Consider the following 53,661-nt stretch of genomic DNA (forward strand, 5'->3'; position numbering starts at 1 on the left):
GTCATAGGTGCTGAGACCCCCCTTGTCTCGCGATCGCGTGATCGCGTAGCGGGGGAGAGAAAAGATCAGACATAAACCGTGAGGCAACACCAAAATGCGTCTGGACAGGAAAGTCGCGTTCTGATGGGAAACCTTCAGGAGAAAAACGAAATCGCAACAGTTACATTACTTCGTCTCGAAAGAAGCACGATTGCAGGGATTCGAGAACGAGTCGTTTCGTAACGATATTCGGATCGTTGCGCGGCGGATTGTGGGGCGAATGCCCGGCGAGTCCCCGCCAGGCGCGGCCTGGGCGCTCCCGATGCGATGGCCGGCGCGGCCGGAACCGATGCGGAACGGAGCCCGCCGGGCGCCGGGCGAGGCCGCGGTTCCGCGGCGCCGCGCGGCGCCACGCCCGTCAGGCGGCGCCGGCGCGGCCGGCCCCGGTTCCGCGACGGGCGCCGCCCCGCCCCGGACGGGCGGCGATCGCTCAGTCGGCGGCGAGGACCTCGGCGACCGGCCCGTCCCCGATGATGCGCCCGCCCTCGAGCCGGATCGCCCGCGTGCACCAGTTGCGCACCACCGCCAGGTCGTGCGTCGCGAGCACCAGGATGTCGGCGTCGGAGACCAGGCGGGAGAGGCGCTGCTCCGCCTTCTCCATGAACTCCGCGTCGCCGGCCAGGAACCACTCGTCCATCAGCAGCACCTGCGGCGTCATCGCCGTCGCCATGGCGAAGGCGAGCCGCACGTGCATCCCCGCCGAGTAGGTGCGCACCGGCACGTCGAGGAACTCGCCGAGGCCGGCGAAGGCCGCCACCTCCTCGGCCAGCGCGGTGCCCTCGACCGCGGTCATGCCGCGGTAGAGCGCGCGCAGCACGATGTTCTCGCGCCCGGTCGCGTCCGGGTCCATCCCGGCGGCCGGGTCGATCAGCGAGCCGACCGCGCCTTCCACCGTCAGCCGCCCCGCCACCGGCTCGTAGACGCCGGCGAGGGTGCGGAGCAGCGTCGTCTTGCCCGCGCCGTTGCGCCCGACCAGCGCCACCCGCTCGCCGCGCGCGATCTCGAAGCTGAGGTCGCGCAGCGCGGCGACGACGACGCGGTTGGCGTCGTCGGTGCGCAGCCGGAGCGGCGTGGCGGCGAGCAGGCGCTTCTTCAGCGACCGCGCGCCGAGGTGGTAGAGCGGGAACTCGACGGAGATCCCCTCGGCCAGGATGCGGGCCATCGGCGGGCGGCCTCCGCTAGACCCAGAAGGCGACCCGGCCGCGGAAGCGGACGAAGAAGGCGAAGGCCAGGGCGCAATGCGCCGCGGTCCAGGCGAACGCCGCGGCCCAGACCCACGCGCCGCCACCGCCTTCGAGCAGCGGCCCGCGCACGGTCTCCATCACCGCATGGAAGGGGTTGAGCGGCAGCAGCCGCCGGGACGCCGGATCGAGCAGCTCCGGCTTCCAGATCACCGGCGTGACGAAGAAGGCGATCTGCATCACGCTCGCCACGATCGGCCCGATGTCGCGGAACCGCGCGCAGAGCATGCCGAGCAGCAGCGAGGCCGCGAAGGCGTTGAGCGCGAACAGGACGAGGCCGGGCAGGACGAGCAGCGCGCCCCAGCCCGGCGCGACGCCGAAGACCAGGAACACCACCGCGATCAGCGGCAGGTTGTGCGCCGCGACCATGGCGTTGCGCATCACGCAGCGCAGCGCGTGCACCGTGTGCGGCAGCGGGAGCTGGCGGATCACCGACTCCGCGGCGGTGAGGCAGGTGCAGGCCTCGCCGACCGAGACGGCGATCACGTTCCACAGGATCAGGCTGACCGCGAGCCAGGGCAGGTAGTCGCCGACCGGAAGCTGGAACAGCCGGGAATAGAGGAAGCCGAGCGCGGCCAGCATCACCGCGGTGGACAGCGTCAGCCAGATCGGCCCGAGCACCGAGCCGCGGTAGCGGTTGCGGATGTCGAGCCGCGCCAGCGCCGCCGCCAGCCGCCAGCGCCGCGCCCCCTCGGCGAGGTCGGCGAGCGCGCGCTCGAGGCGCCGCGGCGCGGCGGCGTCGAAGTGCCGCACCGGGATCGTCGTGGCGGCGGTTTCGGCAGGGCTGGGGGCGAGCATGGCGGCGCGCCTCCATACACGCCGCGCCGCCGCGCGGCCAGAGCCGCGGCGGCGCTACTTCACCGCCGCGCCGTAGCCGTAGGCCGGAGGCGGCGGGGCGCCGACCGCGCGGGCGATGCGCACGCGGTCCGTGCGGGTGATCACCACGCGCTCGCCCGGGCGCAGCCCCTCCTCGTTGGTCTGGTTGACCGTGATCGGGGTGGGGCGGCCGTCCTCCTGGATGATGAACTCGTAGCCGACGCCGCCGGTGGCGCCCTCCTCGATCGCCGCGCCGGCGAGGCCGCCGATCAGCGCGCCGCCCACGCCGGCGACCGTGCGCTCGCGCCAGCCCTGGCCGATCGTGCTGCCGACCAGGCCGCCGGCGCCGGCGCCGATCGCCGCGCCGGCGCCGCTGCGCGTGCCGGCCATGCGGACGGGGCGCATCTGGACGATCGTGCCGTAGGTCGCGTAGCCCTGCACGCCCATCGCGCCGACGCCGACGGTGGTGTTGGTGGTCGGCGGCGCGCAGGCGGCGGCAAGGCCGAGCAGGGCGGCGGCGCCGAGGCGGACGGCGAGTCGCGGACGCGCGGCGGCGGAAATCGGCATGCGGGCCTCCTGCACCAGGGCGGGCGCCGTGCCGGCCTCTCCGGCGGCGGGCGGCTTTCCCCCCGGCATGACGCTCGGCACGGGGACACCATAATGCCTCAATCGGCGGCTGTGCCTAGCCCTGCGATCCTCGCTCCGGGGTTCGCCCCCCCCCGCGGGCCGCCTCGGGCGCGGACGCGCGGCGTCCGCCCTTCGTCCGCCGCGCCGGCCGGACCGCCGCTCCTCAGCCGCGCCGGAAGGTGACCACCAGCACGTCGCGATAGGCCGGGCGGGCGGGATCCACCGGCAGCACCGGCGTCACGCCGTGATAGCACCGGTTGTCGTCCACCAGGGCGGCGTCCATCGGCTCGGCCAGGGTGAAGCTGCCGAGCGGCCGGCGCTGCAGGTCGTGGATCGAGGTCTCGCCGCTCGCCACGTTCTCGCGCCGCACCAGCAGCACCAGCACCCAGTCCACGCCGTCGCGGTGCATGCCCTCGGGCGTCGGCCGGCCGGCCTCGCCGGGGCGGGCCTCGATGCGGAACTGGTGGACCTCGACATGCCAGGAGTCGGGGCGTGTGCCGGGCGGCGTCAGCCGGTCGAAGAGCCGATGGCAGGTGGCGAGGACGGCGCGCATCGTCGGATGCGCGGCAATCGCCTCGGTCACCGGCTCGAACCAGCGCTCGATGCCGCCGTTCAGCGGGTTGTAGTCGCGGCTCTGGTAGTGCGGCTGGTGCGGCTTGCGGCGGATGCCTGCGGGCGTGGCGGCGAAGCAGGCGAAGCGGCGCCGGCGGTAGCGGCCGCCGTCGGCCATGTAGGTGTCGAGGCCGAGGTCGTCCCAGCTCGCCGCGAAGCCCTCCCAGTCCGCGGCGCCCGCCGCCTCCAGCAGGGCGCGCATCCGCGGGGCGCGGACATGGGCGAAGCCCTGCGCGAGCAGCGCCGCGCCGACCGTCTCCGCGACGCCGGTGGGCCCGACCGTCCGGATCTCCCGCTCCATCGCCTCCTCCTCGGGCGCAAGGCGCCCCGCTGCGGCCGCGCCGAGCATCGCCACAGGGGCCGCCGCCCCGGAAGATGGGGAGGCCGGCGCGCGATGCATCGCCCCGCCCGTCGGCGCGCATGGCGCGGCCCGCGGCAGGGGCAATCCCGCCCCCCGCGCGGCGTTCGCTCCCGGATCGCCTCGGGCCCATGCGGCCCGGCGTTCGACCGCCCCGAGCGAAAGGAACGCGCCGCGCCATGGCCTCGTCCGCCACCGATCCCCGGCGCGCTGCGGCGCCGCCTTCCCTCGGCCATCCCGGCGCGGCCGGCGAACATGCCGCGGTGCGCGGCCTCGCGCGCCGCTGGTGGCTGTTCCTGCTGCGCGGGGCGGTGGCGATCGCCTTCGGCGTGATCGCGCTGGCCAATCCGGCGCTCGGCCTGATCGGGCTGCTCGCCTTCGTCGCCGCGCGGATGCTGCTCGACGGGGTGTTGACCATCGCCCAGGCGACCGCCGTGCCGGCGGTGGACACCGGCGAGCCGCCGCCGCGCCCGGCGAACGATCCGGGCCGGCACGGCCGCGGCGCGGCCTGACCCCGCGCCGCCGCGCGGCTCAGGGCAGCTCGTTCAGCCGCCGCTCGACCAGCGTCCGCCACGGCGCGTCCGGCGGCGCGTCGGCGAGCAGCGCGCGCCAGGCCGCGCGCGCCGTCTCCGGCCGCCCGGCCCGCGCCTCGGCCAGCCCGGCGAGGAAGCGGAGCCGCGGATCGCGCGGCGCCTCGGCGAGGCCGCGGGTGATCCAGCGCGTCGCGGCCTCGGTCTCGCCGCGCTCCAGCTCCACCTCCGCGAGGTCGCCGGCGAGGCCGGGGTCGAAGCGCGCGCCCAGCGCCCGCGTCCAGGCCTCCGCCGCACCCGCGAGGTTGCCGCGCGCGCGCTCGGCGTTGCCGAGCAGCAGGTAGCCCTGCCGCGCCGTCTCGCTCGCCGGATCGAGCCGGGCGAGGCGGGCGCGCAGCTCGGCCAGCAGCGCCTCCTCGCGCCGCGCCGCCTCGGCGCGCTCGACATGGGGCGCGGAGGGCAGGCCCGGCGCGCCGCGCCAGAGGTAGAGCCCCAGCGACAGCGCCGCGATCGCCGGGACCAGCGCGAGGGCGAGCGCGGAGGAGGGACGGCGGCCCGGCGCCGCCGTCTCCTCGTCCGGCGTGCCGATCAGGCGGCGCTGCACCTCGAGGACCGCGGCGCGGTGCGCGGCCGCGTCCAGCCGCCCGGCCTCGCGCTCGCGGTCGAGCTCGGCGAGCTGGGCGCGGTAGAGGGCGAGGTCGGCCTCGCGCCGGCCGCGCGGCGCGCGGCGCGGCGGGCGCAGCAGGGCTAGGGCGAGCGGCGCCAGCGCCGCCGCGGCGAGCAGGGCGAGGGCGAGCCAGGTCACGACGGGCGCCGGTCCCTCTCGGCCGCCGCTGCCTCGATCGCGGCGAGGCGCGCGCGCTCCGCCTCGGTCAGCGGCGCGGCGGCCTCCTCCACCACGGCGTCCGGCGCGACGCGGCGGCGGCGGAGCGCGAGCAGGATCGCCGTGGCGCCGCCCGCCAGCGCCAGGGCCGGCGCGGCCCAGAGCAGCGCGGTGGCGGCGGTGACGGGCGGGCGCAGCAGCACGAAGTCGCCGTAGCGCTCGTGCAGGTAGCGGACCACCTCCGCGTCGGTCGCCCCCTGCGCGATCCGCTCGCGCACGATCAGGCGCAGGTCGCGGGCGAGGTCGGCGTTGCTGTCCTCGATGGACTGGTTCTGGCAGACGAGGCAGCGCAGCTCGCGCCCGATCGCCCGGGCGCGCGCCTCCTGCGCCGGATCGGCGAGGCGCTCGCGCGGGTCGCCGACGGCGGCGGGCGCCGCCGCCGGGAACAGCAGCGGCGCGAGCAGCAGCGCCGGCAGGATCGCGGCGCGCCGGGGGCGGATCGTCGTCACGCGTGTCGCCTGAGCAGCGGTCGGAGGTCGCTCTCCAGGATCTGCGGCGTGATCGGCCCGGCCCAGCGCCAGCGGACGACGCCGGTCCGGTCCACCAGGTAGGTCTCCGGCACGCCGTAGAGGCCCCAGTCGATCGCGACGCGCCCCGGCTGGTCGACGCCGAGCCGCGCGTAGGGGTTGCCGTGGCGGCGCAGGAAGGCGCGGGCGTCCTCCGCCCGGTCCTTGTAGTTGATGCCGAAGACCGGGACGCCCTCGCGCGAGAGGCGCATCAGCATCGGATGCTCGACGACGCAGGGCACGCACCAGGAGGCCCAGAAATTGACCAGCACCGGCGCGGCGAGGCCGCCGCGCAGGTCGGCGGCGCCCAGCGCGGGCAGCTCCGCGCCCTCGAGCGGCGGCAGGGCGAAGTCGGGCACCGGCCGGCCGATCAGCGCCGAGGGGACGCCGCGCGGGTCGTAGCTCCCCGTCCCCAGGCCGCGCAGCAGGGCGTAGAAGCCGAGGAAGGCGCCGCCGGCGAGCGCGAGCGGCGCGTAGAGCACCCAGCGCCGGCGCGTCCCGGCGGCGCGCGGCGGGGCCGCCGCCTCGCCGGCGGGGCGCGCGTCGCGGTCGTGGCCGGGGCCGCGCCCGGGCGGGGCGGCGGCGGGCGTCGTCGTGGTGGTGCCGGTGTCGCTCATGCGGGGGCGGGCGCTCCCTTCGGGGCGGGCGCGGCGACGCGGACGCGGCGGTCGGACAGCGACAGCCCGCCGCCCAGCGCCATCACCGCCGCGCCGAGCCAGATCCAGGGCGCGAGCGGGTTGTGGTGCAGGCGCAGCACGGCGGCGCCGTCGCGCTCCTCGCCGAGCACGACGTAGAGGTCGCGCAGCCCGTTGGTGTGGATCGCCGCCTCGGTGGTGGTCTCGCGGCCGACCGGGAAGAAGCGGCGCTCCGGCTCGAGCACGGCGACCGCGGCGCCGTCGCGGGCGACGGTCACGGTGGCGCGGCGCGCGGTCCAGTTCGGCCCCGCCGCGTCGCGCACCCCCTCGAGCCGCCACTCGTAGCCGGCGAGGCGCGCGCTCTCGCCGGGCTTCAGGGCGACCAGCGCGTCGGTCGCGAGGCCCATCCCGGCGATGCCGGCGCAGGTCACGCCGAGCCCGGCATGGGCGAGCGCGCCGCCCCAGGCGGCGCGCGGCAGGCCGCGCGCGCGCGCCCAGGCGGCGGCAGGCCGACGGAACAGCGCGATGCGGTCGGCGAGGTCGGCCGCGGCGCCCGCCACCAGCCAGACCGCGGCGGCGAAGCCGAGCGCCGGCCAGACCCGCTCGCCGGCGAGCGCGAGGGCCAGGAGCAGCGCGGCGGCCGCGGCGAGCGCCGCCCACCACAGGCGCTGCAGGACGGGCCACAGCCGTGCCCGCTTCCAGGGCAGCAGCGCGCCGAGCGGCATGGCGAGGATCAGCGGCGCCGCCAGCGGCAGGGTCGCCGCGTTGAAGAAGGGCGGCCCGACCGAGATCTTCACCCCGAGCACCAGGTCCGCGAACATCGGGTAGAGCGTGCCGACCAGCACCACCGCGCAGATCGAGCACAGGAACAGGTTGTTCAGCACCAGCGCGCCCTCGCGCGACAGCGGCGCGAACACCCCGGTCGGCGCCATCGCCGGCGCGCGCCAGGCGAACAGCGCGAAGGCGCCGCCGACGTAGAGCGCGAGCAGGGCGAGGATGAACACGCCCCGCGTCGGGTCGCTGGCGAAGGCGTGCACGCTGTTCAGCACCCCCGAGCGCACGAGGAAGGTGCCGAGCAGCGAGAGGGCGAAGGCGAGCAGCGCCAGCAGCACGGTCCAGACCTTCAGCGCCTCGCGCTTCTCCACCACGATCGCGGAGTGCAGCAGCGCCGTGCCGGCGAGCCAGGGCAGCAGCGAGGCGTTCTCCACCGGGTCCCAGAACCAGTAGCCGCCCCAGCCGAGCTCGTAGTAGGCCCACCAGGAGCCGAGCGCGATGCCGAGGGTGAGGAACGCCCAGGCGGCGAGCGCCCAGGGCCGCACCCAGCGCCCCCAGGCGGCGTCCACGCGGCCCTCGATCAGCGCCGCGACGGCGAAGGCGAAGGTCACCGCGTAGCCGACATAGCCGAGGTAGAGCAGCGGCGGGTGGAGGGCGAGGCCGGGGTCCTGCAGCACCGGGTTGAGCCCCTGCCCGTCCGCCGGCGGCGGCCAGACCCGCGCGAAGGGATTGGAGGTGGCGAGGATGAACAGCAGGAAGCCCACGCCGACCAGCCCCAGCACGGCGAGCACGCGCGCCTGCAGCGCCCCCGGCAGGTCCCGCCCGAAGCCCGCCACCGCGCCGCCGCACAGCGCCAGGATCAGCACCCAGAGGACCATCGAGCCCTCGTGGTTCCCCCAGGTGCCGGTCAGCTTGTAGAGCAGCGGCTTGGCGGAGTGGCTGTTCTGCACCACGCCGAGCACGGTCGTGTCGTTGACCGCGAAGCTCCACAGCAGCGCGGCGAAGGCGGCGGCGACGGCGACCAGCTGCCCGGCGGCGAGCGGCGGGCCGAGCGCGATCAGCCGGGGGTCGCGCCGCTGCGCGCCGAGCAGCGGCACCGCCCCCTGCGCCAGCGCGAGGACGCAGGCGAGCGCGAGGGCGAAGTGGCCGAGCTCCGGGATCATGACGCCCCGCCGCCGCGCGCCGGGGAGCGGAGGGTCGCCCCGCGGGCCGGGAAGCCGCCCATGCCGCTCACCCTCCCGGCCGCGGCGAGAGCGTGTTCCAGCCGCCCGCCGGCGGCGCCGCGCCCTGCGACGGGTCCCAGTGCCCGGCGCGCTTCAGCGCGTCCGCGACCTCGGGCGGCATGTAGGTCTCGTCGTGGCGGGCCAGCACCTCGGAGGCGTGGAACACGCCGTCCGGGCCGAGCCGGCCGAGCGTCACCACGCCCTGCCCCTCGCGGAACAGGTCGGGGAGGATCCCGGCGTAGACGACGCTGATCGCGTGCGCCCCGTCGGTGACGCGGAAGCGCGCGGTGGGGCGGCCGTCGGCGCCGGTCGCGCGCTCGACGCTGCCGGCCTCGACCAGGCCGCCGAGGCGGAAGGCGCGGTCGGCGGGCGGCGGCTTCGCGGCGAGGTCGGAGGGGGAGAGGAAGAACACCAGGTTGTCCCGGAACGCCGCCAGCGTCAGCGCCGTCGCGCTGCCGAGGCCGAGGCCGCACAGCAGGAGGATGGCGAGGCGCCGCCGCTTGCGGGTCATGCCGCGCCGTCCCGCGCCGCGGCGCGCGGGTCGAGCGCCGCCAGCCGCCGCCGCGCCGCGCGGTGCCTGAGCCAGGCGCCGAGGGCGAGCGCGCCGAGGCCGAGCGCCGCCAGCGCGTAGGAGGCCGCCACATGCGCCCAGTGCAGCGTCACGCCGCCATGCCCCTTTCCTCCCGCCGCGCCCGCGCCAGCTCCAGCGCGCGGATGCGGCGTTCCATCACCGCCGCGCGGGTGCGCGCCAGCACCAGCGCGGCGAAGGCCAGCGCGAAGCCGAGCGCGCAGACCAGCAGGGGGTAGAGCATCTCCACGTGCATCGCCGGCGCGCCGAGGCGGGTCACGCTCGCCGGCTGGTGCAGCGTGTTCCACCAGTCCACCGAGAACTTCACGATCGGCAGGTTCACCACGCCGATCAGGGCGAGGATCGCGCCCGCGCGCGCCCCGCGCTCCGGCTCGTCGAAGGCGCGCACCAGCGCGGCGTGGCCGAGCCAGAGGAAGAACAGCACCAGCACCGAGGTCAGCCGCGCGTCCCACACCCACCAGGTCCCCCACATCGGCCTGCCCCAGAGGCTGCCGGTGGCGAGGCAGAGCGCCGTCACCACCGCGCCGACCGGCGAGAGCTCCCGCGCGAGGAGGTCGGCCAGCGGATGCCGCCAGACCAGCGCGGCCGCCGAGGCGAGGGCGAGCGCCAGGTAGCCCCCCATGGCGAGCCAGGCCATCGGCACGTGGACGTACATGATCCGCACCGTCTCGCCCTGCTGCCAGTCCGGCGGCGAGAAGGCGAGAGCCCACGCCACGCCCGCCGCCAGCACGCCGGCCGCGGCCGCCGAGAGCCAGGGCAGCACGCGCCCGCTCGCCCGCAGGAAGCGGCCGGGATTGGCGAAGCGGTGCAGCGACCGCGGCGCCGGCGGCGCCGCGGCGGCGGTTATCGGGGGGGTGGCGTCCACGGCCCCTACCTAGGCTACCCTCGCGCCGGATTGAAGCGCCGGGCGCCGGACGTTACGTGCCGGGACGCACGGGGCCGCCGGGGCGGGGGAGCGGGACGCATGCTGTACGCCATCATCTGCCGGGACCGGGCCGGGGCGGGCGGGACGCGCCCGGCCGCGCGCCCGGCGCATCGCGACCGCAAGCGCCGCGCCGTGGCGGCGCGGGCGATGCCGGGCGCGGCCGGCGCCCCGCCCGGTTCGCCCTTCGCGGTCGGGGCGGCGGACGAGGCCGTCGTCGCCCGGCCCTTGGCCGCATCCGATCCCTGCGCCGCCGGGATCCGGCGCTTCCGCCTCGTCCGCGGGGACGGGGCGCGGGCGGGCTGACGCCGATGCCGCAGGACGCGCGGCGCTACTGGCTGGTGAAGTCCGAGCCGGAGGCCTTCTCCTGGGAGCAGCAGGTGAGGAACGGCGTCGAGCCCTGGACCGGGGTGCGCAACGCCCTCGCCGCCCGGCACCTGCGCGCGATGCGCAAGGGCGACCGCGCCTTCTTCTACCACTCGAACACCGGCAGGGAGATCGTCGGCGTCGTCGAGGTGGTGCGCGAGGCCTATCCCGACCCGACGGACGACACCGGCCGGGGCTGGGTCTGCGTGGACGTGAAGGCGCTGGGGCCGATGCCGAGGCCCGTGACCCTCGCCGCGATCAAGGCGGAGCCGGCTCTCGCCGACCTCGCCCTGGTGCGGCAGCCGCGCCTGTCCGTGATGCCCGTCTCGCCCGACCATTGGCGCATCCTGGCGCGGATGGGCGGATGGGAGGAGGGCGGGTGATGCTGCTCGAGGGGTCCTGCCACTGCGGCGCGGTGCGCTTCCGCGTGGAGTCGGCGCATCCCTATCCCTACCAGCGCTGCTACTGCTCGGTCTGCCGCAAGACCCAGGGCGGGGGCGGCTACGCGATCAACCTCGGCGCCGAGAGCGCGACGCTGCGCGTGACCGGGCGGAAGCACGTCGCGATCTACCACGCGCGGATCCGCGATCCGGAGGATTCGCGCGCCCACACCAGCCCGGCGGAGCGGCATTTCTGCGCCCGCTGCGGCTCGGCGTTGTGGCTCTACGACGAACGCTGGCCGGAGCTGGTGCACCCCTTCGCCTCGGCGATCGACACGCCACTGCCGGTGCCGCCCGAGCGCACGCACGTCATGCTGGAGTTCAAGGCGCCCTGGGTGGAGGTCGAGGCCGGACCGCGCGACCGCCGGCACCGGCGCTACCCCGAGGAGAGCATCGCCGAATGGCACGCCCGGCTGGGCCTGACGCGGGAATGAGCGGCATCGCCGCGGGCGAGCGGGTCCTCTGCCGGCTGGAGGACATCCCGGACGGCGGGGCCAAGGGCTTCCCGCCGGCGCCGGGCGCCTTCACCGGGCTGTTCGCGATCCGCCGCGGGCGGCGGGTCTGGGTCTATGTGAACTCCTGCCCGCATATCGGCCTGCCGCTGGAGCCCGCGCCGGACCGCTTCCTCGACGCGAAGCGGGAGAAGATCGTCTGCTCCGCGCACGGGGCGCGGTTCCGGGTCGAGGACGGGCTCTGCCTCTCCGGCCCCTGCTACAACGAGCACCTCGAGGCGGTGGCGGCGCGGGTGGAGCCGGACGGACGGGTGGTGGTGCCGGAGGACGCGGGGCTGTAGGCGCGCCGCTCAGACGTTGAAGCGGAACAGCATCACGTCGCCGTCGCGCACGACGTACTCCTTGCCCTCGACGCGCATCCTGCCCGCCTCCTTCGCCCCCTGCTCGCCGCCGCAGGCGATGTAGTCCTCGTAGGCGATGGTCTCGGCGGCGATGAAGCCGCGCTCGAAGTCGCCGTGGATGACGCCCGCGGCCTGCGGCGCCCTGGTGCCCTGCGGCACGGTCCAGGCGCGCGTCTCCTTCGGCCCCGCGGTGAAGAAGGTGATCAGGCCGAGCAGCGCGTAGCCGGCGCGGATGACGCGATCCAGCCCGCTGTCCGCGAGCCCGAGCGAGGCGAGGAACTCCCTGCGGTCGGCCTCCGGCATCTGCGCGATCTCGGCCTCGATCGCGGCGGAGACGACGACGGCACCGGCGCCCTCCGCCGCGGCGCGGGCGAGGACCCGGGCGCTGTGCGCGTTGCCGGTCGCCGCGGCGGCCTCCTCCACGTTGCAGACGTAGAGCACCGGCTTGGTGGTCAGGAGCTGCAGCCGCCGCGCCGCCGCCTCCTCGCCCTTCGGCACGGCGGTCCGCGCGGGCCGGCCGGCGCGCAGCGCCGAGAGGATCGGCTCGATCAGCGCGAGCTGCGCGGCCGCCTCCCTGTCGCCGCCGCGGGCGCGCTTGGCGAGGCCGACGACGCGCTTCTCCAGGCTGTCGAGGTCGGCGAGCATCAGCTCGGTCTCGACCGTCTCGGCGTCGCGGATCGGGTCCACGCCGCCCTCGACATGCGTCACGTCGGGGTCCTCGAAGCAGCGCAGCACGTGGATGATCGCGTCCACCTCGCGGATGTTGGCGAGGAACTGGTTGCCGAGGCCCTCGCCCCTGCTCGCGCCGCGCACCAGGCCGGCGATGTCGACGAATTCCAGGCTGGTCGGGACGATCCTGGCCGACTTCGCGACGCGCGCGATCGCCTCGAGCCGCGGGTCGGGCACGGCGACGCGGCCGACGTTCGGCTCGATGGTGCAGAAGGGGTAGTTGGCCGCCTGCGCCGCCGCGGTCTGCGTCAGCGCGTTGAAGAGCGTGGACTTGCCGACGTTCGGCAGGCCGACGATGCCGCAATTGAATCCCATGATGGTCTCGTTCCGATGCGCCGCCGCGTCGCGGCGCCGTTCCTGTCCGCGGGGAGGGGGCCTCCCTCGCCCGTTGTCTGCCGGGCGGATCCGCGCTCCCGGCTGTTCCCGGCCGTCCGCGGTCCGCCCTGGGCCTTCACCCGCCCCGTGCCGCGCCGGGCGGGGCGACGGCCGGCTCGGCCGCGAGCCGCGCCGCCAGCTCCTGCGCCGCCAGGCCCGCCGCGATCCGCGCCGCCGCGTCGTCGCTGCGGAAGGCGAGCGCCGCGGCGCGCAGCAGCGGCGCCACCGCGGCCGGCGCCGCGCCCGCGCGCCGCGCCGCCTCGGCGATCCGGCGCGCCCGCGCCGCCGCGTCGGCCCCGGGCTGCGCCAGCGCCTCGGCCGCCTCGAGCGCCAGGGCGGCGCGCAGCGCGGCCTCGCCGGCCGCGTGCAGCGCCGCGCGCAGCCGCCGCACGTCGCCCGGCGGCTCGCCCGGCGCCGGCGCCGCCGCGCGGCGCAGCGCCGCGGCGGTCTCGGCCAGGGCCCGCGCCCCGCGGACCAGGCCGGCGGCGAGCGCCGCCTCGCCGTTCGCCCAGTCCTCGGGCGAGGGGCCGCCGACGCCGCCGGCGAGCCCGGCCTCCGCCTCCTCCTCGGCGCCGCTCCCGATCACCGCGACGATTCCTCGGCCTGCTGCGTCAGCAGGGCGACGCGCGTCATGAACTCCTCGGGCCGGCGCTGCGCGAGCAGCGGCGCCGCCTCGGCGATGGCGTCGAGCAGCGCCTCGACCCAGGGCGCGTCGGTCCTGGCGAAATTGCCCAGCACGTGGCCCGTCACCAGCTCCTTCCGGCCCGGATGGCCGATGCCGATGCGCACCCGCCAGAAGTCCGGCGTGCCCAGCGCGCGCTTGATGTCGCGCAGCCCGTTGTGGCCCGCCACGCCCCCGCCGCGCTTCACCCGCACCTTGCCCGGCGCCAGGTCGAGCTCGTCGTGGAACACCCAGAGGTCCTCGGGCGGGATCCTGTGGAAGGCGCAGGCCGGCTGCACCGAATCGCCGCTGAGGTTCATATAGGTCATCGGCTTCAGCGCGAGAATGCGCTCGCCGGCGATGGTGCCGTCGGCGACGAGCCCCTTGAAGCGCGACCGCCACGGCCCGAAGCCGTGGCGGCGCGCGATGGCGTCGAGCGCCATGAAGCCGATGTTGTGGCGGTGGCGCGCCTGGGATGGCTCGGGGTTGCCGAGCCCGACCCAGAGCAGCATGGCGGGGGCGGGTCCCTACTTCTTGCCGCCCTTGCCGCCCGCCTTCGCGCCGCCCTTGCCGCCGCCGGGGGCGGAGGTCGCGCCCGCCGCGGGCGCCTTCTGGCGGATCGCCTCGGGCGGCGGCGGCGGCAGGTTCGCGCCGGCCGCGGCCTCGGCCGATTCGGTCGTGGGCGGCGCGATGGTCGCCACCACGAAGTCCCGGTCGGCGATCACCGGCTGGGTGCCGAAATGGTCCCTGATGGCGGACCAGCGCAGCGTGTCGCCGATCTCGGCCGCGCCGAGGTCGATCTCGAACCGCTCCGGCACCGCGTCGGGGTCGGCCTGGACCTCGACCTCGCGGCGGACGAGGTTGAGCACGCCGCCGGCCTTCAGCCCCGGCGAGCTGCCCTCGTTGAGGAACGCCACCGGCACGCGGACGCGGATGCGCTGGCCCGGGGCCAGGCGCTGGAAGTCCACATGGATCGGCCGGTCGGTGACCGGGTGGAACTGCACGTCGCGCATCAGGGCGCGCTCGGTGGCGCCGTCGCGGACGGCGACCTCGAAGAGGTGGCTCTGCCAGCCGCCCTTCTGCAGCTCCTTGATCAGGTCGCGCGGGTCGAGGGCGATCAGCGTCGCCTCCCGCTTGGCGCCGTAGATGACGCCGGGCACCTGCCCGGCCCGCCGGGTCGCGCGCGCCGCCCCCTTGCCGGCCCGCTCGCGCGCCACGGCCTCGATCCGGATCGTCTGGACCATGGCCCGTCCGTGCTCCTCGCGAGGTTGAGTGTGTCGGGAAACGAATGGCGCCGGCCTCCAGGGGTGCCGGCGCGAAGGGGGCGGATAGCCGATCGGGGCGGGCGGCGCAACCGCGCGCCGGGCCGGCAGCCGCCGGCCGCGCGGGGGAGGGGGCGCCGCCCCCGCCGCTACTGCGCCGTCTCCGGCGCCAGTTCCGCCGGGGTGATCCGCCACGCGGCCGCGCCCGGCGGCGGCGGCTCGATCCACAGCGGCAGGGCGTTGGGCGTGCGGACGTTGGGCTGCATGCCCATCACCTGCCGCAGCGCGCGGAACAGCGCCCCGTGCGCGACCACCAGCACCGGCCCGGGCCGCGCGATCGCGCGGTTGACCGCGGCGGCGGCGCGGGCGCGGAGCTCGGCGAAGGTCTCCGCGCCCTCGGGCGTGTAGGCGCCGGCGATCCAGTCGTCGTACCAGTCGCCCATCGGCTGGCCTTCCTGCGCGCCGAAGCGGACCTCGCGGAGGTCCTCCTCGATCGCGACCGGAAGCCTCAGCGCCTCGCCGACGATCTCGGCCGTGTGCCGCGCGCGCTCGAGCGGCGAGGAGACGATGGCGGCGACGCCCCTGCCGAGGAGGGTCAGCGCCGCGCGCCGCGCCTGGGCGACGCCCACGGCGTTGAGCGGGATGTCGGTGCTGCCCTGGGACAGGCCGCGCGCGTTCCAGTCGGTCTCGCCGTGGCGGAGGAACCAGAAGGCGACGGGGTCGAGGCGCTCTGCCGCCATGCCGCTCAGCCCAGCCCCTCGGCCTGCAGCGTGCGCTGCACGGCGGGCCGCGCCCGCATGCGCGCGTAGTGCGCGGCGACGTTGGGCGGCAGCGGCTTCCCCAGCCGCTCCGCCCACCAGAAGCAGCAGTAGAACAGCGCCGAGTCGGCGATGGAGAAGCGGCCGAGCAGGTACTCCCTGCCCTCGAGCGCCTTGTCCATCAGCGCGAGGCCGCGGCTGAAGATCTCCTCGCCGCGCGCCCGCACGGCCGGGTGGTCGGCCTCGTTGGGCGAGAAATTCGCCGGGCGGAAGATGCGCGAGAAGCCCTGCATGTGCATCGTCGCCACGCAGTAGTCGATGAACTCCAGCGCGCGGGCCTGCGCCTCCGGGTCGTCCGGCAGCAGCTTCGCCTCGGGGTTGGTGCGGGCGAGCCAGAAGGCGATCGCCGGGTACTCGGTCAGCACCGAGCCGTCGTCGCGCACCAGGGTGGGCACCTTGGACTTCGGGTTGATCGCCACGAACTCGGGCCTGAACTGCGCGCCCTCGCGCGTGTTGGTCAGCACCGTCTCGTACGGCTTGCCGATCTCCTCGAGCAGCAGGTGGATGCCGATCGAGCAGGCGCCGGGCGAGTAGTAGAGCTTCATGCGTTCCTCTCCCCAGGGCGTCGTCGCGCCCGCGGGCCGCCCGCCTGGCGGCGGCGCGGGCGCGGGCCGGGGACCAAGGCTAGCAGAACAGGGAGGAGACGGAACTCTCCTCCGAGATCCGCCGCATCGCCTCGGCCATCAGGGGCGCGATGGTGAGCTGGCGGACGTTCTTCGAGACCCGCACCGCCTCGGTCGCGGCGATGCTGTCGGTCACGGTCATCATCTCGATCGGCGCGGCGCCGATGCGCGCCACGGCGCCGCCCGAGAAGACGCCGTGCGTGACGTAGACGCTGACGGAGCGCGCGCCGTTCCTGAGCAGCGCCTCCGCCGCGTTGCAGAGCGTGCCGCCGGAGTCCACGATGTCGTCCACGAGGATGCAGTCGCGCCCCTCGACCTCGCCGATCACGTTCATCACCTCGGAGACGCCGGCGCGCGGGCGGCGCTTGTCGATGATGGCGAGGTCCACGTTGAGCCGGGCCGCGATGGCGCGCGCGCGCACCACGCCGCCGACGTCGGGCGAGACGACCATCAGCTCGCGCCCGGCGTAGCGCTGCTGGATGTCGCGCGCGAAGAGGGGGGCGGCGAACAGGTTGTCCACCGGGATGTCGAAGAAGCCCTGGATCTGCGCCGCGTGCAGGTCCATGGTCAGCACGCGGTTGGCGCCGGCCGCGGTGATCAGGTTGGCGACGAGCTTGGCGCTGATCGGCGTGCGCGGCCCGCTCTTCCGGTCCTGCCGCGCGTAGCCGAAATAGGGGATCACCGCCGTCACGCGCCGCGCCGAGCCGCGCTTGAGCGCGTCGAGCGTGATCAGCAGCTCCATCAGGTTGTCGTTGGCCGGGTAGGAGGTGGACTGGATGACGAAGACGTCCTCGCCGCGGACGTTCTCGTGGATCTCGACGAACACCTCCATGTCCGCGAAGCGGCGGATGGAGGCGTTGGTCAGCGGCAGGTTGAGGGCCGCGGCCACCGCCTCGGCCAGCGGGCGGTTGGAGTTGCAGGCGACGATCTTCATCCGCGGGGACACTCCGGGCGCCGTCCGGGCGGCGGGCGGCGGGTGTCTAGCAATGCGGCCGAATCGTGTAAATCGCGCAGTCGCTTGCGGCGGCGTCCCGACCCCGCTCAGCGCAGGCGCGGCGGCGCCGGCGGGTCCGCCGGCGGTCGCGCCTGCGGGGCGGCGGAGGCCGGCGATGCGGCGGGGGCCGGCCCCGGCAGGCCGCCGGCATTGCGGATCACGTCGCGCACGCCGCCCGAGGCCTCCTGCGCCACCACGTAGGCGACGTCGCCCCACAGGCCGTCCAGCGAACCCCGCGGCACCTCGTTGAGCTGCAGGACGCGGCCGAGCTCCTGGCCGTCGCGGCGCGTGACGATCCACTGGACCTCGACGCGCTGCACCGCGGGGCTCGCGCCCGGCGCCATCGCCACCACGCCCTCCACGCCGAACTCCGCGCGGTCGGCGCCGTCCTGCACGAGGAAGCCGCGGCCGGCGAGGAACTCGCGCATGCGCGCGGTGAGCGCCGTGTTGCCGTCGCCCGGCGCGCCGCGCACCGGCATCAGGCGGAGCCGCGGCGGGCCGGCGGCGAGCGCCGCCGGGTCGGTCGCCTTGCGCGCCGCCTCCACCCGCACGACGATCTCGGCGATGCCCGGCGCCGCCGCGCGCGCGGCGGCGCGCAGCGCCTCGGCGTCGCCCTCCGCCCAGGCGCGCAGCGGCACCGGGGCGCCGGTGACGGCGCCGAGTTCCGTCCCGTCGGCGTCGGCCAGGGCGAAGCGCGGCACCACGGCGCGCGCGCCGCCCTCGCGCCGCGCCTCGACGCGGAGGCGCCAGTCGAGCGGCAGCGGCTCGGTCGCGGCGGCCGGGATCTCGGCCGCGCGCAGCGCCTCGGCGAGGGCTTCCGCGAGCAGGTCGGCGGAGTCGGCGGCGAGCAGCGCCTCCGTCGGGCTCGGCACCGCGATGCGCAGCGCGGGCGGCGCGGCGAGCTGCGCGCCCAGCGCGCCGGGCCGGCCGCGGAAGGGCTGCGGCAGGTCGCCGCAGGCCGCCAGGGCGAGCGGCGCCAGCAGCGCCAGCAGCGGCGCGCGCCGGCGCCGCGGGGCGCGCCGGTCAGATCGCCAGGACACAGGAGACCAGCAGCGTCAGCAGGATCATCACGAGGAACATCACCAGGTAGGGCATCGGCTGCGGCCCCTCACGCCGGCGCCAGGGCGATCGCCGAGAGCTGGTGCCCGATCGGCCCGCCGCCCGCGAGCATGCTGCGCCGGTGCGAGAAGAAGCGCGCCTCGTCGGCGAGGGTGTCGGCGGCGAGCGTCTCGACGGCGCGCAGACCGGCGGCGGCGAGGCGCGCGGCGCAGTAGCCGGGCAGGTCGAACTGCCAGCGCCCCTCGCGCCGGCCGGGGGCGAAGAAGCGCGCGTCCGCGGCATCGCGCGCGAGCACCGCCTCGCGCAGGTCGGGGCCGACCTCGTAGCTCGGCTGGCGGATGCAGGGGCCGATCGCCGCGGCGATGCGGGCGCGGACGGCGCCGAGGCGCTCCATCGCCGCCACCGTCGCCTCGAGCACGCCGAGCACGGCGCCGCGCCAGCCGGCATGGGCGGCGCCGACCACGCCGGCCGCGGCGTCGGCGAGCAGCACCGGGGCGCAGTCGGCGGTGACGACGCCGAGGGCGACGCCCGGCCGGTCGGTCACCAGCGCGTCGGCCTGCGGGCGGTCGTCCTCGCCCCAGGCGCCGGGCGCCGCCACCGTGATGGCCGCGGCGCCGTGCACCTGGTGCAGGCCGAGCAGCGCGGCGGGCGGCAGGCCGAGCGCGTCCATCGCCCGCGCCCGGTTCCGTCGCACCGACTCGCGGTCGTCCCTGCCGTTGAGCGAGCAGTTGAGCGTGGCGAAGGGCCCGCCGGAGACGCCGCCGCGCCGGGTGAAGAAGCCGTGGCGCAGCCCGGCGAGCGAATCGGCGGCGAGGAATTCGGCGGCGCTCATGCGGTCTCGAATCCGGGCGGGGCGGGGAGGCCCGGATGGCACAGGCAGAGCGCCTTGAACAGCCGCCCCATGCCCTCCGGCGCCATCAGCCGGTGCGCGGCGGAAAGCTGCGCGGCGGCCTGCGCCGGCCGCGCCGCGGCGAGCATGGCGGCGCGGCTGGCGAGGCCGAGGCGCTGCAGGAACACCCCCTGCGGCAGCGGCCCGTGCACCGCGGCGCCGGCGGCGCGCGCGGCGGCGGCGAGGGCGGCGAAGTCCACATGGGCGGTGAGGTCGGCGCTGCCCGGCTCCGCCAGGGGATCGGCGCGGGCGTGGGCGCGCACGGCCTGGAGGCTGTCGCCGAAACCGCCCTCGGCCGGGCCGTAGTCGAGGATCAGCGCCGCGCCCCCCTGCGCGGCGAGGCGCGCGCCGAGCGCGGCGGCCAGCGCGCGGGCGGCCTCGTTCACCTCGAGGACGGCGCCCTCCGGCGCCTCGGGCGGCAGGGGCGGGGCGTCCTCGCCCGGCGGCAGTTCGAGGAAGGCGCCGTCGGCGACCCAGCGCTCGCGCCATGCCGCGCCGCGGCGGACGAACTGGCGGACCGGCAGGGCGTCGAGGAACTCGTTGGCGAGGAGGAGGGCGGGGCCCGGCGGCAGCGCGGCGGGGTCGTCGTGCCAGGCGGCGACCGCATCGCCGAGCCGCGCCCGCTGCGCCGCCCGCAGCCGCGGCGAGGCCTCGACCAGGTGGACTCGCACGGCGCGGCGGAAGGGCTGCGCCACCTCGGCCGCGGCGCGCAGGGCGTCGGCCATCAGCGTCCCGCGCCCGGGGCCGAGCTCGACCAGCAGCACCGGATCGGGGCGGCCCATCAGCGCCCAGGTGACGGCGGCCCAGAGGCCGAGGCACTCGCCGAAGGCCTGGCTGATCTCCGGCGCGGTGGTGAAGTCGCCGGCGGCGCCGAAGGGATCGCGCGCCGCGTAGTAGGCGGCGGCGGCGCGGGCCATGAAGCGGTCGAGGCGCTCGGCGGCCGGCGGCGCCGGGGGGACGGGGGAGGTCATCGGCCGCTGGATAGCAGGACCTGGCGGAAGCCCGATGGCCGCCGGCGCCACCCCGCGGTTCCGGCAGCCGAGCGGCGCGGCTGGCCGCTCCGCGCGGCCCGTGCTAGCGCTCGCCGCCCTTCCTCGCCGCAGACGGAGCCCGAGTCCGCCCATGTCCGATGCTTCCTCCCCGGTTCCGCCATCTCCGGGCGGCAACGGCGCCGCCGGCGACCCCGCGGCCGGCGCGCCGCAGCCGCCGGGCCCGCTGGTGCTCAACCTGCAGTACACCAAGGACCTCTCCTTCGAGGTGCCCGGGGCGCCGGAGATCTTCATCACGCTGCGCGAGCAGCCGCGCATCGACATCGCCCTCGACGTGCAGGCGCGGCCGCTGGAGCAGCCCGGCGTCTACGAGGTCTCGCTGCAGATCCGCTGCGACGCCCGGGCGGGCGAGCGGACCGCCTTCATCGCCGAGCTCGTCTATTGCGGCATCTTCACCATCACCATCGAGCCGAACCTGCTCGAGCCCGTGCTGCTGGTCGAGTGCCCGCGCCTGCTCTTCCCCTTCGCGCGCAACATCCTCGCCGACGTGACGCGCGACGGCGGGTTCCCGCCGGTGCTGCTCGCGCCGATCGACTTCGTGGCGCTGTGGCAGAGCCGCCGCGGCGGGGCGCAGGCGCCGGAGGGCCAGGCGCCGGTCGGGCTCGCCTGAGGGCGGCCCGTCCGCGCCCGGAGCGCGCCTTGACCGCCGGCGCGCGAGGCTCATCTGCCAGTCCGATGGACCAGCCCATCCCCCGCCGCCGGCTCGCGATCGTGCTGTTCAACCTCGGCGGCCCCGATTCGCCGGAGGCGGTGCGGCCGTTCCTGGTGAACCTGTTCACCGATCCCGCGATCCTGCGCGTGCCGGGCTTCGTGCGCCCCTGGCTCGGCCGGCTGATCGCCTGGCGGCGCACCAGGCCGGCGCGGGAGAACTACGCGGTGCTCGGCGGCCGGTCGCCGCTGCTCGAGCTGACCGAACGGCAGGCGCGCGCGCTCGAGGCGGCGCTCGCGGAGGAGGCGGGCGTCGAGGCGAAGTGCTTCGTCGCCATGCGCTACTGGCACCCGATGAGCGACGCGGCGGCACAGGCCGTGAAGGCCTGGGCGCCGGACGAGATCCTGCTGCTGCCGCTCTATCCGCAGTATTCCACCACCACGACCGGCTCCTCGGTCGCGGCCTGGGCGGAGGCGGCGGGGCGCGCCGGGCTCGGCGGCGTGCCGACGACGACGCTGTGCTGCTGGCACTCCGACCCCGCCTTCGTGCGGGCCACCGCCGCGATCCTTCGCCGCGCCCATGACGAGGCGCGCGCGGCGCTGCCGGCGGAGGTCCCGCTGCGGGTGCTGTTCTCCGCGCACGGCCTGCCGGAGGGCATCGTGCGCGCCGGCGATCCCTACCAGTGGCAGGTGGAGCGCAGCGTCGCCGCGGTGCGCGCGGCGCTCGGCATCCCCGGCCTCGACCACGCCATCTGCTACCAGTCGCGGGTGACGCCGCAGAGGTGGATCGGCCCCTCGACCGAGGAGGAGATCGGGCGCGCCGCGCGCGAGGGCGTCGCCGTGCTGGTCTGCCCGATCGCCTTCGTCTCCGAGCACTCCGAGACCCTGGTCGAGCTGGACGTCGAGTACCGCCACCTCGCCGAGCGGCTCGGCGTGCCGGGCTATTTCCGGGCCCCGGCGCAGAACGCCGACGCCGCCTTCGTCGCCGCGCTGGCCGGGCTGGTGCGCCGGGCGCGGGCGAGCGGGCGGGCGCTCTGCAGCTTCGCCGGCGCGCGGCAGTGCCCGCGGCCGCACACTGCCTGCCCGCACGGCCTTGCCGGGGCCGGCGCCGTGCGCGCCGCCGCCCCGGCGACCGGATGATGGAGGGACCCATGGCCTCGAAGATCACCCGTCGGACCGCCGCCGCGACGCTCGCCGCTGCTGCCGCCGCGCCTCTGGCGCCGTCGCGCGCCGCCCGGCCCGGCGCGGCGGAGGCCGTGCTCTACCGCGACGCGAACTGCGGCTGCTGCGGGGACTACGCGGACCACCTGCGCGCGCGCGGCCACGCCGTGCGCGTGGTGGCGACCGACGACCTCGCGCGGATCAAGCGCGAGCACGGCGTGCCGGAGGCGCTGGGGAGCTGCCATACGACGCTGGTCGGCGGCTACGTGGTCGAGGGCCACGTGCCGGTCGGCGTCGTGGAGCGGCTGCTCGTCGAGCGCCCGGCGATCCGGGGCATCGCGCTGCCCGGCATGCCGCTCGGCTCCCCCGGCATGCCCGGCCCGAAGTCGGAACCCTTCGTCATCTACGCCCTGCCACGGCGGGCGGTCGGACAGCCCACGATCTATGCCGTCGAGTAGCGGCCGGCCGCCGGGGGCGGGGAGCGGCGCCGCACCGTGAGCGCGTCCCGCCGCCGCCCACGCCCCGCCGCGGTGCTGTTCGACTGCGACGGCGTGCTCGCCGACAGCGAGGGCCTGGTGAACCGCATCGTCGCCGAGGCGCTCACCGCCCGCGGCTGGCGCATGACCGGCGAGCAGGCGCGCGAGACCTTCCTCGGCATGGCGCTGCCGGACATGGTGCCGGTGATCGAGGCCCGCACCGGCCCCCTGCCGCCGCGCTGGGGCCGCGAGCTGTCGGAACGCATCGCCCGCGCCCTGCGGGAGGAGGTGGAGCCGATCCCCGGCGCCGCCGCCGCCGTGCGCGCGGTGGCGGCGGCGGGCATCCCGGTCGCCTGCGCCTCCAACTCGGCGCGGCTCGAGCTCGTGGCGAAGCTCGAGCGGCTCGGCCTCGCCGCGCTGTTCGGCCCGCGGCGCATGCTGAGCTTCGAGGAGGTGCCGCGGCCCAAGCCCGCGGGCGACCTCTACCGCGCGGCGGCCGCGGCCTGCGGCGCCGACCCCGCGGACTGCGTGGTGGTGGAGGACAGCCTGCTCGGCGTGCGCGCGGGGCTGGCGGCGGGATGCCGCGTGCTCGGCTTCGTGCGCGAGACGGAGGCCGCGATCCTCGCCGGGCTCGGGGCGGAGCCGTTCTTCGCGATGGAGGCCCTGCCGGGGCTGCTCGGCCTCGGCTCGCCGGAGGGGCGGTCGGACTGCTAGCGTCACGAACGCTGCCGCGAGGGGGATCGCCGATGCCGTTGCCGCGACGCGCCGTGATGCCGGACATGCCGCAGGCCGCCGCCATGCGCAGGAGGATGGCCGCCCGCCGCCGGCCCCCGCACGGCCCGGCAGGGGGGGCGGCATGACGATCGAGGCGCTCGGCCCCTGGTATGCCTGGGTCAAGGCGGCGCACCTGATCTCGGTGGTCGCCTGGATGGCGGGGCTTTTCTACCTGCCGCGGCTGTTCGTCTACCACAGCGGGACGGCGCCGGGCTCCGAGGCGTCGGAGCTGTTCAAGGTGATGGAGCGCCGGCTGCTGCGCGGCATAATGAACCCGGCGATGATCGCGGCCTGGGCGTTCGGGCTGGCGCTGGTGCTGACCCCGGGGGTGGTGGACTGGCGGGCCGGGTGGTGGCACGCGAAGATGACGGGCTTTATCGCCCTCACGGTGTTCCACCACCATCTCGGCTACGCCCGGAAGGACCTGCTCGCGGACGAGCGGCGGCACTCCGCGCGCTACTGGCGCTGGATGAACGAGGTGCCGACCCTGGCGCTGGTGCTGATCGTCGTGATGGTGATCGTCAAGCCGTTCTGACGCGGCGGTAGCGCCCCGTGGGCGGGGCGACGTCGGCAGCGGCGAGCGGCAGCAGCCCGGGCGCACAACCCCTTGAAACCGCGGCAAGGATCACAACCTTCGGGTTGACGGAAAATCCCGCCCCGCATAGGGTTGCGAGGCTTTCCGGCAGCGGCGCAGGCGGAGGAACCGCCGATCCGCGCCGCTAGCCTTCCCTCCTCCTCCTCGGGACATCGCCGGACCTTGCCCCGCCCCGGCGGGGCGCATCCGGCGGAACGACGGGGGCCGGTCGCGCCTTTCCTGGCCATTGCCGGGACGGGCGCGCGGGCCGATCGGTCGCAGCCAGGGTCCCGATCCAGCCCATCTCTGCCGGACGCGTCCAAGCCATGCACCTCTCAGAACTCAAGGCCAAGAGCCCCTCCGACCTCCTCTCCTTCGCCGAGGACCTGCAGATCGAGAACGCGTCCAGCCTGCGCAAGCAGGACATGATGTTCGCGATCCTGAAGCAGCTGGCGGAGAACGAGCAGCCGATCCACGGCGACGGCACGCTCGAGATCCTGCCCGACGGCTTCGGCTTCCTGCGCTCGCCGCAGGCGAACTACCTGCCCGGGCCGGACGACATCTACGTCTCGCCGGCGCAGGTGCGGCGCTTCGGGCTGCGCACCGGCGACACGGTGGAAGGCCAGATCCGCGCCCCGAAGGACGGCGAGCGCTACTTCGCCCTGCTCAAGGTCACCTCGGTGAACTTCGAGCCGCCCGAGGCGCTCAAGCACCGCATCACCTTCGACAACCTGACCCCGCTCTACCCGACCCGCCGGCTGCGGATGGAGCATCCGGAGTTCGAGTCGGTCGCCAAGGGCCCGCAGAAGGACTACACGCCGCGGGTGATCGACCTGATCGCGCCGATCGGCATGGGCCAGCGCGCGCTGATCGTGGCGCCGCCGCGCACCGGCAAGACGGTGATGCTGCAGAACATCGCCAAGTCCATCACCGCCAACCACCCCGACGTCTTCCTCATCGTGCTGCTGATCGACGAGCGGCCGGAGGAGGTGACGGACATGGCGCGCACCGTGCGCGGCGAGGTGATCGCCTCGACCTTCGACGAGCCGGCGACGCGCCACGTGCAGGTGACCGAGATGGTGCTCGAGAAGGCCAAGCGCCTGGTCGAGCACAAGCGCGACGTGGTGATCCTGCTCGACTCGATCACCCGGCTCGGCCGCGCCTACAACAGCGTCGTGCCCTCCTCGGGCAAGGTGCTGACCGGTGGCGTGGACGCCAACGCGCTGCAGCGGCCGAAGCGCTTCTTCGGCGCCGCGCGCAACATCGAGGAAGGCGGCAGCCTCACCATCATCGCCACCGCGCTGATCGACACCGGCAGCCGCATGGACGAGGTGATCTTCGAGGAGTTCAAGGGCACCGGCAACTGCGAGATCGTCCTCGACCGCAAGCTCTCCGACAAGCGCGTCTTCCCGGCGATCGACATCACCAAGAGCGGCACCCGCAAGGAGGAGCTGCTGGTGGACCGCGCGACGCTATCGAAGATGTGGGTGCTGCGCCGCATCCTGAACCCGATGGGCACGATGGACGCGATGGAGTTCCTGCTCGACAAGCTGAAGTACAGCAAGACCAACCAGGACTTCTTCGACGCCATGAACACCTGATCCGCCGCGCCGGGGCGGCGCGGTGGCCTCGCCCCGGCCGGCGCGGGCGCAGGCCTCGATGTGCCCGCGACGGTTGCGGGGACGGCGCGGGACTCGCTTCCGCGTTGAGCGGCGATGGAGATATGGTATTCAGGCCTCGCCGGGGCCGTTCATGTCGCGGTCCCGATTCGGGGAGAAGCCAGTCCTGATGATCCGCAAGACCACCGCCCTGCTGCTGGCCGGCGTCGCCCTGGCCGGCGCTGCCGGTTGCACCAATCCCTACGACCCGGGCCAGCGGGCGCTGGGCGGTGCCGGCATCGGCGCGCTCGGCGGGGCGGCGATCGGCGGGCTCGCGGGCGGCGGGCGCGGCGCCGCCGCGGGGGCGCTGATCGGCGGCATTGGCGGCGCCGCGGTCGGCGCGGCCACCACCCCGTCGCCGCCGCCGCCGGCCACGTCCTATTACGGGGCGCCGCCGCCGGCCTACGGTTCGGCCTATGCCCCCGCCTACGGCCCGCCGCCGGGCTATTACTACCGGTACTGACGCCCGCCGCTCCTCCGCGACGGGCGGCATCGCCGCCCGGAGCCGAGGGAGGGGAGACGATGGAGGCCCCGAGGGACCATGTCGCGGCGCTGCTCTGCGCCGAGGTCTTCGCCGCGCGGGTGCACGGCACCCACCGTCGCAAGGGCGCCGCCGAGGAGCCCCACGTCAACCGCGTGCTGGAGGTGGCGGAGATCCTCGCCGCGCACGGCGCGCCGCCCGAGGCGCAGATCGCCGCCCTGCTCCACGACACGGTGGAGGACAGCGGCGACGACCCGCAGCCGGTGGCGCTCGACCGCCTCGCCGCCGAGTTCGGCGAGCGGGTCGCGGCCATCGTCGCCGAGGTCGCGGACGACAAGTCGCTGCCGAAGGAGACGCGCAAGGCGCTGCAGATCCGCCACGCCAACGGCCGATCCGACGCGGCGAAGCAGATCAAGCTCGCCGACAAGATCTCCAACCTGCGCGCCATCACGGCGAGCCCGCCGCGCGGCTGGGACCACGCCCGTCGCCTCGAGTAAGTCGGCCGGGCCGGCCGCGTCGCGGCCGGGCTCGAGGGCGTCAACCCGGCGCTGGATGCGCTGTTCGACGCCGCCTACCGCGAGGCCTGCGCGCGCCTCGCCGCCGAGGCCTGAGCACGGCGAGGCGACGGCGCTGCGGCTCCCGCGGGGGGCGCCGATGCCGCGGTCGAGGCGCCGCGACCCCTTGCGGTGCGGCACGGCGCGGGCAAGTTGCATATCCGCCTGCCCGCTCCATCCCGGAGCGGCGTGGTGCCGAAGGCGCAGCGACCGACCATGATTCCCACCGCCTCTCGCCCCGCCGGGCCGGCGACGACGACCGCCCCGACATCCGCAGCGGAGGGCGCCGCGCTGGCGGCCGCGGGCGGCACGACGCAATGGCTGGCGCGCTTCCCCCTCTTCGCGGAGGCCGACCGCGCCGCGCTTGCCCGCGCCGCGGCCGCGGCGCGCTGGATCGAGGTCGAGCCCGACCAGATGGTGCTCGACTTCGACCACGCCTGCACGGACCTGTTCCTCGTGGACCGCGGCGCGCTGCGCGTGCTGCTGCGCGCCGCGGGCGGGCGCGAGGCGATCCTCGACGAGATCGGGCCCGGGGCGTTCTTCGGCGAGATGGCAGCGATCGGCGGCGCCGCCGCCCCGCCGGCGGCGGGGGTGCGGGCGCTGCTGCGGTCGCGGCTCTGCGTGCTGCCGGCGGAGGCCTTCCTCGCCGTCCTCGCCGCCTCGCCGGCCGTGGCGCTGCGTCTGCTGCGGCTGTTCACCGCGCGGGTGCGGGCGCAGAACGCGCGGCTGCTGGAGCGCTCGGCGCTGCCGGTGCGCCACCGGCTCTACGCCGAGCTGCTGCGGCTGTCGCGGCCGGCGCCGGGGAACCCGGAGCGGATCGTGGTCAGCCCGCCGCCGGCGCGGCGCGACCTCGCGGCGCGGATCGGCGCGCGGCGCGAGGCGGTGTCGCGGGAGCTGGCCGACCTCGCGCGGCGCGGGCTGGTGGAGGTCGGCCGCCGCGCCCTGGTGCTGCGCGACCCCTTGGCGCTGCGCCAGGCGGTCGAGGCGGCGCTGGCCGAGGCGCGGGCCGGGGGGTAGCGGATCGTCCCCCGGCGCGGCGAGGGCGCACCGCTCAGGGGATCAGGACGGTGCTGCCGGTCGTCTTGCGGCCCTCGAGCGCCGCGTGCGCAGCCGCCGCGTCCTTCAGCGGGAAGGTCTGGTTGACGCGGATCTTCACCGCGCCGCTCCGCACCACCTCGAACAGGTCGTTCGCGGTCGCCAGCAGGTCGGCGCGCGAGGCGGTGTAGGTGTTCAGCGTCGGCCGCGTCAGGTAGAGCGAACCCTTGGCCGCGAGGATGCCGAGATCGGGGATGGAGACGGGGCCGGAGGCGTTGCCGTAGCTGACCATCAGGCCGAGCGGGCGCAGGCAGTCGAGCGAGGCGATGAAGGTGTCGCGCCCGACGCTGTCGTAGACCACGGGCAGCATCGCCCCGCCGGTGATCTCCTTCACCCGCTGCGGCAGGTTCTCGCCGGCGAGGACGACGTGGTCGGCGCCGTGCGCCTTGGCGAGCTCCGCCTTCTGCGGGGTGCTGACCACGCCGATCACCGTCGCGCCGAGATGCTTCGCCCACTGGCAGAGGATGAGTCCCACGCCCCCCGCCGCGGCGTGCACCAGGATCGTGTCGCCCTTCTGCACCTTGTAGGTCCGGCGCAGCAGGTACTGGGCGGTCATGCCCTGGAGCATCATTGCCGCGGCCTGGGTGAAGTCGATGTCGTCCGGCAGCTTCACCAAGCGGTCGGCCGGGACGCAGCGCGCCTCGGCATAGGCGCCGAGCGCGCCGGCATAGGCGACACGGTCGCCCGGCTTGAGGTCGGTGACGCCCTCGCCGACAGCCTCCACCACGCCGGCGCCCTCCATGCCGATCGTCACCGGGAGGGAGGGGACCTTGTAGAGCCCGGTGCGGAAGTAGACGTCGATGAAGTTGAGTCCCACCGCCTTGTGGCGGACGCGCACCTCGCCCGGCTTGGGGTCGGGCAGCGGCACCTCCTCCCAAACGAGCTTGTCAGGGCCGCCGTGCTCGTGGATGCGGATGGCGTGGTTCATGAGGGGCTCGTCCGTCCCTGGGGTTCGGACCATGGGGCGCCCGCGCGGCGGAGCGCGCGGTGCTCGAGGTCCAGGAGATAACGCTTCGTAGCCGGGCCCTCGCCGCCCGAATAGCCGCCGAGCGCGCCGTTCGCCGCGACGACGCGATGGCAGGGGATGAGGATGGGGATCGGATTGGCGCCGCAGGCCTGTCCGACGGCGCGCGGCGCGCTGCCGAGGAGGCGGGCGAGCTCGGCGTAGGTCCGGGTCTCGGCGGGCGGGATGGCGCGCATCGCGGCCCAGACGCGGCGCCGGAAAGGGGTGCCGCCCGGATCCAGGGGCAGATCGAAGCCGGCGCGGCGGCCATCGAAGTAGTCGTGCAGCTGCTCGACGGCACGACACAGCAGGGGCGTCGACTCCTGGTCGCGGCCGCGGCCCCAGTCGAGCGCGACGATCGCCCCGTCCTCCTCGGTCAGGGTCAGCTCGCCGCAGGGGGTGTAAAGCGAGAACTGGGGCATGGCGACGAAGGGGCGCGGATGCACCGTTGCAACGAGGCCGTCAAGCGGTTGTCGCGACCTCGTCACCAAGGGGCGCGGCTCGGCGGGCGAGGGCGCGGCGCAGCGTCGTCGGATCGGTGGCCGGGAGCGAGCAGGTGCCGGCGCGGCAGACATAGGCGGCCGGCCGGCCGCCGACCGGTCCCTTGCCGTGCGCCGGGTGTCCGGCGGGGAGGGCCGACGGGTCCGGCGCGCGCAGCACGGCCAGGGCCGGATCGGGATGGGCGAGCGCGGTGCGCGCCAGGGCCTGGGCCGTGCCGTGCCCGGGATCGCCGGCGACGACGACGGTCGCGCCCTCCGCCAGCAGGTCGGCGGCGGCGAGGAGGGTCGGCATCGCGGCGATTCCCTCATGGCCGGCAAAGGCGCCGATGGTCCGCTCCGCCGCCTTCCGCCAGCGATCGTCGCCGGTCAGGAGGAACAGCCTGGCCTGGACCTCGGCCATCAGACCGTTCCCCGAGGGGGTGGCGTTGTCGACGGCGCTGCGGCCGCGGATCAGGACGTCGGTCGCATCGGCGGCGGAGGCGTAGTAGCCGCCCTCCGGAGCGGCGAAGTACCGGTCGGCGATTCCCGCCCAGGTGGCGGCACGCTCCAGATAGGTTCGGTCGCCCGTCGTGTCATGGAGGGCCAGGGCGGCGCGCGCCATCGCCGCATGGTCCTCGAGCAGGCCGGCGGCTCCGGCACGGCCCGCCCGCCAGGCATGCAGCAGGCGGCCGTCGGGGGCGCACATCGTCTCGGAGACGAATTGGAAGGCGCGGCGCGCATGAGCGAGCCAGTCCGGCCGGTCGAACACCGCCGCCGCGCGGGCGAGGGCGGCGACGACAAGGCCATTCCAGTCCGCCAGCACTTTGTCGTCGCGTCCGGGGGGCACGCGGCTGGCGCGGGCCTCGAAGAGGATGCGGCGGCAGCGAGCGAGGATCGCCTCGGCATCATCGGACAGCCGCTGCGGGTGCCGGCGGCGGTTGAGAATGGTCTTGCCCTCCCAGTTTCCCTGCGCGGTGACGTCGTAGGTGGCCTTGAAGAGCGCCACCTCCTCGGGCGGGAGCAGCGCGTCCACCTCTGCCTCGGTCCAGACGTAGAACCTTCCTTCCTCGCCCTCGCTGTCGGCATCGAGACTCGATGCGTAGGCGCCGCCGGCGGTCAGCATCTCGCGCTCGAGCCAACCGACCGTCTCCGCCGCGCGCGCGGCGTAGAGGGGGGCGGGGGCGCCGGCGTGGGCGAGCGCGAGCAGTTCAAGGATCTGGGCGTTGTCGTACAGCATCTTCTCGAAGTGGGGAACAAGCCAGATGGCATCCACGCTGTAGCGGGCGTAGCCGCCGCCGAGATGGTCGTAGATGCCGCCCTGGCTCATGCGCCGGAGCAGCAGGTGCACGACCTCCGCGCAGGCGGGTTGATCGAGGCGGTGATGCATCTGCCAGAGGAAGCGGAAGATCGGCGGATTGGGGAATTTCGGCGCCCCGACAAGGCCGCCCTCGCGTGCGTCGGTCGCACGCACCAGGCCGAGCGCGACGCGGTTGAAGGTGGCCTCGATGGGGAGCGGGCCGGGCGTGGCCGCTGCCATCCGCGTCAATGCCCCCTTCAGCGCGGCGACGTTCTGCGCGACCTTGCCGCCTTCCTTGCGATAGGCCTCGGCCACACCGAGCAGCACTTGGCGGAAGGAGGGCCGGCCCCAGCGCGGCTCCGGCGGGAAGTAGGTGCCGCCCCAGAAGGGCTCGGCCTCGGGCGTGAGGAACATGGTGAGCGGCCAGCCGCCCTGCTCGCCGAGGAGATGGAGCGCGTTCATGTAGAGGGCGTCGATGTCCGGGCGCTCCTCGCGGTCCACCTTGATGTTGACGAAGAGGCGATTCATCAGGGCAGCCGTTTCCGGGTCCTCGAAGGACTCGTGGGCCATGACGTGGCACCAGTGGCAGGCGGCGTAGCCGACGCTGAGAAGAATGGGCTTGCCGGTGGCGCGGGCCTCGGCGAGCGCCTCCGGTCCCCAGGGGCGCCAGTGCACGGGGTTGTCGGCGTGCTGGAGCAGATAGGGGCTGGTGGTGTGCCGCAGCAGGTTCTCGGGCGGCGGAAGGCTGGGTGCTTCGGGCATGGGAACCTCTGGCCGGCGCGGGGGCACGCCGCTACATGGGGCGTCGCCCGCCAGCTGCCCAGCCAGGGAATCGCCCCCGTGAATGATGCTGCTCTGCAGGCCCAGTCGGGGTCGGATGAGGCTGATCCGCCCCTCTATTACCGGGCTCATGTCTTCGTCTGCTGCAATCGGCGCCCGGAAGGGCACCGGCGCGGATCTTGCGCAGCCAAGGGCAGCGAAGGGCTACGCGACTACATGAAGGCGCGAGCGAAGGAGCTCAGGCTCCAGAGTGTGCGAGTGAATGCGGCGGGTTGCCTGGATCGGTGCGAATTCGGCCCGACCCTCGTGATCTATCCGGAAGGGGTCTGGTACAGCCCGAAGACGCGCGAGGAAGTGGACGAAATTCTCGAGATGCATCTGGTGCGTGGCCGACGGGTGCGGCGGCTGATGCTCACAGAGCAGGATAGGCCGTCTCCCAAGGGCTGAGGCCGGAAGCGTTTCACGTGAAACGCTCCGGATTGCGTATGGACCGAAGAGAGCCTTTCGACGCAATCTTCGCTCTAGCCTCCGGCGCTGGCAGGGCGGCTGTCGCTGTTATGCGCCTCTCGGGCGCGCGCGGCTGCAAGGGGATCCTTGATCGTCTGACCGGTGGCAGAGTGCCGCCGCCGCGCATGGCCGGGCTGCGCCGGCTCCGACATCCCGCGACGGGGGAAACGCTGGACCGGGCACTGGTGCTGTGGTTTCCCGGGCCGCGCAGCTATACGGGGGAGGACGCGGCAGAACTGCATCTGCATGGCGGTCCGGCGGTGATCGCTGGTGTTGCCGAGGCGCTGGTCGCGCTCGGTGCTCGTCCGGCGGAAGCGGGAGAGTTCACACGACGCGCCTTTCTCAACGGCAAGCTGGATCTGACGGCAGCCGAGGGCATCGCCGACTTGATAGCGGCGGAAACTGCCGGACAGCGGCGACAGGCGCTGCGCCAGGCGGAAGGCGCCCTGGCCGCGTTATACGAGGATTGGACGTCGCGCCTGACACGCCTCTTGGCGCACCAAGAGGCGGCAATCGAGTTCGCCGACGAGGACCTGCCGACCGACCTGGGCGACCAGGCGCGGAACGGGGCAGCGGCACTGCGGACCGAGATCGAACGGCATCTCGACGATGGTGGCCGTGGGGAGAGGCTGCGCGAGGGGCTTGAAGTGGTGATTGTGGGCGCCCCGAATGCCGGAAAATCCTCCCTGCTGAATGCGCTGGTCGGACGGGATGCGGCGATCGTATCAACCCGCATGGGGACGACCCGTGACGTGATCGAGGCCCGGCTCGATCTGGGCGGAGTGCCGGTGACGCTGGCGGACACGGCCGGACTGCGGGAGGCAGCGGACGAGATCGAGGCGGAAGGGGTGCGCCGGGCGCGCCGTCGCGCCGAAGGGGCTGATTTGGTCTTGGCGCTCTTTGCCGCGGATCGGCCGCCGGATGGGGCCACCCTGGCATTTCTCGAACGGTCCGAACCAGAGGCCCTCGCGGTGGTGAGCAAGGTCGACTTGGCTCCGGCGCCGCGGCAGGTCGGCGGGCGGATCCCGCTCGGTGTGAGTACGAGGACTGGAGAGGGCCTGCCAGAGTTGCGCGCTCGCCTTGCCGAGACGGCAAGCGCGCGGGCGGCGCCCGGTGGGACTGCGGCGCTGACTCGTCCGCGCCACCGTGCCACGCTGCGGGAGGCCGCCGCCTGGCTGCAGGACGCCGAGACCGCGCCGCTTCCGGAACTGTCGGCGGAGGCGCTGAGGGCGGCGCTGCGGGCGCTCGGTCGGCTGACGGGCCGCGTGGGGGTCGAGGAAGTGCTTGATCGAGTGTTCGCCGACTTCTGCATCGGAAAGTGATGGGCCTATATCGCCGGCCATGGAGGAAGATCGGTTCGATGTCGTCGTGGTCGGGGGCGGGCACGCCGGCACCGAGGCGGCGGCAGCGGCGGCGCGCTGCGGCGCGCGGACGCTGCTGCTGACGCATCGCCTCGCAACCATCGGCGAGATGTCGTGCAATCCCGCCATCGGTGGTATCGGCAAGGGGCACCTAGTGCGGGAAGTTGACGCACTCGACGGCATCATGGGGCGCGCTGCCGACTTGGCGGGCATCCATTTCAAGCAACTCAACAGGAGCAAGGGACCAGCGGTGCGCGGGCCGCGGGTCCAGGCGGACCGAGCCTTGTACCGGCGCGCTGTGCGCACCCTGCTTGAGGCGCAGCCTCGGTTGACCCTGCGCGCTGCAGCGGTTGAGGCCATCGAACGCGATGCCGAGGGAGCGGTCAGCGGCATCGTCTGTGACGGCGGGAGTCGGGTCCGCTGCGGCGCGCTGGTGATCGCCGCCGGCACCTTCTTGCGTGGCACGATTCACATCGGAGCACGCCGGTTGCCGGCGGGACGCGCGGGTGATCCGCCGTCGATCGGCCTCGCCCTGTCGATCGAGCGGTTGGGTTTGCCAATGGCGCGCCTGAAAACCGGCACACCACCGCGGCTCGACGGCCGGACGATCGACTGGGCCGCGCTCGATAGCCAACCGAGCGATGACCCACCGGAGCCGATGTCGTGGATGACCGAGGCGATCAGCAACCCGCTGGTCCGGTGCGGCATCACCTGGACGACGCCGGAGACCCACGCGCTCGTCCGTTCGCGTCTTCACGAGGCGCCGGTATATGCCGGACGGATCCAGGGGGCCGGTCCGCGCTATTGCCCCTCCATTGAGGATAAGGTGGTCCGTTTCGCCGAGCGCGACCGCCACCAGATTTTCCTCGAGCCAGAAGGTCTGGACGATCAGACGATCTACCCCAATGGCATATCTACAAGCCTGTCGGAAGAAACGCAGGCAGCGATGGTGTCGACGATCCCTGGACTCGAGCGAGCGCGCATCCTCCGCCCGGGCTACGCCATCGAGTACGATCACGTTGACCCGCGCTGCTTGCGCCCGACGCTTGAGGTCCGTTCCGTGCCACGGCTGTTCCTCGCTGGACAGATCAACGGAACGACAGGTTACGAGGAGGCCGCCGCGCAAGGCCTGATGGCGGGAATGAACGCCGCACAACGGGCTGGCGGCGCACAGGCCGATCGCGTGCTGACCCGCACCGAAGCTTATATCGGCGTGCTGATCGACGATCTGGTGCTACAGGGTGTGAGCGAGCCCTATCGGATGTTGACCGCGCGCGCCGAGCATCGCCTTTCGCTGCGCGCCGACAACGCCGGGCTTCGGCTGACTGGCCGTGGGATGGCCTGGGGCGTCGTCGGTCCTCAGCGCGGGGCTCGGCATCGCGCCTTCGCCTCGGCCGTTGCAGAGGCGCTCCAGCGCGCCCGCACGGAAACGGCGACGCCGGCGCAGTTGGCGATCTCGGGCGTGGTGGTAAGCCTCGATGGCCGGCGGCGAAGCCTGATCGAAATCCTTGCGCTGCCAGGCGTGACGCAAGAGCAAGCGGCTGCCGTTTTTCCCTGGTTGCGCGACTTGCCTCCGGGTGTCCTGGCGGAATTGGAGGCGGAAGCGCTCTATGCGCCTTACCTGCGCCGGCAGGAGGCGGAGCGACGGATGCTATCGCGTGAGGAGCGCACGCCGATCCCCGAGGGGCTGGATTTTTCCTCCGTGGCGGGACTGTCGATCGAGATGCGCCAGCGTCTCTCCATCGCCCGTCCGGCGACCCTGGGCAGCGCGGGGCGGATACCGGGCATAACGCCGGCCGCTCTGGCGGCGCTCGCGGCCCACCTGCGGCGCACCGCTGGCCGAACCGATGGCCACTGAGCGGCGTTCGATCCCCCCGGTCGAGGTTTCACGTGAAACGCGCGCGCGGCTCGACCGCCTCAAATTTCTATTGCTGGATTGGAACAGGCGGATCAATCTCGTCGCAGAGCGCGACGAAGGTGCGATCGAACGGCGACACATCGTCGATTCCTTGCAGCTCTGGCCCCTGCTGCCCATCAGGGGCCCACTTGTCGATCTCGGCTCCGGTGCCGGCTTCCCCGGCCTCGTACTCGCCCTGGTCGCGGAAAGACCTATCCACCTGATCGAATCCGACCGGCGCAAGGCGGCGTTTCTCACCGAGGCCAGCCGAGTTCTCGGTCTTGCCCATGTCCAGGTGCACGCCATGCGGATCGAAGCCGTGCCACTCACCGGGATGGCCGCGGTGACCGCGCGCGCGCTGGCGCCCGTCCGCGATCTGCTCCCCCACGCGGTCCGGCTTCTCGCGCCTGGTGGCGTGGCGGTGTTCCCCAAGGGGCGAAACGCCGAAGCCGAATTGACGGAAGCTGCCCGTGACTGGACAATGCGAATCGAGCGGTTCCAGAGCCGCACCGATCCGGAAGCGACCATCCTCCGCCTGAGCGATATCCGCCGTGCCGGCGCCTGAACGCCGCAATCCGCGGCTCCTTGCCCTCGCCAACCAGAAAGGGGGTGTGGGCAAGACCACGACGGCGATCAACCTCGCCACGGCCCTTGCCGCAAAGCGCAAGGTCCTGCTTGTCGATCTCGACCCCCAGGGTAATGCCTCGACGGGGCTCGGGATCCCCCGATCCGAGCGCGGCATGGGCAGCTATGCACTGCTCGCGGGCGATCGAGGCCTCGCTGAGCTCGTTCGCCCCACCCAGGTGCCGACTCTTAGCCTGGTTGCTGCAGACGCTGAACTCGCCGGGGCCGAGGTCGAACTCGTCGCATTGCCCGATCGCGACCGCCGGCTCCGCCAGGCGCTTTCGGCCGCCGGCAATTTCCTCGCCGACTACGACTACATCTTTTTTGATTGCCCGCCTTCGCTTGGCCTTCTGACCCTGAACGCCCTGGTCGCGGCCGATGGCGTCATCGTGCCGCTGCAATGCGAATTCTTCGCCCTTGAGGGCGTCAGCCAGATCACCCGCATCCTCGACAGGGTGAAGCGGGCCCTCAATCCGGGGCTTACGCTCGAGGGCATCGTGCTGACCATGTACGACCGCCGGAACAACCTCTCCGAGCTGGTCGCCGCGGACGTGCGCGGCTTCTTCAAGGAGAAGGTCTTCGACACCGTCATTCCCCGCAACGTGCGGGTCAGCGAGGCACCGTCGCATGGGCTGCCGGTGCTGCTCTATGACTTCCGCTCGATCGGCGCGCAGGCCTACGTTCAGCTCGCCGCCGAGCTGCTGAAGCGCGAGCGTGACAGGGGAGAGACCACGGCCGCATGAGCGCCACTCGCAAGACGTCCCGTCTCGGCATGGGACTCTCGGCCCTGATCGGCGACGCCCCGCCGCTCGCCGAGCCCGACCGTCCGGGCCTGGCCCCCCCTGCGGCCGCTGGCAGCGGCCAGCGCGCTCTGCCGATCGAAGCGCTGGAGCCCGGGCCTTTCCAGCCACGCGGACCGGCTGAGCCGGAGGGCCTAGCCGAACTCGCGGCCTCGATCCGCGAGCACGGCGTGCTGCAGCCCATCCTGGTCCGACCCAAGCCCGGCGCGCCCGGCATCTACCAGATCATCGGCGGCGAGCGCCGCTGGCGCGCGGCGCAGGCCGCGGGGCTGCACGAGGTCCCGGTCATCGTCCGCCCCTTCGGCGATCGCGAGGCCATGGCCGCCGCGCTGGTGGAGAACCTGCAGCGCCAGGATCTCAATGCGCTCGAGGAAGCCGAGGGCTACTCCCGCCTGATCGAGGAATTCGGCCTCACCCAGGACGCGCTGGGCAAGGCGGTCGGCAAAAGTCGCAGTCACGTCGCGAACACGCTGCGTCTCCTCGGCCTGCCGCCGCGCGTGCGCGAACTGTTGCGCAACGGCCAGCTCACCGCCGGCCACGCCCGCGCCATCCTGGCGGCGGATGATCCGGAGAAACTTGCCACCGCCGTGGTGGTTCGCGGCCTCAGCGTTCGGCAGACCGAGGCTCTCGCGGCAGCCAGGCCGCGCGAGCCCGGCGCGGAGGCCGGAGGCGATCAAGGCGAGACGAGGCGCGACCCCGACACCGCTGCCCTCGCCCGCGACCTGACCGAACGCCTCGGCCTGCGCGTCACCATCCACCCACGCAGCGGCGGCGGCGGCCAGCTGACCATCGCCTATCGCGACCTCGATCAGCTCGACGGGCTGGTTCGGCTGCTCGACCCGCACACCCGATAGCGCGCCGCTCGCCGGCTCGCCGTCGGCCGATCCTGCGAGCTGGCGCCGGCGGGCGGCAACCGGCGGTCGTGTTCCGGATCGCGAGCCTTCTGCCTCAACCGGTACCCACCCCGGCCGGGTGCGCCCCGGGCACTGCCCCGAGCGCAATGTTTTGACATTGTCAGGTTGCCTCCGCGGGCGGACTTAAACCCCTGTCACATTGCGGAATGCTCCCCGAGAAGCGTTCACATATATGTTAGGTGGCGACGCGCGCAGTCTGCGCGTCAGACGCATGCAGGGGGCCAGTTTTCCATGCGCAAGGTTCTGCTTTCGTCGCTCGGCCTGCTGGGCCTGGCGGCTGTTGCAATGCCCGCCTCGTCCGGCGCCGAGGCCCGCACGGCCTTCGACGTCACGGCCTCGACGAGCAGCGGACCAAGCCAGGTGCAGGTCGCGCCGACCGGCGTCGAGCGCGGGGTCGCTGCGGAGGACGAGGCGGCGGCCCGTCGCAAGCGCCGCCGCCGGGGCGGCGGCACCGGCGGGCGGTAACGACCCGCTCTGACCCGTCGGCCCGCAGACCTCGTCGCGTCGCGCGCCGCCTGAGGGGGGAATGAGGCGGCAGCGAGCCGTGCGGGCCGACCTGCGGCCGCACCCGGCGGATGCACGATCGGAACCGGTCGCCATCCGGCGCGGGCGCCGCGCCCGCCTCGGCCTCAGCCCCGCGCGGCGAGCAGCGCGGCGCAGATCCGATCCACCTGCGCGTCGCCGAGATAGGGGTGCATCGGCAGGGACAGCACGCGCTCGGCCAGCGCCTCGCTGACTGCCAGGGACGGCGCCCCGCCCGCGATCGCCGTCCGGTGCGCCTCCGCATAGGCCGGCTGCCGGTGCAGCGGCCGCGGATAGTAGATGCCCGTCGCGATGCCCTGCGCCTTGAGCGCGGCTGCCGCCCGATCGCGCTCCGCCCGGTCCCGCAGCCGCACCGTGTAGAGGCCGCGCGCGTTCACCGCCCCGGCGCTCCGCCCCGCCTGCACCCCGATCCCGCTGCCCGCCAGCAGCGAGTCATACCGCGCCCCGATCCGGGCGCGTGCCGCCAGCTCGCCCTCCAGCAGCGGCAGCTTGGCGAGCAGCACCGCCGCCTGGAGGGTGTCGAGCCGGCCGTTCATGCCGGTGCGCAGCACCTCGTAGCGGGTCCTGCCCTCGCCATGCGTGCGCAGGCTGCGGTAGAGCTCCGCCCGTTCCGCGTCGCGGGTCAGCAGCGCGCCGCCGTCGCCGTAGCAGCCCAGGGTCTTGGTCGGGTAGAAGCTCAGCGCCGTCGCGTCGCCCCAGGCGCCGAGCCGCACGCCGTCCAGCGCCGCACCGAAGGCCTGCGCCGCGTCGTCGAGCGCGAACATCCCCTCGCGCCGGCAGATGTCGAGGATCGCCGGCCAGTCCGCCGGCAGGCCGAACAGGTCCACGCCGACCACCGCCCGCGGCCGCAGCCTTCCCTCGGCGCGGACCAGGGCGACGCGCCGCTCCAGGTCGGACGGGTCGAGGTTGAAGCTCGTCTCCTCGACATCCACGAAGACCGGCGTCGCGCCCAGCACCAGCGGGACCTCGGCGGTGGCGGTGTAGGTGAAGGCGGGCAGGAACACCGCGTCGCCCGGCCCGATCCCCTCCGCCATCATCGCGATCTGCAGCGCGTCCGTGCCCGAGGAGACGCCGACGCAGTGCACGCCCTCCCCGCAGAAGGCGGCGAGCCGCGCCTCCAGCTCCTCCACCTCCGGCCCGTTAATGTAGCGGCCGTGGTCGAGCACGGCGGCGATGCGCCGGTCGAGATCGGCGCGGATCAGCGCCTGCTGCGTCTGGATGTCGAACAGGGCGATGGGGCCGGAGCCGGTCATGCGAAGCCTCGATCCGTGACGGCCTCCCGCGACCCTCCCCGCAGGTGCCGAGGCCGGGATCGCGCGACCGGCTCCCGCTCGCCCCGGCGCCTTCGCGGAAGGCTCGGGGCGGGGCCGGTCAGGCCTGGATGATTTCGGCCCCCCGGTTAGCCGGCGGCGCCGCGCCGGCCAAGTCACCCTTCGTGTCCGCGTGCAACGCCGCACCGCGCGCCGCGCCGTGCCCGTCGCCGCGCAGCACGCCGCGCGTGTCCACCACCAGCCGCGCATGGCGGCGCACCAGGTCGAGGTCCATCGCGCGATGCGGCGTCACCACCACCACCGCGTCGCAGGCCGCAAGCACCGCCGGATCGAGGTCGCGGCTCCTCAGGTCCGGCGCCGCGCCGCCGAGCCGCCGCGTCGCCGGGAAGCGCGGCACCAGCGGGTCGTGGTACTCGACCTCCGCCCCGCGCTCGACGAGCAGGCGGAAGATCTCGATCGCCGGGCTCTCGCGCGTGTCCGCCACCTCCGGCTTGTAGGCGAGGCCGAGCAGCAGCACCCGCGCGCCGCGCAGCGTCCGCCCGCGCGCGTCCAGCGCGTCGCGCAGCCGGCCCACGACGTAGGCCGGCATGGCGTCGTTCACCCGCCCGGCCAGCTCGATGAAGTCGGCCGCGAGCCCCATCTCGCGCGCCTTCCAGGCGAGGTACCAGGGGTCCACCGGGATGCAGTGCCCGCCGAGCCCCGGGCCCGGCCGGAACGGCATGAAGCCGAAGGGCTTGGTCGAGGCGGCGTCGATCACCTCGTGCACGTCGAGGCCCATGGCGTGGCAGAGGCGCTTCAGCTCGTTCACCAGGCCGATGTTCACGGCGCGGAACACGTTCTCGTAGAGCTTGGTCAGCTCCGCGACCGCGAGCGAGGAGACCGGCACGAGCGACCCCGCCACCGCGCCGTAGAGCGCCTTCGCCACCTCGAGGCAGGCCGGCGTGTGGCCCGCGACCAGCTTCGGCACGCGCCCGACGGTGTGCTCCGGATCGCCCGGGTCCTCGCGCTCCGGGCTGTAGATCGCGAAGCCGTCCACGCCCGGCGTCAGCCCCGCGGCGCGCAGCGCGGGCACCACGGTGCCCTCCGTCGTCCCCGGATAGGTCGTGCTCTCGAGCCCGACCGCCTGGCCCGGCCGCAGGTGCAGCGAGAGCCCGGCCAGCGTCCGGCGCACCGCGGTGAGGTCGGGCTCCTTGTGCGGGCCGATCGGCGTCGGCACGCAGACGAGGATCGCGTCGCACTCCGCCGCCGCGTCGAGCTCGCCATGCGCCGCGATCCGCGCCGCCGCGACGCGGGCGTCGGCGATGCCGTGCAGCGGGCTGCGGCCCGCGTTCACCGCGCGCACCGTGCGCGCGTCGATGTCGAAGCCGGAGACGGCGAAGCCCACCTCGGCGAAGCGCAGCGCCAGCGGCAGGCCGACATGGCCGAGCCCGACGACGCCGATCCGGGCCTGCCGCGCCGCAAGGCGCGCGATCAGCGCCTCCGCGACGGTCAGGCCGAGATTCACGAGGCCGCGCCGCGGCTGCCCGGCTCGGCGGCGGAAGCGCCAGGCCGCTCGCCGCCGCCTTCGGCGCCACGCTCGAACTCCGGCACCAGCCGCGCGAGCTGGGCGAGCGCGGCGCGGCGCGCCCCGGCCCGGCACGCGGCGGCGATCTCGTCAATGGCGCGGCCGACCAGCGCCGGGTCGGCGGTGCGCGGCGTCGCCATCAGCAGGCCCGGGAAGGGCGTCCCGCGCGGCGGCTCCTGGCCGTGGAACAGCTCCTCGTAGAGCTTCTCGCCGGGGCGCAGGCCGGTGAAGCGGATCTCCACGTCCACCTCGGGCCTGAGGCCGGCGAGGCGGATCATGCGCCGCGCCAGGTCCACGATCTTCACCGGCTTGCCCATGTCGAGCACGAAGATCCCGCCCTCGGCCAGCTCGCGCGGGCGGTCCTCGCGGTCCTCGGCGCCGACGACGCTCGCCTGCAGCACCAGCCCCACCGCCTCGCGCACGGTCATGAAGTAGCGGCGCATCTCCGGATGGGTGACGGTGAGCGGCCCGCCGCGCTCGAGCTGGCGGCGGAACAGCGGCACCACGCTGCCCGTGGAGCCGAGCACGTTGCCGAAGCGCACGGTGACGCAGCGCATCCCCCTGCCCTCGGTCCGCGCCTGGCGGTCGAGCGCCTGGCAGTACATCTCGGCGAGGCGCTTGGAGGCACCCATCACCGAGGTCGGGTTCACCGCCTTGTCGGTCGAGATCAGCACCATCAGCGCCGCGCCGGCGGCGCGCGCCGCGTCGGCGACGACGCGCGTGCCGTAGGCGTTGGTCAGCAGCCCCTCCAGCGGGTCGCGCTCGACCATCGGCACGTGCTTGAGCGCGGCGGCGTGGAAGACGAGCTCGGGGCGGAGGTCCTCGAACAGCCGGCGGATGCGTCCCTCGTCGCGCACATCGGCGAGCACGGCGCGGCGCGGGAGGTCGGGATAGCGCTCGGACAGCTCCAGCTCGATCTCGTAGAGCAGGAACTCGCCGTGATCGAGCAGCGTCAGCTCCGCCGGGCCGAAGGCCGCGAGCTGGCGCGCGAGTTCGCCGCCGATCGTCCCGCCGGCGCCGGTGACCAGCACGCGGCGGCCCTGGATCAGCCGCGCCATGCCCTCGCGGTCGAGCGGCACCTGCGGGCGGTCGAGCAGCTCCTCGATCGAGACCGGGCGCAGCTCGATCCGCCGCGCCGGGTCCGCCGCGGCCGGGCCGCGGCGCGCCCGGGTCTCGAGCAGCATCAGCCGCGGCGGCGCGTGGCGCACCGGCACGCCGTGGCGGTCGGCGGCGTCGAGCAGCCGTTCCAGCGCGACGCCCTGGATCTGCGGCCCGGCCAGCACGATCAGGTCCGGCAGCCGATCCTGCGCGCGCAGCCGGTCGAGCACCGCGCCGATGTCCTCCGCCGTGCCGAGGATCGGGTGGCCGTGGATGCGCCGTCCGGTCTGCCGCGCGCGCAGCGAGAGGATGCCGACCACGCGGTAGCGCGGCGCCCGTTCCTGCGCGAGGGCGCGGAGGAACAGGTCCGCCCCGTCGCCGGCGCCGACCAGCAGCGCCGATTGCGGCGGCGCCTGCCCGTTCGCCTCCCCTCCGGCGCGGCCCGCATGGCGCACCCGCCCGGCGATGCGCGGCGCGGCGAGCAGCGCCGTCAGCACCAGCGCGTGCGCCACGGGGAAGGCCGGATTCGCCGGCCGCCAGGCGCCGAGCAGATGCAGCGCGGCCCAGAACAGCGCCGCCGCGCCGACCGAGGCGCCGGCGAGGGCGAGCAGGTCGGGCAGGCCGGCGTAGCGCCAGTACTGCGTCGGCAGGCGCACCGGCAGGCCGGCGGCGAGCAGCGCGAGCCCCGCCCCGGGCAGCGCCAGCGCCCACCAGAGGCGCGACTCCGGTCCGGCGACCCCCGGCGGCGCGGCGATCCACAGCGCGGCCGGCAGGGCAAGCATGCCGATCAGGCCGTCGAGCGTGACGTTCAGCAGGATGCGGTGCGGCGCGAGGCGGGCCATGACGCGACCGCTATAGGCCCCCGGCCGACGCCCGGCCAGCATGGGCGCGCCGGCGGGCCGGGCGGCGGGCCGCGCCAGGGCGTCCTCCGGCCCCCGCGCCGGCGCGCGCCCCCTGATCGGCCCTTCCGCCCGCGGCGCACCCGTCTCCCGGCGCGCCGCGAGGGCCGGCCGGGCCTCAATCGCCGCAGCCATCGGCCTGGCCCTGACGCGCCCCGGCAGCGGGGAGCGGCGCGAGGCGCCGGTAGAGCGCGACGAGCCGTTCGGCCTCCGCTGCCCAGCCGAAGCGCCCCTCCGCCGCCGCCCGGCCCGCCGCGCCGAGCGCCGCCCGCCGCGCCGGATCGCGGAGTTCCGCCGCCGCCCGCGCGATCGCCCGCGGGTCGGCGGTGTCCACGAGCAGGCCGCAGCCGGCCTCGCGCACCACGGCCGCGGTCTCGGGGGCGAAGTCCGGGGCGATCACCGGCAGGCCGGCGAGCATGTAGTCGAACAGCTTGTGCGGCAGGGCGAGGCGGTGGTTGCGGTCCACCGGCTGGAACGCGACCAGGCCGACGTCGCACTCGGCGAGCGCCGCCGGCAGGCGCTCCTGCGGCAGCCAGCCGAGGTCCTCGATGCGGTCGGCGACGCCGAGCGCCGCGGCGCGGGCCGCGAACGCCGCCGCCGAATCGTCGGTGAAGCGCCCGATCAGCCGCAGCCGCGTGCCGGGCGGCGCCAGCGCCAGCGCCTCCACCATCTGCAGCGCCCCGCGGGTGCGGCCGAGCACGCCGGCATGGACCAGCGTCAGCGGGCCCGCGGCGTGGCGGCGCGGCGCGACCGGCTGCGGCAGGACGCAGTTGCGCACCGGCACGATGCGCTCCGGCGGGACGGCGAAGTCCGCGTCCAGCCCCGCGCGCGCCACCACCACCGCGTCCGCCAGCCGCCCGGCGAGACGGCAGGCGGCGCCGATCGCGGCGCGCGCGAGCGGGCGCAGTGGCGCCGGCAGCCGCGTGTCCAGGCGCGAGGGATAGTGCTCGTGCACGTCGAGCACCACCCGCGCGCCGGTCCGCCGCGCCGCCCAGAGCGCGGCGAACCAGGAATCGGGCTCATGCGCGTGCAGCACCGCGGCGCCCGAGGCGGCGGCGCGGCGGGCGAGCGCCGGCAGGCCGAGCAGCCGGCCGCGCCAGCCCGGGGCGCGGGCGTAGGGCGCGAGCGCCACGCCGGCGAGCGCCGCGCGCGGCGGCGCGGGACCGCGCGTCGCGATGGCGGGGCAGATGTGGCGCACCCGCCAGCCGGCGGCGGCGAGCGTCGCGCCCTCCTTGCGCACCACGCGGATGTCCTCGGGCGGATGCGCCGCCGAGAGCATGACGACGAGCGGCGCGGCGGCCTCGCTCATGCCGCCGCCCGCGCGGCGCCGAGGAATTCGGCGAGGTGCGCCCGCATGCGCGCGCCGGCGCGGCCGTCCCAGAGCGGGATCGGCGCCGCGCGCGGCCAGTCGCCGGCGAGCGCGCGCGCCACCGCCGCCGCCAGCCCCTCCGGCGCGACGAGGCGGTTGGAGCCGGCCTCCAGCGTCACCGGCCGCTCGGTCGAGGGGCGCAGCGTCAGGCAGGGCAGGTCGAGGCCGGTCGCCTCCTCCTGCACCCCGCCGCTGTCGGTCGCGACCAGGCGGGCGCGCGCGAGCAGCCCGAGGAAGTCGAGATAGCCGAGCGGCGGCAGCGCCCGCACCCCCGGCGGCAGGGCGAGGCCGAACGCGGCGAGCCGCGCCCGCGTGCGCGGATGCAGCGGCCAGACCAGCGGCAGGCGCCGCGCCGCCTCGCCGAGCGCCGCGAGCAGCCGCGCGAGCGGCGTCGGCGCGTCCACATTGGCCGGACGGTGCAGGGTGACGACGCCGTAGCCGCCGGGCGCCAGGCCCTCCGGCAGCGGCCGCGCGCGCGCCGCGGGCAGGGCGCGCCGCAGGCTGTCTATCATGGCGTTGCCGACGGCGCGCACCGCCTCCGGCGGATGGCCCTCGGCGCGCAGGCGGTCGGCCGTGGCGGCGTCGGGCGCCCACAGCAGGTCGCTGATCGCGTCCACGGCGCGGCGGTTGATCTCCTCCGGCATGGCGCGGTCGCCGCAGCGCAGCCCGGCCTCGAGATGCGCCACCGGGATGCCGAGCTTGCGCGCCGCGAGCGCGGCGGCGAGCGCGCCGTCCACGTCGCCCGCCACCACCACCAGCGCCGGCCGGCGGGCGCGCCATTCGTCCTCGCAGGCGATCAGGGTGCGGCCGGTGGTCGCGGCATGCCCGCCGCCGCCGGCGACGCCGAGCGCGATGTGCGGCGCCGGCAGGCCGAGATCGGCGAGATGCGCCCCGAACATCGCCGGGTCCTGGTGCTGGCCCGTGTGCAGCAGGCGCGGCGCGCAGACGGGCGGGGCCTCCGCCAGCGCGTGCCAGAGGGCGGCGAGCTTGGGCAGGTTCGGCCGCGCCGCCGCGACGAGATGCACGATCGGCAGGCGGTCGCCGCCGCCCATCAGCCGGCCCGTCCGGGCTGCGGCACCGTCGCCGCCGCGCCGGCCGCGTCGCGCGACCGGGCCGCGGCTTCGACCACGGCGCAGAACCGCTCGGCGAGCAGCCGCCGGTCCCAGCGCCGCACCGCCTGCGCCCGCGCCGCCGCGCCGAGCCGCCGCCGCCGCTCGGGATCGGCGGCCAGCGCGGCGAGGGCGGCGCCGAGCGCCGCCGCATCGCCGGGCGGCACGCTGACCCCGCACGGCCCGTCGGCGAGCAGGCGCGCCGCTCGGCCCGGCAGGTTGGAGACCACCGGCAGGCCGGCGGCGAGGTAGTCCATCAGCTTGTTCGGCGCCGTCCACTCCGCGAAGGCGGGGACCGGCGCGAGGCACTGCACGCCGATCTGGCTCCCCGCCAGCAGCGCGGCGAGCCGCGTCTTGGGCAGCGGGTCGAGGAAGGTGACGTTGCCGAGCCCCTCGCGCGCCGCGCGCGCGACCAGCGCCGGCTTCTCCGCCCCCTCGCCGGCCAGCACCAGGCGCAGGTGCCGCTCGCCCCGCGCCTGCAGCCAGGCGGCGGCGTCGAGGAGCCGGTCGAGCCCGTTCGCCCGCCCGTGCGCCCCGGCATAGACCGCCAGCACCTCCCGGGACGCCGCCTCGGGCGGGCGCCAGGGCGCGACCTGCGGGCCGAACAGGTCGAGGTCGCAGCCGTTCGGCACCACGGCGACGCGCCCCGGGTCGGCGCCGCGGGCGATCGCCGTCTCCGCCATGCCCTCGGAGAGCGCCACCACGGCGGCGGCGCGGCGGCAGGCGGCGGTGGCGAGCGGCTCCATCGCCGCGAGCAGCGGGCGCGGCACGCCGCCGAGGGCGCGCGGCAGCTCGGGCCAGGGGTCGCGGATCTCGAAGACGAAGGGCGTGCCGCGCAGGCGCGCGGCGAGCAGCGCCGGCAGGGCGACGGTGAGCGGGGTCGAGCTCGCCACCACGACGTCCCAGCTCCGGCGCAGGGCGAGCGGCGCGGCGGCGGCGGCGAAGGCCAGGAAGGCGGCGCTGCGCGCGGCGATCCCCTGGGCGTTGCCGCAGGGGATGGCGAACTCGACCAGGTCGAGCCCGGCGACCCGGCCCGTGCGGCGGCCGCCGCGGAACGCGAGCGACTCCAGCCCGGTGGTCGCGCCCGCGTAGCGCCCGCAGGCGAGCGTCACGGCGTGGCCGCGCGCCAGCAGCGCCCGCGCCATGGCGAAGGCGCGCGTCGCCGTCGCGCCGGCGGGCAGGGAGAAGTGCTGGTGCAGGTAGAGGACGCGCATCGGCGTTCGGCGCCCCGGTTCAGCCGAAGCGCCGCCGGCAGCAGCGCCGCACCACCTCGATCACCACCGCCTGCTCGGCCTCCGTCATGGCGCTGCCGGAGGGGAGGCAGAGGCCGCGCTCGAACAGCCGCGCGGCGACGGCGCCGCCGGCGGCCGGGGCGTCGCGGAAGGCGGGCTGGAGGTGCAGGGGCTTCCACACCGGCCGGCTCTCGATGCCGGCCGCGGCGAGCGCGTGGCGCACCGCCTCGCGGTCGGCGCCGAAGGCCTCCGGGTCGAACAGCGCCACGGAGAGCCAGCGGGTGCTGCGGCCCCAGGGCGGCTCGGGCATCAGGGAGACGCCGGGGAGTTCGGCGAAGGCGGCGGCGTAGCGCGCGAAGATCGCGCGCCGCGCCGCGACCCGCTCCTCCAGCGCCGCGATCTGCGCCAGGCCGACCGAGGCGAGCACCGAGGAGAGGCCGTAGGAGTAGCCGGTCGTCTCGTGCTGGTAGTGCGGCGCCGGCTCCTTGGCCTGGGCGGCGAGGTGGCGGGCGCGGGCGATCGGCAGCGGGTCCTCCGCGCAGAGCGCGCCGCCGCCGCCGGCGGTGACGATCTTGTTGCCGTTGAAGGAGAGGGCGGCGAAGCGCGCGCCGCGCCCGGCGTGCCGGCCGCGGTAGAGGGCGCCGAGCGTCTCGGCGCTGTCGCTCACCACGGGCACGCCCCAGCGGTCGCAGACGGCGAGGATGGCGTCGAGGTCGCAGCTCTGCCCGTAGAGCCCGACGCTGACCACGGCGCGCGGCAGCCTCCCGCGCGCCGCCGCCGCCGCCAGCTCGCGCCCGAGCAGGGCGGGATCGAGCGTCCAGCTCTCCGGCGTGACGTCGAGGAAGCGCGGGATGGCGCCCATCTGCACCGCGGGCGCGATGGTGGCGACGAAGGTCAGGGTCTGGGTCCAGACCTCGTCGCCGGGCCCGAGGCCGAGGCAGCGATAGGCGAGGTGCAGCGCCGCGGTGCCGGAGGCGACGGCGAGCACGTGCGGGAAGCCGGTGGCGGCGGCGATCGCCGCCTCGAAGGCCTCGGGCACCGGGCCGGCGGGGGCGACCCAGCCGCTCTCCAGCGTGCTGCGCAGGAGGTCGAGCTCGCCGCCGGTCAGGTGCGGCGGGGAGAGGTGGAGGCGGCGCGGCACGATGGCCGCGTCCTCGCCCGTCGGGGCGAGCGTGTCGGCGCGCCTGTCGGGTCGGGCGGGGATGGCCTGCCGGGCCTCCGGCGGCCGGAACGCCAGGAGCGGATCGGCGGATCGCGGGACCAGGCGGGGCTGGGTCATCACCGTTTTGGCTGCTCGCTCTCGCGCGAGCATGATGGCCGAGAACAAGGCCTGCGGTTGATGCCGTTCCTCGCGGTTTGTTGATTTGACGCGCGCGCAACCGAGGATTGACGGAGGGCGTCACGCCTCGCCGCGCGCGGCCGGCGGTTCGGCGCCCGACCCCGGCGCGGCGGCGAATCGCGGCATGGTCGCATGGCCGGGCGCGCTGACGCCGTGGCCGCGCAGCACCACGCCCAGGCAGGCCAGGATCAGGCGCAGGTCGCGCGCGAGGCATGGCGGCGCCTCGGCATACCGGGCGTCGAGCTCCAGCCGCACCTCCCAGGGCACCGCATTGCGGCCCGCTGCCTGCGCGAGCCCGGCGAGGCCCGGCCGCACCGCGAGGCGCAGCGCCTGGCGCGGAGTATAGAGCGGCGTGTAGTCCGGCGGCAGCGGCCGCGGGCCGACCAGCGACATCTCGCCGCGCAGCACGTTGACGAGCTGCGGGATCTCGTCGAGGGCCGTGGCGCGCAGCCAGCGGCCGAGCGGGGTCAGGCGCGCCGCGTCCTCGCCCGCACCGTCGCGCATGCTGCGCAGCTTGAGCAGCGTGAAGGGCGCGCCGCCGCGCCCGGCGCGGCGCTGGCGGAACAGCACCGGCCGGCCGAGCGTGGCGCGCACCGCGAGTGCCGCCGCCGCCAGCACCGGCGCGAGCAGCACGAGCAGCGCCGCCGCCGCGGCGACGTCCAGGGCGCGCTTGCCCCAGCGCTCATACATCGCGCCGACGGCTCCCGGGGATGGCCGCCGCCGGGCGCGGCCCCGCCCCGATGCCGAGGCTGAGCGCGAGGCCGAGCGCGAACCACGCCATCCGGTTGCCGAGGTCGGTCGAGACCAGCACCGCGACCGCCATCGGCAGCACCAGCGCGGCGATGCGCGCCGCCCGGCCGGGCTCCGCCCGCGCGCCGAGCGCGCACGCTGCGACCCCCGCGCCACCGAAGGCGATCAGCCACAGCGCGAAGCCGGGCAATCCGCCCTCGGCCAGCGCCTCCAGCGCGTGGCTGTGGGGGTGGAGGCCGCGCCGCTCGCCGTGCCCGGCGGCGATGGCGAAGCCGCCGGGGCCGAGGCCGAAGGGCGCCGTCCCGCCCGCCTCGCGCAGCGCCGCGGCCCAGAGCGGCGCACGGCCGGAGGAGATGCCGATGGCGGGATCGGCCAGGCGCTCGAGCGTGCGCAACCCCTCGACCCGGGACGGGTCGAGGAGCAGCAGGGCGAGGCCGGCGAAGATGGCGAGCGCCGCCAGCAGCGCCCAGGCCAGGGCGTCGAGCGGACGGCCGCCGCGCCAGAGGCGCAGCGCCGGCGCGAGCCCCGCGGCGAGGACGAGCCCCGCCAGCGCCGCCCGCCCCCCCGGCAGCAGCGCCGCCAGCGCGAGCCCGGCGAGCACCGCGCCCCAGCGCAGCGCGGCGGCGGGCCGCCGGTGCAGCCGCGCCTCGGCGGCGCGGATGGCGGCGAGGCCGGCGGCGGAGGCGATGGCGAGGCCGGCGAGCTGGTACTGCACGCGGAGCTGGTCGGGCGGCGTCGTGCCGGCGGTGCCGCCCAGCACCACCTGCTCGGTCGCCAGCCCCCAGGCGACGGTGGCCGCGGTGAGCGCGCCGATCGCCAGGGTGGCGGCGCAGAAGGCACGCCGCGCCCGCGCCTCGGCGCCGATGGCGAGGCCGGCGAGCAGCATCGCCGGGCCGAGCAGCACCGCCTCCGGCAGCTTGGCGGCAAGGATTCCGGCCGAGCGCGACCAGGCGCCGGCCAGCACGAGCCAGAGCCACAGCGCCGCCGCCGCCGCGAGCGGGAGGCCGAGCGCGGGCGCGAGCCGCCAGCGGCGCGCCTCGGCGCAGAGCATCAGCGCCAGGGCGGGGAGCAGGAGCGCCAGGGCGGCGAGGGTCAGGTCGAAGGGCAGCGCCGCGCCGGGCGGCGTGGACTTCAGCGCGCCCGCGAAGTGCAGCGCGGCGCCGGACAGCCCGGCAAGGACGGCGGGCGGCGCGGCGGCGCCCATCGCCGGGCCGGCGGAGCCGTCAGCCATGGCCGAAGCGGCCCTCGCCGGGCGGACGTGGCGGGCGCGGTATCGGCCCGCCGGCCGGAAGCGCCTCCGGCGCGCGCGGCCCGTCCGGTCGGGGCGGCGCCCGGGGCGAGCCGGACCGGCGATCCGCACCGGGGGCCGCGCGCGGTTCCGCGTCGGCGACGCCGCGCAGCAGCGCCGCGCACGAGGCCGCGCCGAGCACCGCCATGGGCGCGGCGAGCGCCAGCAGGGCGAGCAGCAGGGGGCGGTTCGGCAGCGACGGGCGCAGCTCGACCGCGGGGGCGGCGACCAGCCGCGCCGCCACCGCCTCGTCCGCCGCCACGATCAGCCCGGCGCGCTGCTGCTGGGCGAGCAGCTCGTAGAGGCTCTGGCGCAGGAACAGGTCGCGCTCCTCGGCCAGCCGGCGCTCCAGCGCCGCGACGCGGCGCCGCGCCACCTCGGCGAGGTCGGCGCGGACCTTGGCCTCGGCGAAGGCGTGCAGGCGCTGCAGCGCGTCGAGCGCGGCGGCGCGGTCGCGATGCGCGAGCGCGACCGACCAGGTGACGGAGGTGAGGCTCTGCGTCACCGCGAGGCTGCGCGCGAGCCAGGCCTGCACGTCGTCGAGATCGGCCTCGACGCGCAGGCCGAGCAGGCCGCGCAGCCAGCCCGTCGGGCCGGAGGCGCGCTGCCCGGTGAGGTCGGCAAGGATGCCGGTCTCGCGCGCCAGCAGCTGCGCCGCCTCGCGCGAGCGCAGCGCGCCGAGATAGACGGCGAAGTTGCCGGTCGGCCGCGGGTCGAGCAGCCCGGCCGCGGGGAAGGGCGCCGGGGCGAGGAGCGAGGAGACGGCGATCGCCGTCGTCTCCGCCGGCGCCACTACCGCCTCCGCGACGTAGCGGCGCGGCCAGGACAGGATCAGCGCCGCGCCCGCGAGCCAGAGCGCGAGCGTCGCCAGCAGCGCGGCGCGTCGCATCCGCCAGAGGGCGCGCAGGAGGAGCTCGAGCGGCATGCCGATGGCCGACCCTGCGGCACGAGCGCGCGCGCCGGCAATGGCCGCTCAGGGCAGGCGCAGCACCGTGACGATCCGTGAAACCGGGGCGCGGGCGCGCAGCTCGAGCACCGGGGCGGGGCGGACCACGCCGTAGGCGGGGCTCTCCCAGCCCTGGACGAGCGCGGCTTGCAGCGGCGCGTCGGCCTGCGCCGAGAGCTGCGCGAGGGGGCCGCGCACGCCGTCCGGCAGGAGCGTCCAGTCGCCTGGGGCGAGGCGCCAGCGAACGACGATTTCACGGAAGACGCCAGCGACGCGGTCCTCGATTCGCCAGGTGCGGCCCTCGGCGGCGAGGGTGCGGGCGTGGGACCGGCCACGGTGGTCGGTGTAGCCGGCGCCGTCCGGCAGGGCCTCGGTGCGCGGCCAGCGGGCGAAGAGGAAGCGGCCGGCGCGCGGCATCTGGTCCTCGCCGTCGAAGGCGAGGGTGTTGTGCGCGGCGGTGCCGGTGAGGTGCGCGTGCCACCAGGCGTGCTCGGGCGGCGGGTTGTAGGCGCCGGTGCCGCCGTCGCGCAGCAGCGTGAGCGCGCCGTCGCGCAGCTCGAGGTGCAGCAGGTCGGCATGGCCGGGGCGGAAGCGCAGCGGGTGGCCGGTGCGCAGCAGTGCGTGGGCGCCGGCACAGGACAGGCCGAGCCAGCCTTCGGAGCGCCAGCGCGCGGGGGCGTGCCTGGCCGCCGTCGCCGCGCCTTGCCCGCCCCGGCCGGAAGCGGCGAGGTCGAGCCAGGCGCATCCCGGATCCGCCTCGTCCGCCGCCTCGTCCGGCACGAACAGGCGCAGCGCGCGCGCGATGCTGCCGCGCGCGTCCGCGGGCCCGAGGAGCGACAGATCGGCGAGCGCCGAATCGTCGCAATGGCCGATGCGCGGCAGCGCGCCGGTCGTCGGCTCCATGACGCGGCGCAGCCAGAGCGCGGCGGCGCGGGCGCGCCCGGCGAACGGCGCCGGGAACTCCGGCGCGCCGTGCCGCCGGCGCAGCCACTCCGCCACCGCCAGCGTGTCGAGCAGCAGCCGGTGATAGCCGGGCGAGGGCTGGGCGAAGGCACCGCAGGGGGCGACCAGGCGCGCGACCGTCGCCGCGAGCCGCGCGCCGCCGCGGCGGGACATCGCCGGGTCGCCGAGCAGCAGGCCGGCGGCGAACAGGCCGGCGGCCTCGGAGACCGGGTGGTTGTTGTCCTGCGCCTCCGCATAGGCGGCGGTGGCGGCGATGCGGCGCGCGTGCAGCGCGATCAGCGCGCGCAGGCCGCCCGGCATCGCGGTGCGATCGCGGTCGGCATCGAGCAGGGCGAGGGCCAGCCCGAGGTGCAGCACGCGCAGCGCCGCCTCCTGCCCGCAGGCCCAGTTCGGGCCGCGCCAGGGCGGGTTGCGCGCGACCCAGTCGGCGAGTAGCGCCTCCATCCGCGCGCGGTGCGGCCCGGCGGGGTCGAGCCGCGCGGCCTGGGCGAGCAGCGGGAGCGCGGCGAGCCGGCTGCGCTCCCACACCGGGCGCACGTCGCCGGGGCCGAACAGGTCGAGCGCGAGGGCATGCGCCGTCGCCGGGAAGGGCCCGTGCCAGTCCTGCGGCGGCGACGGCGCGGCCGCGGCGGCGCCGAGCACGCGCGCGGCATGCCCGGGCGGCAGCGCCGGCGCCGGGCGCGGCAGGGACGGCGGCAGGAACGGCCCGGCGGGGACCGCCGCCTCGCCGAGCGCGCGTCGCGCGAGGCCCGCGGCCCGTTGCGCCCGGTGCAGCGCATAGCGGGCCACCGCCCGCGGGCCGAGGCGCCAGGCCGCATCCGCCGCGACCGCCGCCTGGCGCAGGCGCCGCCGCGCGGCTCGCGCCAGCGCCCGGGCGCCTCCAGCCGGGCGCTGTTCCGGACGCGGCGTGTCCTCGGGGGCCGATCGTGAATTCAGGGTTAATCCCCGCATCGAGACCCGGACGCGTCTGGACCCATCCTGCGGACCGCCTTTTGGTTGAAAGACCAGGACTTTCACATACCGAAATCGGTTCTGCGATGCGAGGCGAGGCGACGCGCTGTCCATGAGGGTCGTGTCGCGGCTCCGGCTCCTGCCGCCCCCGGCCGCGCGCGCGGCGGCGACCGCGGTGCCGCCCGGGGTGCCGCGCCGCCGCGCGGCCGTGCGCGGCGCGGCGCGGGTCGCGGTTTTCCTCGCGCTGGCGTCGGTGCCCCTCGGGGCCGTGCCGGCGGCGGGGCAGCTCGGCGCCCCGGGCGGCGGGGCCGGATCGCAGCTCCTCTCGCCGCCGCGCCTGCCGCCGGTGCTGCCGGACGGCACGCCCCTCCCGTCCCTGCCGCCGAGCGCGCAGGAGGACATCCTGCAGCGGATCATCGGCGCCTCCGCCGGGCGCGCAGGCGGTGCCCCGGGGACGCCGCGCGGCGCGCCGGCCGCGGCGCCGTCGCCGCCGCCTTCGTCGGTGACCGCGCCGCCCTCCCCGCCCGCTTCCGCGGAGGAGCCGCTCTCCAACCTCGAGGCGTTCTTCGCCGCCCGCTTCGATCCCGCGCCGGACCCGCCGCTGCGCCAGTTCGGCTACGACACCTTCCGCGTCCCGCCACCCGGCGCGGCCGCGCCGCCGCCGCTCGGCCTGCTGCCCGACGACTACCGGCTCGGCCGCGACGACGAGCTGGTGCTCGCCTTCCGCGGCCGCGCGCGGCAGACCCTGACGGTGCGCGTCGGCCGCGACGGCATGCTGCTGCTGCCCGACCTGCCGCCCGTCCCCGCCGCCGGACGCACGCTGCGCGAGCTGCGCGCCGATCTCGAGGCCCGTGCCCAGCGCGACCTCGGCGGCTCCGAGGTCTTCGTCAGCATCGGCCAGGTGCGCCAGATCGGCGTCTTCGTCGCCGGCGAGGTGGCGCGGCCGGGCATCCACGCGCTGACCGCGCTCGCCACCGTGCTCGACGCCCTCGCCGCGGCGGGAGGCGTGCGCAAGACCGGCAGCCTGCGTGCGATCCGCATCGACGGGCCGGGGGGCACGAGCCGCACGGTGGACCTCTACGCCGTCATCGCCGGCGCGCCGGGGCGCCCGGACCTGTCGCTGCAGGAGGGCGAGCGGGTCGTCGTCCCGCCGCTTGGCGCCACCGTCGCGATCGCCGGCGAGGTGACGCGGCCGGGGATCTACGAGCTGCCCGCCGGCGCGAGCGGCGCGCCGCTTGCCGCCCTGGTCGAGATCGCCGGCGGCACGCTGCGACCCGCCGGCAACCGCTTCCTCGTCCAGCGCACCGACGCGCAGGGACGGCGCAACGTCGCCGAGACCGGCCTCCGCGACATCCTGCGCCGCGGCGACGCGGTGCGGGTCGA

The 53,661-nt window shown here is 75.8% G+C and carries 57 protein-coding genes (1 of these 57 running past the window's edge); 22 read left to right on the forward strand and 35 right to left on the reverse strand.

What is annotated here, in order from left to right:
* Positions 1–469: 469 nt before the first annotated feature.
* The 4 genes from IEX99_RS10050 to IEX99_RS10065 form a co-directional block, all read right to left on the reverse strand.
* Positions 470–1,201, reverse strand: a complete 732-nt coding sequence (locus IEX99_RS10050; protein ID WP_188899906.1) for an ABC transporter ATP-binding protein — start codon at positions 1,199–1,201, stop codon at positions 470–472.
* A gap of 16 nt (positions 1,202–1,217) precedes the next feature.
* Positions 1,218–2,078, reverse strand: coding sequence for an ABC transporter permease (locus IEX99_RS10055; protein WP_188899907.1), 861 nt, complete (start codon positions 2,076–2,078; stop codon positions 1,218–1,220).
* Between the two features lie 54 nt (positions 2,079–2,132).
* A complete protein-coding gene (locus IEX99_RS10060) occupies positions 2,133–2,663 on the reverse strand; it encodes a glycine zipper 2TM domain-containing protein (protein ID WP_229677921.1) in 531 nt (176 codons plus the stop codon).
* 223 nt (positions 2,664–2,886) lie between these two features.
* Positions 2,887–3,636 (reverse strand): 2OG-Fe dioxygenase family protein, encoded by a 750-nt coding sequence (locus IEX99_RS10065; protein WP_188899908.1) that lies wholly within the window; start codon positions 3,634–3,636, stop codon positions 2,887–2,889.
* Positions 3,637–3,872: 236 nt separating this feature from the next.
* Between IEX99_RS10065 and IEX99_RS10070 the strand changes: the two genes are divergently transcribed.
* Positions 3,873–4,205 carry a hypothetical protein gene (locus IEX99_RS10070; RefSeq protein WP_188899909.1) on the forward strand — a complete coding sequence of 111 codons (333 nt, stop codon included), beginning with the start codon at positions 3,873–3,875 and terminating at the stop codon, positions 4,203–4,205.
* 19 nt (positions 4,206–4,224) lie between these two features.
* Here the strand turns inward: IEX99_RS10070 and ccmI are convergent, their stop codons facing one another.
* The 7 genes from ccmI to IEX99_RS10105 all read right to left on the reverse strand — a co-directional run bounded on the left by ccmI (position 4,225) and on the right by IEX99_RS10105 (position 9,698).
* Positions 4,225–5,028: a c-type cytochrome biogenesis protein CcmI gene (gene ccmI / locus IEX99_RS10075; protein ID WP_188899910.1), complete on the reverse strand. Its 804-nt coding sequence runs from the start codon at positions 5,026–5,028 to the stop codon at positions 4,225–4,227.
* Positions 5,025–5,546 carry a cytochrome c-type biogenesis protein gene (locus IEX99_RS10080; protein ID WP_456304527.1) on the reverse strand — a complete coding sequence of 174 codons (522 nt, stop codon included), beginning with the start codon at positions 5,544–5,546 and terminating at the stop codon, positions 5,025–5,027. The genes ccmI and IEX99_RS10080 overlap by 4 nt, the downstream gene beginning before the upstream one ends.
* Before the next feature lie 5 nt (positions 5,547–5,551).
* Complete coding sequence (locus tag IEX99_RS10085; RefSeq protein WP_188899911.1) at positions 5,552–6,229, reverse strand: DsbE family thiol:disulfide interchange protein; 678 nt, start codon at positions 6,227–6,229, stop codon at positions 5,552–5,554.
* Positions 6,226–8,184 carry a heme lyase CcmF/NrfE family subunit gene (locus IEX99_RS10090; RefSeq protein WP_188899912.1) on the reverse strand — a complete coding sequence of 653 codons (1,959 nt, stop codon included), beginning with the start codon at positions 8,182–8,184 and terminating at the stop codon, positions 6,226–6,228. The genes IEX99_RS10085 and IEX99_RS10090 overlap by 4 nt, the downstream gene beginning before the upstream one ends.
* A 67-nt stretch (positions 8,185–8,251) precedes the next feature.
* On the reverse strand, positions 8,252–8,755 hold the full coding sequence (gene ccmE, locus IEX99_RS10095) for a cytochrome c maturation protein CcmE (protein ID WP_188899913.1): 504 nt from the start codon (positions 8,753–8,755) through the stop codon (positions 8,252–8,254).
* Positions 8,752–8,907 carry a heme exporter protein CcmD gene (locus IEX99_RS10100; RefSeq protein WP_188899914.1) on the reverse strand — a complete coding sequence of 52 codons (156 nt, stop codon included), beginning with the start codon at positions 8,905–8,907 and terminating at the stop codon, positions 8,752–8,754. Before IEX99_RS10100 ends, ccmE begins: the two co-directional genes overlap by 4 nt.
* On the reverse strand, positions 8,904–9,698 hold the full coding sequence (locus tag IEX99_RS10105; protein WP_229677922.1) for a heme ABC transporter permease: 795 nt from the start codon (positions 9,696–9,698) through the stop codon (positions 8,904–8,906). The genes IEX99_RS10100 and IEX99_RS10105 overlap by 4 nt, the downstream gene beginning before the upstream one ends.
* 99 nt (positions 9,699–9,797) lie before the next feature.
* Here IEX99_RS10105 and IEX99_RS10110 point away from each other — a divergent pair, with 99 nt between their 5' ends.
* The 4 genes from IEX99_RS10110 to IEX99_RS10125 are packed head-to-tail and all read left to right on the forward strand — an operon-like array spanning position 9,798 to position 11,354.
* Positions 9,798–10,061 (forward strand): YciI family protein, encoded by a 264-nt coding sequence (locus IEX99_RS10110; RefSeq protein ID WP_188899915.1) that lies wholly within the window; start codon positions 9,798–9,800, stop codon positions 10,059–10,061.
* Between the two features lie 5 nt (positions 10,062–10,066).
* Positions 10,067–10,504, forward strand: a complete 438-nt coding sequence (locus tag IEX99_RS10115; RefSeq protein ID WP_188899916.1) for an EVE domain-containing protein — start codon at positions 10,067–10,069, stop codon at positions 10,502–10,504.
* The gene (locus tag IEX99_RS10120; protein WP_188899917.1) at positions 10,504–10,995 is read left to right on the forward strand and encodes a GFA family protein; all 492 of its coding nucleotides are present in this window, start codon (positions 10,504–10,506) and stop codon (positions 10,993–10,995) included. Before IEX99_RS10115 ends, IEX99_RS10120 begins: the two co-directional genes overlap by 1 nt.
* A complete protein-coding gene (locus tag IEX99_RS10125; protein WP_188899918.1) occupies positions 10,992–11,354 on the forward strand; it encodes a Rieske (2Fe-2S) protein in 363 nt (120 codons plus the stop codon). Before IEX99_RS10120 ends, IEX99_RS10125 begins: the two co-directional genes overlap by 4 nt.
* A gap of 9 nt (positions 11,355–11,363) precedes the next feature.
* Here IEX99_RS10125 and ychF read toward each other — a convergent pair whose 3' ends face one another.
* The 10 genes from ychF to IEX99_RS10175 all read right to left on the reverse strand — a co-directional run bounded on the left by ychF (position 11,364) and on the right by IEX99_RS10175 (position 19,795).
* Positions 11,364–12,458 carry a redox-regulated ATPase YchF gene (ychF, locus tag IEX99_RS10130; RefSeq protein ID WP_188899919.1) on the reverse strand — a complete coding sequence of 365 codons (1,095 nt, stop codon included), beginning with the start codon at positions 12,456–12,458 and terminating at the stop codon, positions 11,364–11,366.
* Between the two features lie 136 nt (positions 12,459–12,594).
* The gene (locus IEX99_RS10135) at positions 12,595–13,104 is read right to left on the reverse strand and encodes a hypothetical protein (protein WP_188899920.1); all 510 of its coding nucleotides are present in this window, start codon (positions 13,102–13,104) and stop codon (positions 12,595–12,597) included.
* Positions 13,101–13,691, reverse strand: coding sequence for an aminoacyl-tRNA hydrolase (gene pth / locus IEX99_RS10140; protein ID WP_188899921.1), 591 nt, complete (start codon positions 13,689–13,691; stop codon positions 13,101–13,103). The genes IEX99_RS10135 and pth overlap by 4 nt, the downstream gene beginning before the upstream one ends.
* A gap of 15 nt (positions 13,692–13,706) precedes the next feature.
* Positions 13,707–14,423 (reverse strand): 50S ribosomal protein L25/general stress protein Ctc, encoded by a 717-nt coding sequence (locus IEX99_RS10145; RefSeq protein ID WP_188899922.1) that lies wholly within the window; start codon positions 14,421–14,423, stop codon positions 13,707–13,709.
* Positions 14,424–14,590: 167 nt separating this feature from the next.
* Complete coding sequence (locus IEX99_RS10150; protein ID WP_188899923.1) at positions 14,591–15,181, reverse strand: histidine phosphatase family protein; 591 nt, start codon at positions 15,179–15,181, stop codon at positions 14,591–14,593.
* Between the two features lie 5 nt (positions 15,182–15,186).
* Positions 15,187–15,804: a glutathione S-transferase family protein gene (locus IEX99_RS10155; RefSeq protein WP_188899924.1), complete on the reverse strand. Its 618-nt coding sequence runs from the start codon at positions 15,802–15,804 to the stop codon at positions 15,187–15,189.
* A gap of 79 nt (positions 15,805–15,883) precedes the next feature.
* A complete protein-coding gene (locus IEX99_RS10160; protein WP_188899925.1) occupies positions 15,884–16,816 on the reverse strand; it encodes a ribose-phosphate pyrophosphokinase in 933 nt (310 codons plus the stop codon).
* A 107-nt stretch (positions 16,817–16,923) separates the two neighbouring features.
* Positions 16,924–17,916 (reverse strand): hypothetical protein, encoded by a 993-nt coding sequence (locus IEX99_RS10165; protein WP_188899926.1) that lies wholly within the window; start codon positions 17,914–17,916, stop codon positions 16,924–16,926.
* Between the two features lie 68 nt (positions 17,917–17,984).
* Positions 17,985–18,767, reverse strand: coding sequence for a peptidoglycan editing factor PgeF (gene pgeF, locus IEX99_RS10170; RefSeq protein WP_188899927.1), 783 nt, complete (start codon positions 18,765–18,767; stop codon positions 17,985–17,987).
* A complete protein-coding gene (locus IEX99_RS10175; RefSeq protein ID WP_188899928.1) occupies positions 18,764–19,795 on the reverse strand; it encodes a class I SAM-dependent methyltransferase in 1,032 nt (343 codons plus the stop codon). The genes pgeF and IEX99_RS10175 overlap by 4 nt, the downstream gene beginning before the upstream one ends.
* A 151-nt stretch (positions 19,796–19,946) precedes the next feature.
* Between IEX99_RS10175 and secB the strand changes: the two genes are divergently transcribed.
* From secB to IEX99_RS10220, 9 genes are all read left to right on the forward strand, one after another.
* Positions 19,947–20,483, forward strand: a complete 537-nt coding sequence (gene secB / locus IEX99_RS10180; RefSeq protein WP_188899929.1) for a protein-export chaperone SecB — start codon at positions 19,947–19,949, stop codon at positions 20,481–20,483.
* Between the two features lie 65 nt (positions 20,484–20,548).
* Positions 20,549–21,661 carry a ferrochelatase gene (hemH, locus tag IEX99_RS10185; RefSeq protein WP_188899930.1) on the forward strand — a complete coding sequence of 371 codons (1,113 nt, stop codon included), beginning with the start codon at positions 20,549–20,551 and terminating at the stop codon, positions 21,659–21,661.
* Positions 21,662–21,672: 11 nt separating this feature from the next.
* Positions 21,673–22,140 carry a DUF411 domain-containing protein gene (locus IEX99_RS10190; RefSeq protein ID WP_188899931.1) on the forward strand — a complete coding sequence of 156 codons (468 nt, stop codon included), beginning with the start codon at positions 21,673–21,675 and terminating at the stop codon, positions 22,138–22,140.
* A 36-nt stretch (positions 22,141–22,176) separates the two neighbouring features.
* Positions 22,177–22,872, forward strand: coding sequence for an HAD family hydrolase (locus tag IEX99_RS10195; protein ID WP_188899932.1), 696 nt, complete (start codon positions 22,177–22,179; stop codon positions 22,870–22,872).
* Positions 22,873–23,014: 142 nt separating this feature from the next.
* Positions 23,015–23,467 carry a protoporphyrinogen oxidase HemJ gene (gene hemJ / locus IEX99_RS10200; RefSeq protein ID WP_188899933.1) on the forward strand — a complete coding sequence of 151 codons (453 nt, stop codon included), beginning with the start codon at positions 23,015–23,017 and terminating at the stop codon, positions 23,465–23,467.
* Positions 23,468–23,832: 365 nt separating this feature from the next.
* Positions 23,833–25,107: a transcription termination factor Rho gene (gene rho / locus IEX99_RS10205; RefSeq protein WP_188899934.1), complete on the forward strand. Its 1,275-nt coding sequence runs from the start codon at positions 23,833–23,835 to the stop codon at positions 25,105–25,107.
* 187 nt (positions 25,108–25,294) lie between these two features.
* Positions 25,295–25,627 carry a cell envelope biogenesis protein OmpA gene (locus IEX99_RS10210; protein ID WP_229677923.1) on the forward strand — a complete coding sequence of 111 codons (333 nt, stop codon included), beginning with the start codon at positions 25,295–25,297 and terminating at the stop codon, positions 25,625–25,627.
* A gap of 59 nt (positions 25,628–25,686) precedes the next feature.
* Positions 25,687–26,142 carry an HD domain-containing protein gene (locus IEX99_RS10215; RefSeq protein ID WP_229677924.1) on the forward strand — a complete coding sequence of 152 codons (456 nt, stop codon included), beginning with the start codon at positions 25,687–25,689 and terminating at the stop codon, positions 26,140–26,142.
* A gap of 273 nt (positions 26,143–26,415) precedes the next feature.
* Entirely contained in the window at positions 26,416–27,216 is an 801-nt protein-coding gene (locus IEX99_RS10220) for a Crp/Fnr family transcriptional regulator (RefSeq protein ID WP_188899935.1), read from the forward strand.
* A gap of 34 nt (positions 27,217–27,250) precedes the next feature.
* Here the strand turns inward: IEX99_RS10220 and IEX99_RS10225 are convergent, their stop codons facing one another.
* The 3 genes from IEX99_RS10225 to IEX99_RS10235 are packed head-to-tail and all read right to left on the reverse strand — an operon-like array spanning position 27,251 to position 30,835.
* Complete coding sequence (locus IEX99_RS10225) at positions 27,251–28,222, reverse strand: quinone oxidoreductase family protein (protein ID WP_188899936.1); 972 nt, start codon at positions 28,220–28,222, stop codon at positions 27,251–27,253.
* Entirely contained in the window at positions 28,219–28,719 is a 501-nt protein-coding gene (locus IEX99_RS10230; RefSeq protein ID WP_188900161.1) for a methylated-DNA--[protein]-cysteine S-methyltransferase, read from the reverse strand. Before IEX99_RS10230 ends, IEX99_RS10225 begins: the two co-directional genes overlap by 4 nt.
* Positions 28,720–28,759: 40 nt before the next feature.
* Positions 28,760–30,835: a thioredoxin domain-containing protein gene (locus IEX99_RS10235; RefSeq protein WP_188899937.1), complete on the reverse strand. Its 2,076-nt coding sequence runs from the start codon at positions 30,833–30,835 to the stop codon at positions 28,760–28,762.
* A 78-nt stretch (positions 30,836–30,913) separates the two neighbouring features.
* On the opposite strand from IEX99_RS10235, the gene IEX99_RS10240 reads away from it, so the two are divergent.
* The 7 genes from IEX99_RS10240 to IEX99_RS10270 all read left to right on the forward strand — a co-directional run bounded on the left by IEX99_RS10240 (position 30,914) and on the right by IEX99_RS10270 (position 37,421).
* A complete protein-coding gene (locus IEX99_RS10240) occupies positions 30,914–31,300 on the forward strand; it encodes a (2Fe-2S) ferredoxin domain-containing protein (protein ID WP_229677925.1) in 387 nt (128 codons plus the stop codon).
* A gap of 38 nt (positions 31,301–31,338) precedes the next feature.
* The gene (mnmE, locus tag IEX99_RS10245) at positions 31,339–32,682 is read left to right on the forward strand and encodes a tRNA uridine-5-carboxymethylaminomethyl(34) synthesis GTPase MnmE (RefSeq protein WP_188900165.1); all 1,344 of its coding nucleotides are present in this window, start codon (positions 31,339–31,341) and stop codon (positions 32,680–32,682) included.
* A 19-nt stretch (positions 32,683–32,701) separates the two neighbouring features.
* Positions 32,702–34,579, forward strand: a complete 1,878-nt coding sequence (mnmG, locus tag IEX99_RS10250) for a tRNA uridine-5-carboxymethylaminomethyl(34) synthesis enzyme MnmG (protein WP_188899938.1) — start codon at positions 32,702–32,704, stop codon at positions 34,577–34,579.
* Complete coding sequence (gene rsmG / locus IEX99_RS10255; protein WP_188899939.1) at positions 34,569–35,183, forward strand: 16S rRNA (guanine(527)-N(7))-methyltransferase RsmG; 615 nt, start codon at positions 34,569–34,571, stop codon at positions 35,181–35,183. The genes mnmG and rsmG overlap by 11 nt, the downstream gene beginning before the upstream one ends.
* A complete protein-coding gene (locus IEX99_RS10260) occupies positions 35,170–35,985 on the forward strand; it encodes a ParA family protein (protein WP_188899940.1) in 816 nt (271 codons plus the stop codon). Before rsmG ends, IEX99_RS10260 begins: the two co-directional genes overlap by 14 nt.
* Positions 35,982–36,896: a ParB/RepB/Spo0J family partition protein gene (locus tag IEX99_RS10265; RefSeq protein WP_188899941.1), complete on the forward strand. Its 915-nt coding sequence runs from the start codon at positions 35,982–35,984 to the stop codon at positions 36,894–36,896. The genes IEX99_RS10260 and IEX99_RS10265 overlap by 4 nt, the downstream gene beginning before the upstream one ends.
* Before the next feature lie 291 nt (positions 36,897–37,187).
* Entirely contained in the window at positions 37,188–37,421 is a 234-nt protein-coding gene (locus IEX99_RS10270; protein ID WP_188899942.1) for a hypothetical protein, read from the forward strand.
* A gap of 164 nt (positions 37,422–37,585) precedes the next feature.
* On the opposite strand, the gene IEX99_RS10275 is transcribed toward IEX99_RS10270, so the two are convergent.
* The 11 genes from IEX99_RS10275 to IEX99_RS10325 form a co-directional block, all read right to left on the reverse strand.
* Positions 37,586–38,752, reverse strand: coding sequence for a DegT/DnrJ/EryC1/StrS family aminotransferase (locus tag IEX99_RS10275; RefSeq protein ID WP_188899943.1), 1,167 nt, complete (start codon positions 38,750–38,752; stop codon positions 37,586–37,588).
* A gap of 118 nt (positions 38,753–38,870) precedes the next feature.
* Positions 38,871–40,274 (reverse strand): nucleotide sugar dehydrogenase, encoded by a 1,404-nt coding sequence (locus tag IEX99_RS10280; RefSeq protein WP_229677926.1) that lies wholly within the window; start codon positions 40,272–40,274, stop codon positions 38,871–38,873.
* Complete coding sequence (locus IEX99_RS10285; protein WP_188899944.1) at positions 40,271–42,274, reverse strand: polysaccharide biosynthesis protein; 2,004 nt, start codon at positions 42,272–42,274, stop codon at positions 40,271–40,273. Before IEX99_RS10285 ends, IEX99_RS10280 begins: the two co-directional genes overlap by 4 nt.
* Positions 42,275–42,449: 175 nt before the next feature.
* Positions 42,450–43,640, reverse strand: coding sequence for a glycosyltransferase (locus IEX99_RS10290; protein ID WP_188899945.1), 1,191 nt, complete (start codon positions 43,638–43,640; stop codon positions 42,450–42,452).
* Complete coding sequence (gene wecB, locus IEX99_RS10295) at positions 43,637–44,752, reverse strand: non-hydrolyzing UDP-N-acetylglucosamine 2-epimerase (RefSeq protein WP_188899946.1); 1,116 nt, start codon at positions 44,750–44,752, stop codon at positions 43,637–43,639. The genes IEX99_RS10290 and wecB overlap by 4 nt, the downstream gene beginning before the upstream one ends.
* Positions 44,752–46,023 carry a glycosyltransferase family 4 protein gene (locus IEX99_RS10300; protein WP_188899947.1) on the reverse strand — a complete coding sequence of 424 codons (1,272 nt, stop codon included), beginning with the start codon at positions 46,021–46,023 and terminating at the stop codon, positions 44,752–44,754. Before IEX99_RS10300 ends, wecB begins: the two co-directional genes overlap by 1 nt.
* Before the next feature lie 19 nt (positions 46,024–46,042).
* The gene (locus tag IEX99_RS10305; RefSeq protein WP_188899948.1) at positions 46,043–47,320 is read right to left on the reverse strand and encodes a DegT/DnrJ/EryC1/StrS family aminotransferase; all 1,278 of its coding nucleotides are present in this window, start codon (positions 47,318–47,320) and stop codon (positions 46,043–46,045) included.
* 120 nt (positions 47,321–47,440) lie between these two features.
* The gene (locus tag IEX99_RS10310) at positions 47,441–48,070 is read right to left on the reverse strand and encodes a sugar transferase (protein ID WP_188899949.1); all 630 of its coding nucleotides are present in this window, start codon (positions 48,068–48,070) and stop codon (positions 47,441–47,443) included.
* Positions 48,063–49,361: an O-antigen ligase family protein gene (locus IEX99_RS10315; RefSeq protein ID WP_229677927.1), complete on the reverse strand. Its 1,299-nt coding sequence runs from the start codon at positions 49,359–49,361 to the stop codon at positions 48,063–48,065. The genes IEX99_RS10310 and IEX99_RS10315 overlap by 8 nt, the downstream gene beginning before the upstream one ends.
* Positions 49,354–50,343: a hypothetical protein gene (locus tag IEX99_RS10320; RefSeq protein ID WP_188899950.1), complete on the reverse strand. Its 990-nt coding sequence runs from the start codon at positions 50,341–50,343 to the stop codon at positions 49,354–49,356. Before IEX99_RS10320 ends, IEX99_RS10315 begins: the two co-directional genes overlap by 8 nt.
* A gap of 48 nt (positions 50,344–50,391) precedes the next feature.
* A complete protein-coding gene (locus IEX99_RS10325) occupies positions 50,392–52,116 on the reverse strand; it encodes a heparinase II/III family protein (RefSeq protein WP_229677928.1) in 1,725 nt (574 codons plus the stop codon).
* Positions 52,117–52,390: 274 nt separating this feature from the next.
* Here IEX99_RS10325 and IEX99_RS10330 point away from each other — a divergent pair, with 274 nt between their 5' ends.
* Positions 52,391–53,661, forward strand: the 5' portion of a protein-coding gene (locus IEX99_RS10330; protein WP_188899952.1) for an SLBB domain-containing protein. The gene runs 1,549 nt beyond the window's last position; only the first 1,271 of its 2,820 coding nucleotides appear in the window; its start codon is at positions 52,391–52,393; its stop codon lies off the right edge, out of view.

It is taken from the genome of Caldovatus sediminis (genome assembly GCF_014644455.1).
Lineage (GTDB): Bacteria > Pseudomonadota > Alphaproteobacteria > Acetobacterales > Acetobacteraceae > Caldovatus > Caldovatus sediminis.

What these genes read in the sequence shown, in the direction of transcription:
- IEX99_RS10090 (WP_188899912.1), bottom strand. Translation starts at nt 8,184, where the DNA reads ATGATCCCGGAGCTCGGCCACTTCGCCCTCGCGCTCGCCTGCGTCCTC.
- IEX99_RS10150 (WP_188899923.1), bottom strand. Translation starts at nt 15,181, where the DNA reads ATGGCGGCAGAGCGCCTCGACCCCGTCGCCTTCTGGTTCCTCCGCCAC.
- rho (WP_188899934.1), top strand. Translation starts at nt 23,833, where the DNA reads ATGCACCTCTCAGAACTCAAGGCCAAGAGCCCCTCCGACCTCCTCTCC.
- IEX99_RS10235 (WP_188899937.1), bottom strand. Translation starts at nt 30,835, where the DNA reads ATGCCCGAAGCACCCAGCCTTCCGCCGCCCGAGAACCTGCTGCGGCAC.
- mnmG (WP_188899938.1), top strand. Translation starts at nt 32,702, where the DNA reads ATGGAGGAAGATCGGTTCGATGTCGTCGTGGTCGGGGGCGGGCACGCC.
- IEX99_RS10220 (WP_188899935.1), top strand. Translation starts at nt 26,416, where the DNA reads ATGATTCCCACCGCCTCTCGCCCCGCCGGGCCGGCGACGACGACCGCC.
- IEX99_RS10190 (WP_188899931.1), top strand. Translation starts at nt 21,673, where the DNA reads ATGGCCTCGAAGATCACCCGTCGGACCGCCGCCGCGACGCTCGCCGCT.
- IEX99_RS10210 (WP_229677923.1), top strand. Translation starts at nt 25,295, where the DNA reads ATGATCCGCAAGACCACCGCCCTGCTGCTGGCCGGCGTCGCCCTGGCC.
- IEX99_RS10055 (WP_188899907.1), bottom strand. Translation starts at nt 2,078, where the DNA reads ATGCTCGCCCCCAGCCCTGCCGAAACCGCCGCCACGACGATCCCGGTG.
- rsmG (WP_188899939.1), top strand. Translation starts at nt 34,569, where the DNA reads ATGGCCACTGAGCGGCGTTCGATCCCCCCGGTCGAGGTTTCACGTGAA.
- ychF (WP_188899919.1), bottom strand. Translation starts at nt 12,458, where the DNA reads ATGGGATTCAATTGCGGCATCGTCGGCCTGCCGAACGTCGGCAAGTCC.
- IEX99_RS10215 (WP_229677924.1), top strand. Translation starts at nt 25,687, where the DNA reads ATGGAGGCCCCGAGGGACCATGTCGCGGCGCTGCTCTGCGCCGAGGTC.
- IEX99_RS10110 (WP_188899915.1), top strand. Translation starts at nt 9,798, where the DNA reads ATGCTGTACGCCATCATCTGCCGGGACCGGGCCGGGGCGGGCGGGACG.
- IEX99_RS10065 (WP_188899908.1), bottom strand. Translation starts at nt 3,636, where the DNA reads ATGGAGCGGGAGATCCGGACGGTCGGGCCCACCGGCGTCGCGGAGACG.
- wecB (WP_188899946.1), bottom strand. Translation starts at nt 44,752, where the DNA reads ATGGGCGGCGGCGACCGCCTGCCGATCGTGCATCTCGTCGCGGCGGCG.
- pgeF (WP_188899927.1), bottom strand. Translation starts at nt 18,767, where the DNA reads ATGAGCGCCGCCGAATTCCTCGCCGCCGATTCGCTCGCCGGGCTGCGC.
- ccmE (WP_188899913.1), bottom strand. Translation starts at nt 8,755, where the DNA reads ATGACCCGCAAGCGGCGGCGCCTCGCCATCCTCCTGCTGTGCGGCCTC.
- IEX99_RS10230 (WP_188900161.1), bottom strand. Translation starts at nt 28,719, where the DNA reads ATGCCCCAGTTCTCGCTTTACACCCCCTGCGGCGAGCTGACCCTGACC.
- IEX99_RS10125 (WP_188899918.1), top strand. Translation starts at nt 10,992, where the DNA reads ATGAGCGGCATCGCCGCGGGCGAGCGGGTCCTCTGCCGGCTGGAGGAC.
- IEX99_RS10155 (WP_188899924.1), bottom strand. Translation starts at nt 15,804, where the DNA reads ATGAAGCTCTACTACTCGCCCGGCGCCTGCTCGATCGGCATCCACCTG.
- IEX99_RS10070 (WP_188899909.1), top strand. Translation starts at nt 3,873, where the DNA reads ATGGCCTCGTCCGCCACCGATCCCCGGCGCGCTGCGGCGCCGCCTTCC.
- IEX99_RS10265 (WP_188899941.1), top strand. Translation starts at nt 35,982, where the DNA reads ATGAGCGCCACTCGCAAGACGTCCCGTCTCGGCATGGGACTCTCGGCC.
- IEX99_RS10290 (WP_188899945.1), bottom strand. Translation starts at nt 43,640, where the DNA reads ATGAGCGAGGCCGCCGCGCCGCTCGTCGTCATGCTCTCGGCGGCGCAT.
- secB (WP_188899929.1), top strand. Translation starts at nt 19,947, where the DNA reads ATGTCCGATGCTTCCTCCCCGGTTCCGCCATCTCCGGGCGGCAACGGC.
- IEX99_RS10320 (WP_188899950.1), bottom strand. Translation starts at nt 50,343, where the DNA reads ATGCCGCTCGAGCTCCTCCTGCGCGCCCTCTGGCGGATGCGACGCGCC.
- IEX99_RS10275 (WP_188899943.1), bottom strand. Translation starts at nt 38,752, where the DNA reads ATGACCGGCTCCGGCCCCATCGCCCTGTTCGACATCCAGACGCAGCAG.
- mnmE (WP_188900165.1), top strand. Translation starts at nt 31,339, where the DNA reads ATGGACCGAAGAGAGCCTTTCGACGCAATCTTCGCTCTAGCCTCCGGC.
- IEX99_RS10270 (WP_188899942.1), top strand. Translation starts at nt 37,188, where the DNA reads ATGCGCAAGGTTCTGCTTTCGTCGCTCGGCCTGCTGGGCCTGGCGGCT.
- IEX99_RS10060 (WP_229677921.1), bottom strand. Translation starts at nt 2,663, where the DNA reads ATGCCGATTTCCGCCGCCGCGCGTCCGCGACTCGCCGTCCGCCTCGGC.
- pth (WP_188899921.1), bottom strand. Translation starts at nt 13,691, where the DNA reads ATGCTGCTCTGGGTCGGGCTCGGCAACCCCGAGCCATCCCAGGCGCGC.
- IEX99_RS10315 (WP_229677927.1), bottom strand. Translation starts at nt 49,361, where the DNA reads ATGGCTGACGGCTCCGCCGGCCCGGCGATGGGCGCCGCCGCGCCGCCC.
- IEX99_RS10160 (WP_188899925.1), bottom strand. Translation starts at nt 16,816, where the DNA reads ATGAAGATCGTCGCCTGCAACTCCAACCGCCCGCTGGCCGAGGCGGTG.
- IEX99_RS10115 (WP_188899916.1), top strand. Translation starts at nt 10,067, where the DNA reads ATGCCGCAGGACGCGCGGCGCTACTGGCTGGTGAAGTCCGAGCCGGAG.
- IEX99_RS10285 (WP_188899944.1), bottom strand. Translation starts at nt 42,274, where the DNA reads ATGGCCCGCCTCGCGCCGCACCGCATCCTGCTGAACGTCACGCTCGAC.
- IEX99_RS10120 (WP_188899917.1), top strand. Translation starts at nt 10,504, where the DNA reads ATGCTGCTCGAGGGGTCCTGCCACTGCGGCGCGGTGCGCTTCCGCGTG.
- IEX99_RS10300 (WP_188899947.1), bottom strand. Translation starts at nt 46,023, where the DNA reads ATGCGCGTCCTCTACCTGCACCAGCACTTCTCCCTGCCCGCCGGCGCG.
- IEX99_RS10085 (WP_188899911.1), bottom strand. Translation starts at nt 6,229, where the DNA reads ATGAGCGACACCGGCACCACCACGACGACGCCCGCCGCCGCCCCGCCC.
- IEX99_RS10305 (WP_188899948.1), bottom strand. Translation starts at nt 47,320, where the DNA reads ATGACCCAGCCCCGCCTGGTCCCGCGATCCGCCGATCCGCTCCTGGCG.
- IEX99_RS10145 (WP_188899922.1), bottom strand. Translation starts at nt 14,423, where the DNA reads ATGGTCCAGACGATCCGGATCGAGGCCGTGGCGCGCGAGCGGGCCGGC.
- IEX99_RS10310 (WP_188899949.1), bottom strand. Translation starts at nt 48,070, where the DNA reads ATGTATGAGCGCTGGGGCAAGCGCGCCCTGGACGTCGCCGCGGCGGCG.
- hemH (WP_188899930.1), top strand. Translation starts at nt 20,549, where the DNA reads ATGGACCAGCCCATCCCCCGCCGCCGGCTCGCGATCGTGCTGTTCAAC.
- IEX99_RS10050 (WP_188899906.1), bottom strand. Translation starts at nt 1,201, where the DNA reads ATGGCCCGCATCCTGGCCGAGGGGATCTCCGTCGAGTTCCCGCTCTAC.
- hemJ (WP_188899933.1), top strand. Translation starts at nt 23,015, where the DNA reads ATGACGATCGAGGCGCTCGGCCCCTGGTATGCCTGGGTCAAGGCGGCG.
- IEX99_RS10225 (WP_188899936.1), bottom strand. Translation starts at nt 28,222, where the DNA reads ATGAACCACGCCATCCGCATCCACGAGCACGGCGGCCCTGACAAGCTC.
- IEX99_RS10175 (WP_188899928.1), bottom strand. Translation starts at nt 19,795, where the DNA reads ATGACCTCCCCCGTCCCCCCGGCGCCGCCGGCCGCCGAGCGCCTCGAC.